General features: G+C 59.4%; 37 protein-coding genes. 9 read left to right on the top strand and 28 right to left on the bottom strand.

Annotated features, from left to right (window positions below; all coding sequences use genetic code 11):
* Positions 1-90 precede the first annotated feature (90 nt).
* From Q7C20_RS23070 to Q7C20_RS23130, 13 genes are all read right to left on the bottom strand, one after another.
* The gene (locus Q7C20_RS23070) at positions 91-717 is read right to left on the bottom strand and encodes a class I SAM-dependent methyltransferase (protein ID WP_375070505.1); all 627 of its coding nucleotides are present in this window, start codon (positions 715-717) and stop codon (positions 91-93) included.
* Between the two features lie 203 nt (positions 718-920).
* The gene (locus Q7C20_RS23075) at positions 921-4,754 is read right to left on the bottom strand and encodes an Ig-like domain-containing protein (RefSeq protein ID WP_375070507.1); all 3,834 of its coding nucleotides are present in this window, start codon (positions 4,752-4,754) and stop codon (positions 921-923) included.
* Positions 4,755-4,899: 145 nt separating this feature from the next.
* Entirely contained in the window at positions 4,900-5,544 is a 645-nt protein-coding gene (locus tag Q7C20_RS23080; RefSeq protein ID WP_375070509.1) for a methionine ABC transporter permease, read from the bottom strand.
* Positions 5,534-6,649 carry a methionine ABC transporter ATP-binding protein gene (locus Q7C20_RS23085; protein WP_375070511.1) on the bottom strand — a complete coding sequence of 372 codons (1,116 nt, stop codon included), beginning with the start codon at positions 6,647-6,649 and terminating at the stop codon, positions 5,534-5,536. The genes Q7C20_RS23080 and Q7C20_RS23085 overlap by 11 nt, the downstream gene beginning before the upstream one ends.
* Entirely contained in the window at positions 6,646-7,461 is an 816-nt protein-coding gene (locus Q7C20_RS23090) for a MetQ/NlpA family ABC transporter substrate-binding protein (protein ID WP_375070513.1), read from the bottom strand. Before Q7C20_RS23090 ends, Q7C20_RS23085 begins: the two co-directional genes overlap by 4 nt.
* 144 nt (positions 7,462-7,605) lie before the next feature.
* Positions 7,606-8,958, bottom strand: coding sequence for an LLM class flavin-dependent oxidoreductase (locus Q7C20_RS23095; RefSeq protein ID WP_375070515.1), 1,353 nt, complete (start codon positions 8,956-8,958; stop codon positions 7,606-7,608).
* A complete protein-coding gene (locus tag Q7C20_RS23100; RefSeq protein ID WP_375070517.1) occupies positions 8,958-10,151 on the bottom strand; it encodes an SfnB family sulfur acquisition oxidoreductase in 1,194 nt (397 codons plus the stop codon). The genes Q7C20_RS23095 and Q7C20_RS23100 overlap by 1 nt, the downstream gene beginning before the upstream one ends.
* Positions 10,152-10,177: 26 nt before the next feature.
* Entirely contained in the window at positions 10,178-11,419 is a 1,242-nt protein-coding gene (locus tag Q7C20_RS23105) for an SfnB family sulfur acquisition oxidoreductase (protein WP_375070518.1), read from the bottom strand.
* A gap of 187 nt (positions 11,420-11,606) precedes the next feature.
* Entirely contained in the window at positions 11,607-12,377 is a 771-nt protein-coding gene (locus Q7C20_RS23110; RefSeq protein ID WP_375070520.1) for a hypothetical protein, read from the bottom strand.
* A gap of 392 nt (positions 12,378-12,769) precedes the next feature.
* Positions 12,770-13,516 carry an L-cystine ABC transporter ATP-binding protein TcyN gene (tcyN, locus tag Q7C20_RS23115; protein ID WP_348056242.1) on the bottom strand — a complete coding sequence of 249 codons (747 nt, stop codon included), beginning with the start codon at positions 13,514-13,516 and terminating at the stop codon, positions 12,770-12,772.
* A 3-nt stretch (positions 13,517-13,519) separates the two neighbouring features.
* Positions 13,520-14,185 (bottom strand): cystine ABC transporter permease, encoded by a 666-nt coding sequence (gene tcyL / locus Q7C20_RS23120; protein WP_016972173.1) that lies wholly within the window; start codon positions 14,183-14,185, stop codon positions 13,520-13,522.
* On the bottom strand, positions 14,185-14,979 hold the full coding sequence (gene tcyJ / locus Q7C20_RS23125) for a cystine ABC transporter substrate-binding protein (protein WP_375070522.1): 795 nt from the start codon (positions 14,977-14,979) through the stop codon (positions 14,185-14,187). Before tcyJ ends, tcyL begins: the two co-directional genes overlap by 1 nt.
* Positions 14,980-15,260: 281 nt before the next feature.
* Complete coding sequence (locus tag Q7C20_RS23130) at positions 15,261-16,256, bottom strand: D-cysteine desulfhydrase (protein WP_375070524.1); 996 nt, start codon at positions 16,254-16,256, stop codon at positions 15,261-15,263.
* A gap of 166 nt (positions 16,257-16,422) precedes the next feature.
* Here Q7C20_RS23130 and epsC point away from each other — a divergent pair, with 166 nt between their 5' ends.
* The 4 genes from epsC (at position 16,423) to mgrA (ending at position 22,432) form a co-directional block, all read left to right on the top strand.
* Positions 16,423-17,349, top strand: coding sequence for a serine O-acetyltransferase EpsC (gene epsC / locus Q7C20_RS23135; protein WP_375070526.1), 927 nt, complete (start codon positions 16,423-16,425; stop codon positions 17,347-17,349).
* 392 nt (positions 17,350-17,741) lie between these two features.
* A complete protein-coding gene (betT, locus tag Q7C20_RS23140; RefSeq protein ID WP_375070559.1) occupies positions 17,742-19,703 on the top strand; it encodes a choline transporter BetT in 1,962 nt (653 codons plus the stop codon).
* Between the two features lie 254 nt (positions 19,704-19,957).
* Positions 19,958-21,286 (top strand): OprD family outer membrane porin, encoded by a 1,329-nt coding sequence (locus tag Q7C20_RS23145; protein WP_375070561.1) that lies wholly within the window; start codon positions 19,958-19,960, stop codon positions 21,284-21,286.
* Positions 21,287-21,394: 108 nt separating this feature from the next.
* Positions 21,395-22,432 carry an L-glyceraldehyde 3-phosphate reductase gene (mgrA, locus tag Q7C20_RS23150; RefSeq protein WP_375070528.1) on the top strand — a complete coding sequence of 346 codons (1,038 nt, stop codon included), beginning with the start codon at positions 21,395-21,397 and terminating at the stop codon, positions 22,430-22,432.
* 280 nt (positions 22,433-22,712) lie between these two features.
* On the opposite strand, the gene tauD is transcribed toward mgrA, so the two are convergent.
* The 7 genes from tauD to Q7C20_RS23185 all read right to left on the bottom strand — a co-directional run bounded on the left by tauD (position 22,713) and on the right by Q7C20_RS23185 (position 30,922).
* On the bottom strand, positions 22,713-23,549 hold the full coding sequence (gene tauD / locus Q7C20_RS23155; RefSeq protein WP_375070530.1) for a taurine dioxygenase: 837 nt from the start codon (positions 23,547-23,549) through the stop codon (positions 22,713-22,715).
* A gap of 11 nt (positions 23,550-23,560) precedes the next feature.
* A complete protein-coding gene (gene tauC, locus Q7C20_RS23160; protein ID WP_375070532.1) occupies positions 23,561-24,397 on the bottom strand; it encodes a taurine ABC transporter permease TauC in 837 nt (278 codons plus the stop codon).
* Positions 24,394-25,173, bottom strand: a complete 780-nt coding sequence (gene tauB, locus Q7C20_RS23165; protein ID WP_375070534.1) for a taurine ABC transporter ATP-binding subunit — start codon at positions 25,171-25,173, stop codon at positions 24,394-24,396. The genes tauC and tauB overlap by 4 nt, the downstream gene beginning before the upstream one ends.
* Positions 25,174-25,190: 17 nt before the next feature.
* On the bottom strand, positions 25,191-26,168 hold the full coding sequence (gene tauA / locus Q7C20_RS23170; RefSeq protein ID WP_375070536.1) for a taurine ABC transporter substrate-binding protein: 978 nt from the start codon (positions 26,166-26,168) through the stop codon (positions 25,191-25,193).
* Between the two features lie 247 nt (positions 26,169-26,415).
* Positions 26,416-27,999, bottom strand: a complete 1,584-nt coding sequence (gene gshA / locus Q7C20_RS23175) for a glutamate--cysteine ligase (protein ID WP_375070538.1) — start codon at positions 27,997-27,999, stop codon at positions 26,416-26,418.
* A 215-nt stretch (positions 28,000-28,214) separates the two neighbouring features.
* Positions 28,215-28,598 (bottom strand): PaaI family thioesterase, encoded by a 384-nt coding sequence (locus Q7C20_RS23180; protein ID WP_348056222.1) that lies wholly within the window; start codon positions 28,596-28,598, stop codon positions 28,215-28,217.
* Positions 28,598-30,922, bottom strand: coding sequence for a Tex family protein (locus Q7C20_RS23185; RefSeq protein ID WP_375070541.1), 2,325 nt, complete (start codon positions 30,920-30,922; stop codon positions 28,598-28,600). The genes Q7C20_RS23180 and Q7C20_RS23185 overlap by 1 nt, the downstream gene beginning before the upstream one ends.
* Positions 30,923-31,276: 354 nt before the next feature.
* Between Q7C20_RS23185 and ompR the strand changes: the two genes are divergently transcribed.
* Both ompR and Q7C20_RS23195 read left to right on the top strand, forming a co-directional pair.
* Positions 31,277-32,017: a two-component system response regulator OmpR gene (gene ompR / locus Q7C20_RS23190; RefSeq protein WP_053255745.1), complete on the top strand. Its 741-nt coding sequence runs from the start codon at positions 31,277-31,279 to the stop codon at positions 32,015-32,017.
* Between the two features lie 117 nt (positions 32,018-32,134).
* A complete protein-coding gene (locus tag Q7C20_RS23195; RefSeq protein WP_348054915.1) occupies positions 32,135-33,448 on the top strand; it encodes an ATP-binding protein in 1,314 nt (437 codons plus the stop codon).
* 170 nt (positions 33,449-33,618) lie between these two features.
* Here the strand turns inward: Q7C20_RS23195 and rimK are convergent, their stop codons facing one another.
* Genes rimK through Q7C20_RS23210 form a run of 3 tightly spaced genes read right to left on the bottom strand, consistent with a single transcriptional unit; the run spans position 33,619 to position 35,796 of the window.
* Positions 33,619-34,524 carry a 30S ribosomal protein S6--L-glutamate ligase gene (gene rimK / locus Q7C20_RS23200; RefSeq protein WP_348054914.1) on the bottom strand — a complete coding sequence of 302 codons (906 nt, stop codon included), beginning with the start codon at positions 34,522-34,524 and terminating at the stop codon, positions 33,619-33,621.
* Positions 34,521-35,003 (bottom strand): ATP-dependent zinc protease, encoded by a 483-nt coding sequence (locus Q7C20_RS23205; RefSeq protein WP_375070545.1) that lies wholly within the window; start codon positions 35,001-35,003, stop codon positions 34,521-34,523. The genes rimK and Q7C20_RS23205 overlap by 4 nt, the downstream gene beginning before the upstream one ends.
* Positions 35,004-35,016: 13 nt before the next feature.
* Entirely contained in the window at positions 35,017-35,796 is a 780-nt protein-coding gene (locus Q7C20_RS23210; RefSeq protein ID WP_348054913.1) for an EAL domain-containing protein, read from the bottom strand.
* A 116-nt stretch (positions 35,797-35,912) separates the two neighbouring features.
* Between Q7C20_RS23210 and Q7C20_RS23215 the strand changes: the two genes are divergently transcribed.
* Positions 35,913-36,320: an RNA-binding S4 domain-containing protein gene (locus Q7C20_RS23215; protein ID WP_375070547.1), complete on the top strand. Its 408-nt coding sequence runs from the start codon at positions 35,913-35,915 to the stop codon at positions 36,318-36,320.
* Between the two features lie 141 nt (positions 36,321-36,461).
* Here Q7C20_RS23215 and Q7C20_RS23220 read toward each other — a convergent pair whose 3' ends face one another.
* Complete coding sequence (locus tag Q7C20_RS23220; protein ID WP_375070549.1) at positions 36,462-37,265, bottom strand: phosphatase PAP2 family protein; 804 nt, start codon at positions 37,263-37,265, stop codon at positions 36,462-36,464.
* 104 nt (positions 37,266-37,369) lie between these two features.
* Between Q7C20_RS23220 and hslO the strand changes: the two genes are divergently transcribed.
* Positions 37,370-38,272 carry an Hsp33 family molecular chaperone HslO gene (gene hslO / locus Q7C20_RS23225; RefSeq protein WP_348054910.1) on the top strand — a complete coding sequence of 301 codons (903 nt, stop codon included), beginning with the start codon at positions 37,370-37,372 and terminating at the stop codon, positions 38,270-38,272.
* A 179-nt stretch (positions 38,273-38,451) separates the two neighbouring features.
* Entirely contained in the window at positions 38,452-39,993 is a 1,542-nt protein-coding gene (locus Q7C20_RS23230) for a phosphoenolpyruvate carboxykinase (protein WP_375070551.1), read from the top strand.
* 56 nt (positions 39,994-40,049) lie between these two features.
* On the opposite strand, the gene Q7C20_RS23235 is transcribed toward Q7C20_RS23230, so the two are convergent.
* From Q7C20_RS23235 to Q7C20_RS23250, 4 genes are all read right to left on the bottom strand, one after another.
* Positions 40,050-40,913 carry an EamA family transporter gene (locus Q7C20_RS23235; protein WP_375070553.1) on the bottom strand — a complete coding sequence of 288 codons (864 nt, stop codon included), beginning with the start codon at positions 40,911-40,913 and terminating at the stop codon, positions 40,050-40,052.
* A gap of 162 nt (positions 40,914-41,075) precedes the next feature.
* Complete coding sequence (locus Q7C20_RS23240) at positions 41,076-41,432, bottom strand: DUF1493 family protein (RefSeq protein ID WP_375070563.1); 357 nt, start codon at positions 41,430-41,432, stop codon at positions 41,076-41,078.
* 552 nt (positions 41,433-41,984) lie between these two features.
* Entirely contained in the window at positions 41,985-42,308 is a 324-nt protein-coding gene (locus Q7C20_RS23245; protein WP_375070555.1) for a hypothetical protein, read from the bottom strand.
* A 223-nt stretch (positions 42,309-42,531) separates the two neighbouring features.
* On the bottom strand, positions 42,532-42,720 hold the full coding sequence (locus tag Q7C20_RS23250) for a YhfG family protein (RefSeq protein ID WP_375070557.1): 189 nt from the start codon (positions 42,718-42,720) through the stop codon (positions 42,532-42,534).
* Between the last annotated feature and the right edge of the window lie 212 nt (positions 42,721-42,932).

Below are 42,932 nucleotides of genomic sequence, written 5' to 3' on the forward strand. Positions count from 1 at the left end.
GCAAGCCCGCTCGCCACAGAGAGATTCGCCAGCCTCTAAAAGTTGTCTAGATACCTATGCTGCGATGAGGCCGGTCCAGGCGATGAAGCTCTACAGTTTGCGCCACACACTCGCCAACCAAGGCTGCTGCTCCAGCGGCAACCCGGCCGGCCGGTAGTAATGCTCCAACTCCACAAACCCTGCCTCGGTCAGCAGCGCCTGCCAAGTCGCAAGGTCGTGATACGACCCATACCGTGGCCCATTCCAACCCTCCTGGTTCTCACCCCGAGGATTCGAACTGAACAACACTCCACCCGGCTTCAGCGCCCCGTGCAACTGCTTCAGCACACGCGGTAATTCCTGTTTGGGAATATGAAACAGCACCGCATTGGCAAATACCCCATCAAAGCGCGCGGCGGGTAAATCCAGTTTCAGGAAGTCCTGCTGCAACACCTCACAACCGCTGTCCTCGCGCGCCATCTGCGCGAAACGCTCCGAGCCATCCAGCCCGACCGCGACGTGCCCCATGCGCGTAAACGTCTGCAAATCCCGCCCAGGCCCGCAGCCGAAATCCAGCACCGTAAACGGCGCCGGGCCGTGGATATGCCGTAGCAACGCGTCGATATTCTGGCTCACGTCGTGGTCGCGGGTGCCTTCGCGGAAGTCTTCGGCGACTGTGTTGTAGTGGCCGAGGGTGGCGGCGGTGATCTGGTTGAGGTCGTCGGGGGCGAGTTTCATGGCGCAGGCTTCGAGCGGTTTGAAAGGAGGTTGACTATACGCGATGACGTGTCGCGCGAGCGTGCGCAGAAAGGGCGGGGAATGCAGATGCGTACGCCAGACGATGAGCAGGAGGTCGAGTCATCGACAGATTTAATAGAAGTAGGAAAGTGGCAGCCTACGGTTAAGTAGAACTGCCACTTTCGTATGATTTACTGCGGTTATTAAACTGCCAGCAAACACATGACAGCGTGCTTTTCAGTTAGATACTTGCAATAAATTCCGTTCGCATGATCGTAGTAGGTTGACCAGTAGGGTTGGCAACCCCCCCCACCAGAGTAAGCCCATCGCCCCACTAGAGCATTTGTCCCATTGACATAGTTTCGAGCGATATCATAGATGGCCGCGTCAAATATGGGTATCCCTTGGATTGAGGCAGCCCAAGCCCACGCTGCTCCATAGTCCAACATATTGTCGTTAAACACGTAGCGATAAACGTTACTTACATACACTACGTAAGAGGTTTTAGTTCCGTTTCTGTCCGAGACGGTTATCGTCGCAGCGCCATTTGCGTTTCCGGTCACCTTACCGTTTGTATCTACTGATGCGACCGTTGGATTACTAGAGCTATAGGCATAGCCACCTCCTCCACCGGTGGCAACGCGAGTCTCCACATTACAATAGGATTCGACGCCCGTTCTGTGTGCGGGAAAACCTTTAATAGAGACCCCGTTCAGAATCATCGCCTGTGGTGGAACTTTCAGTTGCCCCTTGACGATATATCTAGTGAACCCCAACGCAATAGCATTTTCTATATTGGTACTGCTGTCCAGCGTGATCACAAGCTCTATTTTAAATTCGCTTTTCAAGTTTTCAATCCAGGTCCTCGATATTTGAATTTTTACCAGCCCCTTGTCCAGGTCGGCGGAGGTTACTTCATAGGCTGTCAGCACATTAAGTTGCGCTGCCCCGACACTTCTGCACGTAATCCAGACTTTTTGGCCTGCGAATATGAAAGGCCATTTGGCCAGCGTTAACGTGGCATTGCCGGCAAATGTCGCAAGGTCGTGTTCGCCGTTGTGCGGAACGCCATTGATCAGTGCCATCGGTAATTTGTCTGTGGGGATGGTGCTGACAATCAGTATTTGGGGTTCTGACCAGATATGCGTGGTAGCGGTTGTCACGGTAGCGGTTGTCATCTTGTATCGCAATGTGACGGTTTTATTCACCATTTTGGCAATGACTTGCGGGCTGATCGGCACGTCGACGCGTCCGACGGCTACCACTGTGTGCGGAGCAAAGTCGATGACAATCCCGTCCGGAAACAGCAATTGGCAGGTGATAATTTGCCCTTTGGCCATTCCAGTGTAAGTCACGCTTATGAAGGACCCTGCCTCGTAGGTCAACGGCGAAACAGAGAGCGTGGCCCCAGGTCTATTGGCGAAGGCTGGAGCAGGATGGCTCGCCGGCACCGTCTGCACTCGGTACTCATGCTTGCCAAGCGGCACGGCGGTCTCCAGTTGGTCGCGTTGCGCAAAACTTATGAAACACTCAGCGCTCAGAATCGAGTTCTCCTTGAGTGTTTTTAGCGTATCTGCCGCCATCGTGAACGCAATCCCGTTTTTCACTTCGTCATCAGTGACGTTGTCTGCGATATAGAGAGTTTCCAGCAGCTCAGTACCATCAGCTTGGGTACCCTTGAGGGTCAAAAACTTGCGTTGGTTTCTCTGAATCATGATCCACGGATCAACCGTGATCGTCACCTCGTCACCCAATGCCAGCAAGGGGAACAGTACGTCCTTGATACCGTTGATCCTCGGTGCGGGCAGTGCCGTCACGAGCTTCAGGCGGATGGCCAGAGGTTTTGACGTATAAGGCGTGTTCCCCCGATTGAAACGGTACTGCACGGTGATGTTGTTGCCGTCCTCCCGGATACCCAAGGCGATGATTTGAGGCGGGATACGCACATCAACGCTATTGGTCTTCGAGTTGCCCGCTACGTGAACCTCAATGATGCTGATACCAAATTCACCTACCCAACTGACAATAATGTCATCGGTGTCGCGCATTGGGGTGTAGTTAACCCGCACTGTGGCGCCGTTCAAGACGTCTTTGGGGTGAACTTCATCCTGCAAGAGCTTATCGGCTTCAACGACAATGGGTGTTTGCATCACTACTTTGGGGCCGACGGAGAGGTTGAGCTTTGCAGAGCGCGCATAGACTTTAGGCTTGTTGGCCGTGCCGGGCCTCTGCACGCTGTAGCTGAACGAGATGTCGCCATCGATATTCCCGAGCAGTACTTGAGGGATTAACTCAACCAACAGCTCTGGTAAAAGGTGACCTTCGGTCGATGAATCGATGAGAATGGTGCCTCTGTCGGAGATATCGTAGTTTTCCCCGACTGCATTCCACTCCAATGTGCAGCCAGGTGTCGCGCCGATGAAGGGAAAGGAAATAATCAAAATGGAGCGTTTCACATTCTTAGGATCGATGTTGCCGTCTTCGGCATATTTAACCACCGGCGCAGCTAGTTCGACTGTACGAACCCCCAGCTCAGCCTGCCGCTTTTCTGAATGGCGGATGGAAGATGGAAGATTCCTCCCGTTGTTGGCGATGTAGTGAACGTGGAAAGGACCTTTGTCTTGAAATATCTTCAGATTTGCCTTGAGCACGTCACGTATGCCGCCCTGCTCTCCCGCTAGCCGGGTGTCGGTATAGATCAAGCCGCCGTCACCGGGATCTCCCTGTGAGAACACCACCGTTTCCCTTCCCGTTTTATAGAAGGGGTAATACTCGGGAATCTTGACGATAGCATCCGTGTCGAGTGGCAAGAGCGTACCTTCGATCGGGCTGATTTCAAGCGCTGGCATCTGTGTTGCTGTGCCCACAACGCTGATTGGGGTGACTGCCGATGTCTTCGTCCCGGCGGCGTTGGAGACTGTGTAGTACGACAGTAAATGGCGTCCCGCTGCTTTTGCAACGTGCTCATAGGGAATATTGATCGTTTCTAGCCCACCGTTCGTATCAGGCTTTGCGCCCACTTCAATGGTCTCAATTAATACATAGTCTTCACTGAAAATTTTAAGGTAGGCCGTTACCTTGTTGAGTGGAACAGGTTTTTTTCCGGCCCGGGGTGGGAAGGTCCTCATCTGAAACAGCGGCTTTTCCTCTTGATCAAGATCGGCTACAGACTCATCCACGTCATTCACTCTAAAACTTGGAGGGGGGAGCAGTTTGGAGTCCAAATTCGAGTACAACGGAAAGCCTTTGGAAAATTCATACTTGCCCCCAGACGTGTTCCCCACTACATCCACGACCTTGAATTTGACTTGGAACAGCCCACTCTGCGGACCTAATTTGAGTACATGTTTGATCGTTGGGTCGGGTTTGCCGTCTTCGTCTGTGCCATTGGGGACCATGATTGAGATCGGTTCAGTCCCGCTCGCTTCTTCAGAGCTTATTGTGTAGTCGAAGGTTATGCCGCCCCAATCTATGGTGATGACATCGTTCCGGCGACGGTTTTCATAGTATTCGATCGAGCAATAAGTAGGGCTATTAAGAGCACCTGCCTCAATGGTCGAGTACGGCTCCAAGCCTTCCATCGACAGTTTCAACTCGCTGTGCCACATTTCCCATGTTTTTCTGTCCTCACCGCCCGGCCGTGTGGTTTTGACCAATACCCACTGTATTTCAGAGCGACTCTCATTCCCGCTGCCGGCACGCACGACCCGCCAAAACATCGGAGAGAGGCCCTCCGGCAGTTTCTTTCCGTCGATAAACAGGTGGTAGCGGGGTAGAAGCTCTTTGACGTAGTCCGAGGCTATAGGACTTGTTAGATCACGCCAGCGACAGCCGTAGTAGTCGCCGATTTTAAGGTCAGTCCAAGCCTCTATCGCTATCGCCACATTGGCTATTCTGTCGATGCCCAGGCCCCACGTGGCACGAGGACTGTCGGGATTGTCGTCAATAGTTTCAAGGTACTCGACGTAATTCAAGTCGACCGCGGGATATGCCGAACGGGGTTGATCCTGTAGTTCATCGTAGAGAATAGTAGACATGGCCATCACCTTGCTGGGTTAGGGGCGCGCTCACATTACGCGTCGGGCAAGGTAAATAAGGCTCCTGGAACAACAGGCATTTCTACTGTGAGAATTGACAGTCCCGATGAGCGGTAGTCACTCATACCTGCCGCTACGAAGCGCCTCAACGCTTGTTCAAACCCCGCGCCAACCGATCCCCGCCCAACTGAATCACCGCCACCAGCACCACCAGCAGCACAATCACCGTGAGCATGATCTGCGTATCAAACCGCTGGTAGCCATAGCGGTACGCGATATCCCCCAGCCCACCTGCGCCTATCGCGCCGGCCATGGCCGATGAGTTGATCATGGTCACCAGGGTGATGGTGAACCCGCCGACAATCCCCGGCAGCGCTTCTGGCAACAACACATGCCAGATAATGTGCCAGCGGCGGCAGCCCATGGCCTGGGCGGCTTCGATCAAACCGTGATCGACTTCGCGCAAGCTCACTTCGGCGATGCGCGCAAAGAACGGCGTGGCGGCGATGGTCAGCGGTACAATGGCGGCCCACACGCCATAGGTGGTGCCGACGATCAGCCGCGTGAACGGAATCAACGCGACCATCAGAATCAAAAACGGAATCGAGCGAAACAGGTTTACGAACGCTCCCAGCGCGCGGTTCAGCACCGGTGCCTGGTAGATGCCGCCCTTGTCGCTGGTGACCAAAAAAACGGCCAGCGGAATGCCCACCAGCAAGGCGATCAATGAGGACACGCCGACCATCAACAAGGTGTCGATGGCGCCCTGCAATAAACGATCAAACCACATAGCCCAGCACCTGTGCCTGTTGTGCCCAATTTCCAGCGCGGTTGCGCAGTTCTTCGGCGCTGTGGGGCGAGCCATTCACGGCCAGCAGTAACTGCCCCAGCGCATGCCCCTGGATGCGTTCCACGCCGCCTTGCAGCAAACGCACGCGCCCGCCGAGGGCGCTGAACAGCGCGGCCAGGTCCGGCTCGTCGGTGTCGCTGCCGGTGAATTGCAAACGCAGCACCACTGCCGTTTCTGTCGAGGCCGGGCGGGCCAGCAAACGGCTTTGCAATTCTTCCGGCAAGCCGTGTTGCAACGGCGCCAGCAGGGTTTTGCTGACTTCATGCTGCGGGTTGCCGAACACTTGCCACACCGGGCCTTGCTCGACGGTGCGCCCGTGTTCCAACACCACCACGCGGTCGCAGATGTCGCGAATCACCGCCATCTCATGGGTGATCAACACAATGGTCAGGCCCAGTCGCCTGTTGATCTCGCGCAGCAGGCCGAGGATCGATTGCGTGGTTTCCGGGTCGAGGGCCGAGGTGGCCTCGTCGCACAGCAAAATCTCGGGGTCGTGCACCAGCGAACGAGCAATGCCCACCCGTTGTTTCTGCCCGCCGGAAAGCTGCGCCGGGTAGGCTTTGTGCTTGTCCTTGAGGCCGACCAGCTCCAGCAGCTCGCGCACCTTTTGCTCGCGTTGCGGCTTGGGCACGCCGGCGACTTTCAGCGGCAATTCGACGTTCTGCCACACGGTCTTGGCCGACATCAAATTGAAGTGCTGGAAGATCATGCCGATGCGCCGACGCAGCGCCACCAGACGGTCTTCGTCGAAGTCGCCGATGTCCACCTGATCAATCAGCACGCGCCCGCTGCTCGGTTGCTCCAGGCGGTTGATGGTGCGGATCAACGAAGATTTACCGGCGCCGCTGCGCCCGATGATGCCGAACACTTCACCGCGCTGGATCGCCAGGTCAATGCCTTGCAAGGCGTGCACGTTGCCGTCGTAGGTCTTGCCCACGTTGATAAAACGCACGTGGGCGCGGTTCAAGTCAGGGTGCAGTTGGGTCTGCTCGGCGTCCCTGGGCGGCAGGCCCAGGTCGCGCAGTTGGGCATTGGCGGCGGTCATTTTTTATCTTCCCAGCCGACTTGGTAGAGCGTGCCCAGGGATTTATCCAGGGCCGCGCGCACCTGCGGCGAGTGCTGGTAGATGTCGACGAACTTGATCACGCGCGGGTCGGTTTTGCTCTTCGGTTGAACCACAAACTGGATCACGTATTCCGGGTGGTCGAGGCCGTCAAACAACAGCGCAGATTCTGCATCGAAGGTCTTGGACAGGCGGATATAGGCCGGGTAGCCCTGCACCAGGTCGGCGTCGTCATAGGCGCGAACCAGTTGCACGGCTTCAACCTGAAGGATCTTGAGCTTCTTCGGGTTGCTAACGATGTCTTCTTCGGTGGCCTTGTAGCCCACGCCCGGCTTGAGGGTGATCAAACCCGCCTTGGCCAGCAATTGCAGGCCGCGACCGCTGTTGATCGGGTCGTTGGCAATTGCCACGCTGGCGCCTTGGGGCAGGTCGTTGAGGCTTTTGTATTTCTTGGAATACAGGCCGACGTTATTGATGATGCCCGGCGCGTAAGGCACCAAGTCAAAACCGGCGGCGGCCTTGGCGTTTTCCAGGAACGGGATGTGCTGGAAGTAGTTCACATCAATGTCGCCGGCGGCCAGGCTGACGTTGGGCGCGATCCAGTCGGTGAACTCCACCAGCTCAACCTTGAGGCCTTGCTTGCCGGCTTCGGCGACGGCGGCTTCCAGGGGAATGGCAAAGGCGGCGGTGGTGCCGACTTTCAGCGGCGCCTCGGCGGCAAATACTGCTGAGCTGAATAAACCAAACGCCAGGGCCAGTGCTTTGACTGGGTGGGTGAGCAGGGTCTTTTTCATCGGTGGTTTCCAGTCATAAGGTGGTGGTGCAAACAATGGAGATCCAATGTGGGAGCGGGCTTGCTCGCGAATGCGGTGTATCAGCAAACGAATCCGGTGACTGATACACCGCATTCGCGAGCAAGCCCGCTCCCACATTTTTGATTAGTGTCGGTAGGTCGATCCGGTGTGTTGTTCGGGTAGGCGAGCGCTGCCGTGGAAGACTTTTTCGCGCAGTGTTCCCTGCTCATAAGCCGTCTTGTACGACCCGCGCTTCTGCAACTCCGGCACTACCAAATCGATAAAGTCCACATAGCTTTCCGGCGTAACAATGCGCGTCAAATTGAAGCCATCCAGCCCCGTCTCGCTGATCCACGACTCCAGCTCGTCCGCCACTTGCTCGGGCGAGCCGACCAAGGTGATATAGCGCCCGCCCAACGCGTGCTGTTCGAGCAACTTGCGTCGAGTCCAGTCGTTGTTTTGCAGGTTCTTGGTGGCCGACTGAATCGCGTTGCTCTTCACGTACTGGATCGGTTCATCCAGCGCGTACTGTGAAAAATCAATCGCGGTGGAGGCCGAGAAGTGCGCCACACCGGCTTCCGCGCTGGCGTAGCTCAAATACTCGGCATGCTTGGCCCAGGCCAGCGCTTCAGTGGCGCCCACGATCACGTTGAGGCCCATAAACACCTTGATGTCATCCGGGTTGCGCCCGGCGGCCACGGCGCTGGCGCGCACCTTGTCCACCTGCACTTTGGTCGCCGCCTTGTTCTGCCCGCTGATAAACACGCACTCGGCGTGGCGCCCGGCGAACAGCAAGCCCCGGTCCGAACTGCCGGCCTGGAACAGCACCGGCGTGCGCTGCGGCGACGGCTCGCAGAGGTGATAACCCTCCACCTGATAAAACTCGCCGCGGTGTTCAACCTTGTGCACCTTGCCCGGCTGCGCATAAATCCGCGCTTGCGGATCGTTAAGTACCGAGCCATCTTCCCAGCTGCCTTCCCAGAGTTTGTACAGCACCTCCAGGTACTCATCGGCCTGGTCGTAGCGCCGGTCATGCTCGACCTGTTCAGTCAGGCCCATGGCCTTGGCGGCGCTGTCGAGGTAGCCAGTGACAATGTTCCAGCCCACGCGGCCACGGCTCAGGTGGTCGAGGGTGGACATGCGCCGGGCGAACAGATACGGCGGCTCGTAGGTGAGGTTGGCGGTGAGGCCGAAGCCCAGGTTTTTGGTCACGGCCGCCATCGCCGACACCAGCAACAGCGGGTCGTTGACCGGCAACTGGATCGACTCTTTGAGCGGTACGTCGATGGCGTTCTGGTAGACGTCGTACACGCCGACGATGTCGGCGATGAACAGCCCGTCGAACAGCCCGCGCTCGAGGGTTTGCGCCAGCTCGGTCCAGTATTCGATGGTTTTGTACTGGGTCGAGGTGTCGCGTGGGTGCGTCCACAGGCCGTGGTTGATGTGCCCGATGCAGTTCATGTTGAAGGCATTGAGCAGGATTTTTTTCCTGGCCATCAGATGGTCCCCCGCAGCGGCGGGTTTTCATCGTTGAGGTAGTAATTGCCCACGGCGTGGTACTTCCAGCGCACGGGGTCGTGCAACGTGTGTACGCGGGCGTTGCGCCAGTGGCGGTCCAGGCCGTGCTCGGCGAGCGTCGCCTGGCTGCCAGCGAGTTCAAACAGTGTGCTGCCGGCCGCCAGCGATATTTCGGTGCTCAAGGCGCGTACTTCGGCGACTGCGATTGACGCGGCAGCGACGGCTTCAGCAGTGCTGTCGGCCTGGGCGCGGTCGACGAAAACGCCTGCGCGTTCCAGCAACGCTTCGGCGGCGTGCAGGCGGGTGCTCAGGTGGCCGAAGCTTTTCAGGGTCAGCGGGTCTTCAGTGGCTTTGTCGTTGCCGGAGTCGATCCACGGGCGAGTCTTGGTGCGCACAAAGTGCAGCGCGTCTTCAAAGGCGGCGCGGGCGATGCCGGTGTCGATGGCGGCATGAAGGATCTGCGCCAGCGGGCCAACCGTGGTCGGGCGCTCGAAGGCGCTCTGGAACGGGACCACGTCTTGCGCCGCAACCCACACGTTGTCGAACACCACCGAGCCGCTGCCGGTGGTGCGCTGGCCGAAGCCGCTCCAGTCGTCAATGACCGTCAGGCCTTCGCTGTCGCGCGGGACGAAGGCGAGTTGCTGCACGCCGTGTTCATCCACCACCGAGGTGGGGATGCGCTGGGCGTAAATCGCACCGGTTGAATAAAACTTGCGTCCGTTGATGCGCAAACCATCGCCGTCGCGGGTGATGGAGGCCACGCGGTGGTGGGCGGTTTTGGTGCCCAGTTCCGCCAGCGCATTGCCGAAGCGCTGCCCGGCGAGGGCTTCGGCGTAGAGGCGTTTTTGCTGAGCCGGGCTGCCATTTACGCGCAGCACTTCCAGGGCATAGAAATGGTTTTGCGGGATCTGGCCCAGCGAAGCATCTGCCTGGGCGATCAAGGCGATCACCTTGGCCAGGGTGACGTTGGATACGCCGGCGCCGCCGTATTCTTTCGGCACGCTGATGCCCCACAGGCCGGAACGCGAGAACACGTCGAGTTCGGGCAAGGGCAGGCGGCGTTCGCGGTCGCGCTGGGCGCTGTCGCGGCGAAAGTCTTCGGCGAGGTCGCTGGCGACAATGAGGGCTTGTTCGTCGCTGGTGATAACCGCGACGTGGTGAGAAAGAGGCATGCGTATTTCTCCAGAGGTCTGGTCGGTTAAATCCAGGAGTGACGAGCCGGCAACGTGCCGTTCAGTCGATAGGCCCCGATGGCGTGATATTTCCAGCGCACCGGGTCGTGCAGCGTGTGCACCCGGGCGTTGCGCCAGTGACGGTCGAGGTTGAACTCGGCGAGGGTGGCGCGGCTGCCAGCCAGCTCGAAGAGTTTTTCGCTGACCAGCAACGACACTTCAGTGGTCAGCACTTTCGCCTCGGCCACCGCAATCGATGCACGGGCTGCAGATTGCGCGGTAATCGGCGCGGCGTTGACCTGATCCAGTACCTGGCCAGCCTTGCGCAACAAGGCTTCGGCGGCGTGCAGTTCGATCTTCAATTTGCCAATGTCGGCGATCACGTACAGGTCATCGCTGGCGCGCTCAACCTTGGCGTCGATCCACGGGCGCGAGCGTTCGCGGACGAAGGCGATGGTGTCGTCCAAAGCGCCGCGCGCGATACCCGCGTCGATGGCGGCCTGGATCAACTGCGAGACAGCGCCCTGGATATTCGGGGCTTCACCCATGCGCCAGTTTTCAACCACCAGTTCTGCGTCCACCGGCACCTGATTGAGCAGCACAGTGCCGCTGGCGGTGGTGCGTTGGCCGAAGCCCGACCAGTCGTCAACGATGCGCAGCCCTTCGGTGCCACGGCGCACAAACGCCAGGACCTGTTTGCCGTCATCGTTCAGGGCTTTTATGGCGACCCAATGCGCAAACAGCGCGCCGGTGGAGTAGAACTTTTGGCCGCTGATCGCGTACCCGTCGCCTTCAGCGGTGATGCGCGCCTTGAGTTCCAGGGTATTTTTGGTGCCGCGTTCCGGGCCACCATTGCCGATGCGCCAGCCGTCGAGGACGCTCTGGAACAGCTGCTTTTTCTGGCGCTCGGTGGCGGCAAGCTGCAACAGGTGCAGGATGCCAAAGTGGTTTTGCGGGATTTGGCCCAGGGCCGGGTCCGCTGCGCTGATGATCGCGAACACCTCGGCCAGGGTCACAAACGAGACCTCTGGGCCGCCGAATTCGCGGGGAATGGAAATACTGCCCAGCCCGCTGCGGGTGAACTGTTCGATCTGCGCCCACGGCAACTTGCGTTGCTGATCGCGCCTGGCGGCTTGCGGGCGCGCAGCCCTGGCAAGCTCATGGGCCGCGCTCAACGCCTCGGCGTCGTCGCGCAGCACCACGGCCGGCAACAACAGAGGGGCTATATCCAGATCACTCTGGGGGGGTGTTAGAGCCAAATTAGACATCAGCGCCGCTCCTTGGCTGCACGTAATGCCCTGGCGTTATGCACCGGGGTAATCCTGACCATACCGACCTCGCATTCAATGAAATAAAAACAAAAAAATCAGAGATGTCCGGTGGTCCGGTGCATATACCCTAAGCGTGTTAAATATTTAAATAAACTAACTTATGGGAATAAGCATAGAAGGGCTGTCACCCGGGTTCGCAGGGCGAGCCGAGGTGGCGGGGTTGATACGCCGATGCGGCCGTGGCCGGGCGGGCTGGCGACGGTGGCGAGCAGGTGGCGATGTTCAAGGTGCGGACCGGTGCCCAGCGTGAATTATTGCCGACGCGATCCAGAATGCAGTACGTCACGTCCAGCCGACTGTCTTCGCCGGCTTCAATAATCACCGCCGAGGGAACCCATACCTGCACCGCCAGCCCGACGCATTTGGCCTGGATTTTCGGCAGGTCCAGACGCACATCCCCCCAGCGCAGGGTAATTGCATCGCCCGTGGCCATGTTCAGGTAGGGCTCGATGCACAGCGGAATCCCGCGTCGCACCTGGCAGCTGTTGACGCCGTAGCGGCGGATGGTTTCAGGCAAGCCCACGGGGGCGAGGTTCTGGTTTTCGTCGCTGCACAGGTTCAAAGGCTGGCCGCCGGGAAAGTTGGTCTTCACGCTTACCGTGGTGACCGCCGAGCGTGCCGGGCCGTGGCCGATTTGCATGACCTGGTAGTGAACCCTTGCCAGGCCGTCCTGCACGAAACTCTCGGGGATTCGCAGATGGGTGGGCGTGCCGACCTTGCAGGCCGTCACCCGGCGCGAGGCAGCAAAGCAGTTGTTCCAGAACAGCTCGATCAGGTCGCCCTCATCCATGCCGGTATAGGGTTCGATGTCGACCTGCAGGTGTTCGGCGGCCAAGGCATTGATGCCGTTTCGAACGGCTTGGGGCAAAGTCGGGGCGGTGAGCATGCGCGTCATAAGTAATCTCCTTGATGCAGCCAGCAGGAATCGTTCCGGTCCTTTGGCGCGGGTGCGCAAGGGGGCCGAAATGAACGATTCAGTGAGTAGCCGGGATAGGATCCAATCCTCTGGGCGCTAGATAAGAGGGTTGGGCAACAGGCGTCAATGGAGGCAAAGGGCTAAACGGCGGGTTGGAGCAGATTCAGAAGGGTCTGACTGGCGGGGGTATTTTTAGAGGGGCGTGAGGGGACGTTTTACCGATTAGCGTGAGGAAATCGTGTAAGAGCGGTTTTCTGTGGCGACGGAGCTTGCTCCCGCTGGGTTGCGCAGCGGCCCCAGCTTTTTGGGAGCGCTTCGCACTCCAGCGCGAGCAAGCTCCCTCGCCACAAGAGCCCGCTCCCACACATAGCTCAATGGGCGAGGAATTTGCTCAGAAACTGCTTGGTGCGTTCTTCCCTGGGGTTGGCGAACAGGGCTTTGGCTTCGCCCTGTTCCACGATCACGCCCTTGTCGAAGAAGATCACCCGGTTGGCCACATCCCGCGCAAAACTCATCTCGTGGGTGACGATGACCATGGTGCGGTTTTCTTCGGCGAGGCTGCGGATGGTCGCCAGCACTTCGCCGACCAGTTCCGGGTCCAGCGCCGAAGTGGGCTCGTCGAACAGGATCACTTCCGGCTCCATGGCCAACGCGCGGGCAATCGCCACGCGCTGCTGTTGACCACCGGACAAGCGCCGTGGATACGACGCTTCCTTGCCCGCCAAGCCCACACGGGCCAACAGCTTGAGGCCCAGTGCAGTGGCCGCTTCGCGTGGCATGTTCTTGACCACGATCGGGCCTTCGATGACGTTTTCCAGCGCGGTGCGGTGGGGGAACAGGTTGAAGTTCTGGAACACAAAACCCACGTGCTGACGCAAGCGCCGCACCAGGCTTTGCTGCTGGTTAAGCGGCTTGCTGCCGTCGATCTCGATGTCACCGACCTTGATGCGGCCACTGGTGGGTTCTTCGAGGAAATTCAGGCAACGCAGAAAGGTGGTCTTGCCCGAACCGCTGGGGCCAATGATGGCGACGACTTCGCCTGCCTTGACCTCAAGGTCGATGCCGTTAAGCACCACCTGACCGTTGAATTGTTTGGTCAGTTTTTCAACCACAATCATGCTTCAAGACTCCAGGTCATGCCGGTTGACCCGGTCTTCCAGGCGATTTTGGAAATGCGCCAGGATGCTCGCCAAAATCCAGTAGATCAGGGCGGCGGAGAGATACATGGTGAAGATTTCGAAGGTTCGCGCAGACACCAGTTGGGCCTGACGGAACAGCTCGGGCACCTGAATGGTGGCGGCCAGTGCTGTGTCTTTTACCAGCGAAATAAAGCTGTTGCCCAACGGTGGCAATGCCGTGCGCATGGCCTGCGGCAGGATGGCCCGGCGCAGTGTCTGCGCGCGGGTCATGCCGATACTGGCAGCCGCTTCCCACTGGCCGCGCTCGATAGAGCTGATCGCGGCGCGCAGGATTTCACAGGCGTAGGCGGCCATGTTCAGCGAAAAGCCGATCAAGGCCGCCGGGATCGGATCCAGCTCGATGCCCACTTGCGGTAAGCCGTAGTAGATCAAAAACAGCTGCACCAGCAAGGGCGTGCCGCGAAAAAACGACACGTAGACCCTGGCGGTCCAGCTTGCCAGCTTGAAGCGCGAGAGGCGCATCAAGGCCAGGCCGAAGCCCAGCAGCAAGCCGAAAAACATCCCGCCGAGGCTAAGAATCACCGTGTAGTACGCGCCCTTGAGCAGAAAGGGCGCGGAGTCCAGCGCGAGTTGGAAACCTGCTTCCATTATTGAGTGACGTCAGCGTTGAAGTATTTCTCGGACAGCTTCTTCAAGGTGCCGTCTGCACGCAGTTTGTCGAGGGCCTTGTTCACAGCAGCCAGCAACTCAGGCTCGCCTTTGCGCAGGGCAATACCGGATTCCTGACGGGAGAAGGCATCACCGGCAGCAGCGGTATCCGGGGCTTTCTTGGCATATTCCAGAGCGGCCAGGCGGTCGATCAGGATGGCGTCGATACGGCCGATGCGCAGGTCCTGGAACTTGGTTGGGTCATCGTTGTAGGTTTTGATGATGGCTTTGGGCTGATTGTCTTTGAGCCATTGCTCGTAGTTGGTGCCCAGGCCTACGCCGACTTTCTTGCCGGCCAGGTCGTCGGCCGTCTTGATGCTGTCGACGTTCTTCTTCAGCACCAGCGCCTGAATCCCGGAAACGGTGTAAGGCGTGGAGAAGTCATACTTCTTTTTGCGTTCTTCCGAGATGGTTACCTGGTTGACCACAGCGTCCAGACGCTTGGACTCCAGGGCCGCGAGGATGCCGTCCCAAGGAGTGGCTTGCAGCTTGACCTTGACGCCCAGTTCTTTAGCCAGCGCTTCGGACAACTCTACTTCGAAGCCGCTGAGCTTGCCGCTTTCATCAACAAAGCTGAACGGCGGGTAAGTGCCTTCCAGGCCGATTTTGATCTCGCCGGCTTTTTTGATGTTGTCCAATTGTTCGCCGGCAATTGCCTGGCCCATCAGGCTGGCGCCGAGCGCCAGGCCCAAAGTGCCAACCAACAACGTGCGACGGAATACAGAAATAGTCATGAAGAGCCCCTGTGTTTTTATGTTGAGCGAAGCAGGTGACGCAGTAGGCGTATCCTGCCTTAAAGCGCTTAGCGCGTCTTCGCCTACGGCGCGACTATAAAGCGAGTTTTTAAGACTTGAAAATAATATAAATCTAATTTTATATATCTATTTTGAATAAATAGCGCATTCCAATGTGGGAGCGGGCTTGCTCGCGAAGGCGGTCTGTCAGTTAATAATTGGGTGACTGGCACACCGTATTCGCGAGCAAGCCCGCTCCCACATTTTTAGTCCGTGTTCACTCAGGTGAATGCAGCGCCGTAAGCAAACAACGCCGGGGCGCCGCCGGTGTGCAGGAAAATAATCGGCCCGTCCTCAAATCGCTGACGCCCAATGCCGTCCAGCAAGCCGGCCATGGCCTTGCCAGTGTAGACCGGGTCCAGCAGCAACCCTTCCTGGCTCGCCAACAACTTGACCGCGGCGAGGGTGCCGGCGTTCGGTTCGCCGTAGCGCGGGCCGAAATATTCGTCCCACAGGATGACCTTGAAGGCTTCAGGAATATCCACACCGAGCAACTCGGCCGTGCGTTCGGCCAAGCCTTGCACTTTCGGGCGCTGGGCTTCTTCGGTGCGCGACACGGTTATGCCTATCACTGGCAAGTCCGGCAGCACTTCACTCAGGGCCAGCGCCAGGCCGCTGTGCGTACCCGCGCTGCCGGAAGCCAACACCACGGCGGCAAACTCGATACCGCTGTCTTCGATCTGCCCGGCCAGTTCCATCCCGGCACGCACATAACCCAGCGCGCCAAGCGCGTTCGAGCCGCCGATCGGAACCAGATACGGCTTCTTGCCGTTGCTGCGCAGCCGGTCGGCAACCGCGTTGAGCTGGTCATCAACGTTGTCGAGGTTCTCGACCAATTCCACTTTGGCGTCGAACAGCTCCAGCAGCAGGCGGTTACCGTTGCCAAGGTAGTCGGGGTCTTCGGTACCGGTGGGGTTTTCGAGCAGGGCGACGCAACCCAGGCCGAGCCTGGCGGCCAGCGCTGCAGTCTGGCGCACGTGGTTGGACTGGATGGCACCGGCGGTCACCAGCGTGTCGGCGCCCTGGGCGATGGCATCCGCCGCCAGGTATTCGAGTTTGCGCAACTTGTTGCCGCCCATGGCCAGCGGCGTGGTGTCGTCGCGCTTGACGTAGATGTCACGGCCCAGCCAGGCCGATAGCCGCTCGAGTTTTTCCAGGGCTGTGGCGCCACCCAGCAGGTCCAGGCGGTTGAAACGGTCGAGCTGTCTTTTGATCATGGCAACGCACAGTGGCTGAGTGATGGGGCGACTATAGGCAGGCACTTTTCATCGGGCAACCCGCAATCGCTTATGTCGGAAAGTTCTTGGTATCACACCATTGGTTCTTAAGGGCGGTCAGGGTGCATACCGTAAAGTGATGGCCATTACGTCAGGAGTGAATACCGTGAGTGAGCGTTCCAGCCATTGGCAATTGCAGACCATCGTAGGCCAACTGCGCAGCGCCCGAGACCAGTGGCGCACGCGCAATGGCCGCTTGAGCGGAGAGCATGGCGGGCGCGAGTTGCCGTCCCGTGAAGCGGTGGCGCAGATTCTTGAGTCGCTGTGTGGCGCGCTGTTCCCGATGCGCCTGGGGCCGGTGGACCTGCGTGAAGAAAGTGAAGATTTCTACGTCGGCCACACCCTTGATGTCGCCTTGAATGCCTTGCTCGGCCAGGCGCGCCTGGAGCTGCGTTATGCCGCACGGCAAGGCGCCAGGGACGACAGCGAGGTTGACGCGCAGGCTATCCGCCTGATTCAGGATTTCGCCCTGGCGTTGCCGGCACTGCGAGGTTTGCTCGACACCGACGTGTTGGCGGCCTACCACGGCGACCCGGCAGCGCGCAGCGTGGATGAGGTGTTGCTGTGCTATCCAGGGATTCTGGCGGTGATCCACCACCGGCTGGCGCACCACTTGTATCGCGCCGGTTTGCCGCTGTTGGCGCGGATCAGCGCGGAGATCGCGCACTCGGCCACCGGCATTGATATTCATCCGGGCGCGCAGATCGGGCCGAGCTTTTTTATCGACCAAGGCACGGGTGTGGTGATAGGCGAAACCGCGATCATCGGTGAACGGGTGCGCATCTACCAGGCCGTGACGTTGGGCGCCAAGCGCTTTCCGGCGGATGAGGATGGGCAGTTGCAGAAGGGCCACCCACGGCACCCGATCGTTGAGGATGATGTGGTGATCTACGCCGGGGCCACGATCCTGGGGCGCATTACCATCGGCAAGGGTTCGACCATTGGCGGCAACGTGTGGCTGACCCGTAGCGTGCCGGCGGGGGTGAATATTACGCAGGCGAATTTGCAGCATGAGGATGGTGCGCAAAAGTAAGCCACGCCCTTGTCCATGTGGGAGCTGGCTTGCCTGCGATGACGGTATACCAGCCAACAGAAGTGTTGCTGAACCACCGCCATCGCAGGCAAGCCAGCTCCCACATTTATCCGCATTTGAACGTCAAGTCGCTGAACGATTTGCTATCCCCGCCCGTCATACCGTTCCTTGAGCTAGTGTTGAGATGACCTACCACTCAGCCCTGCGATTAGTCCAAAACCGCCTATCCATGTTTAAATTGAATGCTCGTTCAAGTTAAATCCGGTGGTTCGCTGCCCGCTCACAACAGGAGGCTTACCTTTGCTGAGTCCGTTATTTACAGCCACATCCCACACCCCAGGGGTGCATCGTTCATGAGTGCATCGTCCACCCCGGCCAGCGGCCAAGTGCGCATGAATGCGCCGGTTTTTTACTTCGCCGCGACCTTCATCTTGCTGTTTGGCATCACTGTCATCGTTATCCCGGAGCAGGCGGGTGCCTGGCTGCTGGCCGCGCAAAACTGGGCGGCCAACACGGTCGGCTGGTACTACATGCTGGCGATGACCCTGTATCTGGTCTTCGTGGTGGTCACCGCGCTATCGGGCTACGGCAAGATAAAACTCGGTGCCGACCACGACGAGCCCGAATTCAGTTACCTGTCCTGGGCCGGCATGCTGTTCGCCGCCGGAATCAGCATCACGCTGTTTTTCTTCTGTGTTTCCGAGCCGCTGACGCACCTCGTGCAACCGCCGCAAGGCGCGCCGATGAACGCCGATGCTGCGCGCCAGGCCATGCAGATTCTGTTTCTGCACTGGGGCCTGCATGGCTGGGGCGTGTTCGCCTTTGTCGGTATGGCCCTGGCGTACTTCGCCTATCGGCATAACCTGCCGCTGGCGTTGCGTTCGGCGCTGTACCCGCTGATTGGCAAACGTATCAACGGCCCTATCGGTTACGCAGTGGATGGCTTCGGCATTATCGCCACAGTATTCGGCCTCGGTGCCGACATGGGCTTTGGCGTATTGCACCTCAACTCCGGGTTGGACTACCTGTTCGGCGTGGCCCACACCCAGTGGATCCAGGTCGGCCTGATCACCTTGATGATGGGCGCCGCGATCCTGGTCGCCGTGGCCGGCGTGGACAAAGGCGTGCGGGTGATGTCCGACATCAACATGCTGCTCGCCTGCGCGCTGCTGTTGTTCGTGTTGTTCGCCGGGCCTACTCAGCATTTGCTCAACACCCTGATCCAGAACATCGGTGACTACCTGGGCGCCTTGCCGACCAAGAGTTTCGATGTGTACGCCTACGACAAACCGAGCGACTGGCTCGGCGGTTGGACGGTGTTCTACTGGGCCTGGTGGATTGCATGGTCGCCGTTCGTGGGGCTGTTTATCGCGCGTATTTCCCGTGGCCGCACCATCCGCGAATTCGTGTTTGGCGTGCTGCTGATCCCGCTGGGTTTCACCCTGGCGTGGATGTCGATTTTCGGCAACAGCGCCATCGACCAAGTGCTTAACCACGGCATGACCGCACTCGGCCAGTCGGCCATTGACGACCCGTCAATGAGCCTCTACCTGCTGCTGGAAACCTACCCGTGGAGCAAAACCGTGATCGCGGTCACGGTGTTTATCAGCTTCGTGTTTTTCGTGACGTCGGCCGACTCCGGCACCGTGGTGCTCTCGACCTTGTCGTCCAAAGGCGGCAATGCCGACGAAGACGGGCCGAAATGGCTGCGGGTGTTCTGGGGCGCAATGACCGCGCTGGTCACCAGTGCGTTGCTGTTTGCCGGCAGCATCGACTCGCTGAAATCAGCCGTGGTGCTGACCTCGTTGCCGTTCTCGCTGATCCTGCTGTTGATGATGTGGGGGCTGCACAAGGCGTTCCATCTTGAGTCGCAAAAGCAGATCGCCCAACTGCATTCGTTGGCACCGGTTTCGGCGGCGCGCAAGGGCAGGGGCGGCTGGCGTCAGCGCTTGACCCAGGCAGTGCACTTCCCGTCACGCGATGAGGTGTATCGCTTCCTCGAAGCGACGGTGCGCCCGGCGATCGAAGAAGTGACGGCAGTGTTCGTCGAGAAAGGCCTGAATGTAGTCACTCAGCCCGACCCGGCCAACGACAGCGTCAGCCTGGAAATCGGCCACGGCGAGGAGCATCCGTTTGTCTACCAGGTGCAGATGCGCGGCTATTTCACGCCGTCTTTTGCGCGTGGCGGCATGGGTTCCAAGGAGCTTAACAACCGTCGCTACTACCGGGCCGAGGTGCACTTGAGCGAGGGCAGTCAGGACTACGATTTGGTCGGTTACACCAAAGAGCAAATCATCAACGACATCCTCGACCAGTACGAACGCCACCTGCAGTTCCTGCATCTGGTGCGTTAAGGCTCAGCCGGCCAGACACCTCCCGTGACCATTCCCACGCTGCGCGTGGGAATGGTCGCTGACCTGTCGCAATCTTCGAAAAATGCCCGCTAACCCGCGTCCTTGACGGTTTGCTTAAATTTAATTTCATCCGTGAACTCACCGTTTTGACTCCGAACTGTCATCTGGCCACTGCGTAATTGTGTGAAGCGTTTGACGCTTTCATTTCAGAACAGTGACGGAGACCGGTACCAATGAAGACGTTATTAAGCCCTATGGTGGGTGCCGCCATGGCGAGCTTTATGCTGTCCGCCCACGCCGATTTTATCGATGACAGCCACGCCGATGTGACCCTGCTCAATCGCTACCTCAACCAGCAGGGGCGTGATGTGGTCAACAGCAACGCCAAGGCTCACAGCGTGCGTGATTGGGGCCAGGGTTTCGAGTTCAACTTCAAGTCTGGCTACACCGAAGGGCCGGTGGGTTTCGGCCTGGATTTGCAGGCGTTCTACGGCTTGAAACTGGATTCCGGTGGCGACCTCAACGACAAGGATCACCAGGGCCGCTACCCCGGCAGCATGTTCCCGCTGGACGACGGCAAGTCCGCCGACCAGTTTGGCGTGCTGAGCCCAACCTTCAAGATGCGCTTTGCCAAAGATGAACTGCGCGTCGGCACGCTCTTTGGCAATAACCCGATACTAGCCAACACCGACGGCCGTCTGTACCAACAGACCAATACCGGCGTGCAACTGGTGTCCAAGGACCTCACCGACTTCACCTTCACCGGCGGCGATATCTTCAAGACCAAGATTCGTAACGAAACCGGCGACCAGGGCATGATCACGGCCGGCGGCACCAAAGAGAGCAATCGCTTCCTGTTTGGTGGTGCGGATTACACCGGCATTCAGAACACCACGGTCAGCCTGTGGTACTCCAACCTTGAGGATTACTACCAGCAGTTCTTCCTCGGCGCCAAGCGCCATGACGCCCTGTCGGTGGGTGCAATCGACACCGATGTACGTGTATTCCGCAGCCTGGGTGTCGGCGCCAACGCCGATGGCGACACGGATTTTGCGGGCGCCGGTCTCTACGGTGACGGCACCGGCAAGGGCCGCATCAACCAAACCACCGCCAGCTTGCTGGAGAGCTACAGCCTGGACGGCCACACCGTCGGCCTGGGCATCCAGAAAAACAGCGGCGACAGCGATTTCCCCTACCTCGACTCCGGCCTGAACAGCGGCGACAACCGCCAGGGCCCGGGTTCAGGTGCCGACACTCCGGCGCTGACCAACCTGCAGTTGAATAAATTTCAACACGCCGGTGAGCGCACTTGGCTTGCGCAGTACAAGTATGACTTCGGTAAGCTCGGCCTGACCGGTGTGACGTTCTCCGCCGCCTATGCCCACGGTGATGACATCCGCACCGCACAGGGCACCACCAGCGAATGGGAACGTGACATTGCGGTGGCCTATCAGGTACCGACCGGCACCCTCAAGGGCCTGGGCGTGACCTGGAAAAATGCGCACGCCAGCCCGGACATCACCGGTGCCACCGTGCAGGATGAAAACCGCTTTTATGTGAGTTATGTCGTTCCACTCTGGTAGGCAATTGCTGTAGAACGGAACGGCAGACTTAAGCGATTAAGCTGGTTAACAGGCCCGGGAATAAGCTTATTCCCGGGCCTTGTTTGCCTACGTCCAAGAGAGGATTCGATGACTTACATTGCTGCCGGAAACCGCTATGAATCTATTCCGTATCGCCGCGTAGGCCGCAGTGGATTGGTGCTGCCTGCACTGTCGCTGGGGCTGTGGCACAACTTTGGCGACAGCACCCCCATCGACACCCAGCGCGCCCTGCTGCGCACCGCGTTCGACCTGGGGATCAACCACTTCGACCTGGCCAACAACTACGGCCCGCCTTACGGCAGCGCCGAGATCAACTTTGGCCGTTTGCTGCGCGAAGATTTCAAGCACTACCGCGACGAACTGATCATCTCCAGCAAGGCTGGCTGGGACATGTGGCCCGGCCCTTATGGCCAGGGCGGCGGTTCGCGCAAATACATCCTGGCGAGCCTGGACCAGAGCCTTCAGCGCATGGGCGTCGACTACGTGGATATTTTCTACTCACACCGTTTTGACGCCGACACCCCGCTGGAAGAAACCGCCAGCGCGCTGGCCACTGCCGTGCAGCAAGGCAAGGCGTTGTACATCGGTATCTCGTCTTATTCGGGCGTGAAAACCCGTGAGATGGCGGCGTTGCTCAACGAGTGGAAAGTGCCGCTGTTGATCCACCAACCGGCTTACAACCTGCTTAACCGCTGGGTGGAAAAAGACCTGCTGGACACCACCGAAGAACTCGGTGCCGGGGTGATTGCGTTCACGCCGCTGGCTCAGGGTTTGCTGACTGACAAATACCTCAATGGCGTGCCGGCCGACGCACGGGTAAACCGTCCGGGCGGTGGCTCGTTGCAGGCCAAGCACTTGTCCGAGGCGAACATCGCCCACGTGCGTGCGCTGAATGAAATTGCTCAGCGTCGCGGCCAGAGCCTCGCGCAATTGGCATTGGCCTGGACCCTGCGTGATCCTCGCGTGACCAGTGCGCTGATCGGCGCCAGCCGCCCGGAGCAGATCATCGAAAACGTCGGCGCACTGAAGAACCTGAGCTTCAGCGCTGAGGAGTTGGCTGAGATTGATCGGTTTGCGCAGGAAGGCGGGATTAACCTGTGGGAAAAACCTTCTACCGCTGAATAAGCAGACATCATTCGGTCAAAATGTGGGAGCGGGCTTGCTCGCGAAGGCGGTGTATCAGTCAAACATGTACCGACTGACACTCCGCTTTCGCGAGCAAGCCCGCTCCCACATTGGCTCTCCAGCGTTGCGAATAAAGCTGTCGCGACCCGATCAGTGTGGGAGCCGGGCTTGCCCGCGATGGCGGCGGGTCAGTCGATCAATGTGTTGGCTGTTCTACCGCCATCGCAGGCAAGCCAGCTCCCACACAAGCCAGCTCCCACCTTTGGTTTGCGTCAGGCCGTTAGAAGGGGACATCACCCAGAATCGTCGCCCGGTGCATCACTCGGCGCTGTGGGCGGTAGTCATCCACCGCGTAGTGCTGGGTCACGCGGTTGTCCCAGAACGCCACGTCGTTTTCCTGCCAGCGCCAGCGAATGGTGAATTCCGGGCGGGTGGCGTGGGCGAACAGCAGCTTGAGAATGGCCTCGCTTTCGGCCGGTTCGAGCTCGTTGATTTTTGTCGTAAACCCATCACTGACAAACAGCGATTTACGCCCGCTCACCGGATGCGTGCGCACCACTGGGTGCGACAGCGGTGGGTTCTTCCTGCGGGTTTCTTCCCAGCGCGCCAGGTCTTCGGCGGTGTTGCCAAAGCGTTCCAGCGGGAAGGACTTGGTGAAGTCATGAGTCGCGGTGAGGCCGTCGAGCAATACCTTCAGCGGCTCGGACAACGCCTCATACGCCGCAATGCCGCTGGCCCACAAGGTATCACCGCCAAACGCCGGCAACAGCTTGGCGCTGAGCACTGCGCCCAACGCCGGCGTGGGCAGGAAGGTCACGTCGGTGTGCCACACGGCGTTGTCACGCACGTCGGTCACGGCGGTGTCGAGGATCAGCACTTCTGGTTGTTCCGGCACGTTGGGGTAGATCGGATGAATGTGCAGGTCACCGAAATTCGCCGCGAAGCGTGCTTGTTGCTGCGGGTTGATCGGCTGATCGCGGAAGAACAGCACTGAGTGCCTGAGCAACGCCTGTTCAATGGCGTCGCGCGCTATGTTGTTCAACGGCTGGGTGATATCCACGCCGCTGATCAGGGCGCCGAGGGCGGTGCTTATGGGGGTAACGATCAAGCTGCTCATGCGGTTCTCACTCAGTGTGCCTGGCCATGCCACGGCACCAGTTTTCGCTGCAGGGCACGCAGGCCCATTTCCATGGCGAAGGCGATCAGGGCGATCACCAGAATCCCCAGCACCACCACGTCGGTGACCAGAAATTGCGCCGCTGACTGCACCATAAAGCCCAGGCCGCTGGTGGCAGCGATCAATTCGGCGGCCACCAAGGTGGACCAGCCCACACCCAAACCGATGCGTACACCGGTGAGAATATCGGGCAGCGCGCTCGGCACGATCACATGGCGAATCAGCTGGGCGCGGGTTGCTCCCAGCGACTGCGCCGCACGCAATTTGGCCGGGTCGACGGTGCGCACGCCGGTGGCGGTAGCAATCGCAATCGGCGCGAAGATCGCCAGGTAGATCAGCAGCACCTTGGACAGCTCACCGATGCCGCACCAGATCACGATCAATGGCAAATAAGCCAACGGCGGAATCGGCCGGTAGAACTCGATCAGCGGGTCGAGAATGCCGCGCGCGATGCGGTTGGAACCGATGGCAATCCCCACCGGCACGGCGGTCAGCACGGCAAAGCCCAAGCCCAGGCCGATACGGCTGAGGCTCGCGCCCAAGTGTTGCCAGAGCGTGGAGTCCATGTAGCCCGTGGTCGCCAGCAGCCAGCCTTTTTGCAGCACTGCGGACGGCGGCGGCAGGAACAGCGGCTCGATCAAACCGGTGGCAGTCACGGCCCACCAGATGGCCAGCAGCGTCACCAGCGTCAGCACACTGATCCAGCGTGTGCTCAGGCTGCGGCGCACCGGGATCACCGCGTGTGCCGCCTGCGTGGCGGCGGTGGCGGGGAGTTCGTAGCTGCTCATGCGGACACCTGCCGTTGCGAGAACACTTTGCCCAGCACGTGTTCGCGGGTTTCGATAAAACGCGGGTCGGACTTGATCGCCCGCGCCGATTCACCGGCGGCGTAGCGCTGGCCGAAGTCCAGGCTCAAACGCTCGACGATCTGGCCGGGGTTGGGTGCCAGCAGAATCAAATCGGTGGCGAGGAACACCGCTTCTTCGATGTCGTGGGTAATCAGGAATACCGGCTTGGCCGTGCGCCGCCACACTTGCAGCAGCAGCTCCTGCATCTGTTGGCGAGTGAAGGCATCGAGGGCGCCGAAGGGTTCATCCATCAGCAACACACGCGGGTCGGCCGCCAAAGCGCGCGCCAGGCCGACACGCTGTTTCTGGCCACCCGAGAGTTGCCAGATACGGCGGCTGTCGAAACCGGCGAGGTCCACCAGTGCAAGCATTTCCCGGGCGCGCACTTCACGTTGCGCCTTCGCAACACCGGCCAGTTCAAGGCCGAAGCCAACGTTGGCCAGCACGTCCTGCCAGGGCAGCAGGGCGTCGTCCTGGAACACCACGCCGCGTTCGGCGCTGGGGCCTTTGACCGGCACGCCATCGAGGGTGATGCGCCCGGCGCAAGGTTCGACAAAACCGGCAATCAGGTTCAACAGCGACGTCTTGCCACTGCCGGACGGGCCGAGGGCTACCAGCAATTGCTGAGGCCCAAGGCCCAGTGAAATGTCAGACAGTACCGGTGTTGTGGCGCCTGGGTACTGTGCGCTGATGCGCTCCAGCTGTAGCAAGGCCATCGCAATGAACTCCCGAATCAGTGGGTGATGAACTTGGCGGTCACAAACGGGGCGTAGTCCGGCAGCACGGCGTCAACCTTGCCTTGCTCCTTCAGGAACGCGGCGGTGTCGGTGACAGCCTTGGTGGTCGGTGCGCCCAGCAGGGTCACTTGCTCAGCCGCCAGTGGGTAGACGTTGCCTTGCAGCAGCAGCGGGATGTCACTGGCCTTGGCGCCGGAGAGTTTCACCAGCTTGTCGATGTTGGTGTTGTCGGCGATCCAGGCTTGTGGGTCCTTGCGGTAAGCAGCGTAGGCATCCAGGGTCACTTTGGCGAAAGCAGTGACGATTTCCGGGTGCTTCTCGGCGAAATCCTTACGCACGATCCATGCGTCGAACGTTGGCGCGCCGACTTTGGCCAGTTCGCCGGAGGTGATCAGCACCTTGCCGTTTTCCTTGGCAACGCCCAGCGCCGGGTCCCATACGTAGGTGGCGTCGATATCACCGCGCTTCCAGGCAGCGATGATTGCCGGTGGCGCGAGGTTGAGGATGGTCACTTTCGACGGGTCGATGTTCCAGTGCTTCAGCGCGGCCAGCAGGCTGTAGTGGCCGGTGGACACGAAGGGCACGGCGACTTTCTTGCCGATCAAGTCTTGCGGGCTGTTGATCCCCGAACCGTTACGCGCCACCAAGGCTTCGGCACCGCCGATCTGAGTGGCGACGAGAAAGGTTTCCACCGGCACTTTGCGGGTGATGGCGGCGGTCAGCGGGCTCGAACCGAGGTAGCCGATCTGCACATCGCCCGACGCGATGGCGGCGATGATGTCGGCGCCGTTGTCGAATTTGCGCCAGTCGATGCTGGCGTGGGTGGCTTTTTCATACGCGCCGTCGGCCTGGGCGACTTTGGCCGGGTCCACGGTGGTCTGGTAAGCGATGGTTACATCCGCCGCCTGGGCAAACAGGCTGGCACCAGCCAGGGACAATGCGGCCAGCAGGCGCAGAGGGGTAAGCAGTTTCAAGGGGAAAGCTCCTCAATCAGGCGGCCGAGGGTCGGCGTGTGAGGAGACTAAATGATCTAAGAATACGAAAATAAATAACTTTTTCGCATTAGCTTATGAGGAGAGCGGTGGAAGTAGATCTTCAATTAAATGAGGGCAAATGTGGGAGGGGGCTTGCTCCCGATGGCGGCCTTTCAGTCAATGCATGAGTGACTGATTTTCCGCTATCGGGAGCAAGCCCCCTCCCACATTGAACCGCGTTCGGCTTTTAGTTACTAATCGCCAAAATGCTCGCCTGGTACGACCCGACAAACACATCAAAGTCGCCCACTTCGTTCTGCTCCAGCTCCGACTGTTGCGCCAGCGATTTACGCGCCAGTTCCTCAAAACGTGCCTGTTCCTCGGCAGCCAGCGGCTCACGACGGAAATACTCGGCGTGCACTTCACTCTGATGCAGCGAGAACTGCGCAAAACTTTCTTTGCGCTCGGCCATTGCCGCCAACACCTGCGCGGACGGGGTCAGGGACGAATCCTTGATCTTCGCCAACTGAGCGTCCAGCGCCTGGCTGTGCTCGCTGATGCCGTGGCTTTCATCAAGCATGGCGGCCAATGGTGCGATCTGCTCCAGCAACTCGGTCGCCCATTCCTTCATGTCCACCGCCTGCCCCTGACGCTGCAATTGCAGGCCCGGACGGCGACCTTCCTTGACCACGCTGAGGAAGTTGGAAGTGGCGTTGCCGCACTCGTTGGCGGCAAACAGCGGGCTGTCGTTCAGCGCGCAATACAGCAGGAAGGCGTCGAGGAAGCGCGACTCCGGCAGGTCGATGCCCATCGGCAGGAACGGGTTGATGTCCAGGCAGCGCACTTCGATGTACTGGATGCCACGGGCCATCAGCGCCTGGATCGGCCGCTCGCCGGTGTAGGTCACCCGCTTGGGGCGGATGTTGGAGTAGTACTCGTTTTCGATCTGCAGGATGTTGGTGTTGAGCTGAACCCACTCACCGTCCTTGTGGGTGCCGACTTCGACGTACGGCGCGTAAGGCGTTGCCACTGCTTCGCGCAGGCTGTCGGTGTAGCTGTCCAGATCGTTGTAGCAGGGCGTAAGGCCGGCCTGGGCGTTACTTTGGTAACCCAGGTCACTCATGCGCAGGCTGGTGGCGTAGGGCAAGTACAGGGTGTCGGCGTCCAGCGATTCCAGCTGGTGCGAGCGACCCCGCAGAAAGCCCGCGTCCAGGGCCGGCGAGGCACCAAACAGGTACATCAGCAGCCAGCTGTAACGGCGGAAGTTGCGGATCAGCGCGATGTAGGCGGTGGACTGGTAGTCGCGGTCAGTGCCGACAAACCCGTCAGTCTCCTTAAGCAACGGCCACAGCGCTTCCGGCAACGAGAAGTTGTAGTGAATGCCGGCGATGCACTGCATGGTCTTGCCGTACCGCAGGGCCAAGCCCTTGCGATACACGTACTTGAGCTGTCCGATATTGGAGGTGCCGTAGTAGGCAATCGGAATATCTTCCTCGGCCGGCAACGGGCACGGCATCGAAGGGCTCCACAGGTATTCGCTGCCGAGCTTGGTGTAGGCAAAACGGTGGATCTTGTCCAAGCTGCTCAGGGTGTCTGCCGGGTTGGGCAGGGCAGGCGTGATGAACTCCAGCAGCGACTCCGAGTAGTCGGTGGTGATCAATTCGTTGGTCAGCGCGGCGCCCAGGGCTTCCGGGTGCGGCGTTTGCGCCAGGCGACCTTCACCGGTAACGCGTAGGCATTCACGCTCGATGCCGTGCAAGCATTGCTCTAGCAGGGAGAGGTGTTCGCGCTTGCCGAGCAGGGCCAGGCGGCGGTTGAGAAGTTCGCTCAAGTTGGATTCCTTCACGCGTCAGTCGCCCCAATATGGGGGTGGGCAGGACGGTCTACAAGGGTGAAGTTAAAACTGGCGTGATCGCCTGGTTTTGAGTCAATTTGACTCGCTTTGGAAAAAGCCGACTTCACTCCTTGAATATGGCTATGGCGCGGCGAGAAAATTCCGACGCTGTTGTGTCAGCGCCGAAATTAACTCAAATCGAGGGCGGGGAGCTAGAGGACAGCGAAGGTGCCTTGTGCTTTTGCGACCAGTTTTTCGTCCTGATACACGTCGGCTTCGACCACCAATGTGCGTCTTCCGGCGTGAATCACGCGGCTGGTGCACAGCACGTCACCGTCTTCCACGGCGCGGATGTAATTGATTTTGCACTCGATGGTCGCGCTCTGATGGTCGAAACCATGGGCGCTGGAACAGGCCAGCCCCATCGTAATGTCCACCAGGCTGAAAATCGCCCCGCCATGGAGCTTGCCCGCGCGGTTGCGCAGGTGCGGCTCCAGGGTCAGGGCCACCTCGGCAACGCCTTCTTCAAGGCGCTGGAGGCGGCAGCCGATCAGTTCGCTGAACGCGCTTTGGGTCAAGCCGGCCGGAATTTCCATCAGCGTTTCTTCAACTGCTTTGCGTTGGCGAACAGCGATGCCATGGCGTTGTTGCTCGGCGCGGCGGTTGCAGTCTCTTTGCGCGGCGCGTTGTTCTGCGATTGGCGCGGTGCCGAACCTGGGCGGGCGCCACGGGCACCGTCGATTTTCTCGCCCGGGGTGTCGCTCATGCGCATCGACAGGCCCACGCGTTTACGCGGAATGTCGATTTCCATGACCTTGACCTTGACCACGTCACCGGCTTTCACCGCTTCGCGCGGGTCTTTGATGAACTTCTCCGAAAGCGCAGAGATATGCACCAAACCGTCCTGATGCACGCCGATGTCCACAAACGCGCCGAAGTTGGTCACGTTGGTCACCACGCCTTCGAGGATCATGCCCAGTTGCAGGTCCTTGAGCTCTTCGACGCCTTCCTGGAACTCGGCGGTCTTGAATTCGGGACGCGGGTCGCGGCCAGGTTTTTCCAGCTCTTGCAGAATGTCGGTGATGGTTGGTACGCCGAAGGTTTCGTCGGTGTACTTCTTCGGGTCCAGGCGCTTGAGGAACGCGGCGTCGCCGATCAGCGAACGGATGTCGCGGTCGGTTTCGGCGGCAATTCGCTGCACCAGCGGATAGGCTTCCGGGTGGACGGCGGACGAATCCAGCGGGTTATCGCCGTTCATGACGCGCAGGAAACCGGCGGCCTGCTCAAAGGTTTTTTCGCCCAGGCGTGCGACTTTTTTCAGCGCGGCGCGGGTTTTGAACGCGCCGTTCTCGTCACGGTGGGTGACGATGTTCTGCGCCAGGGTGGTGTTGAGGCCGGAAATACGCGCCAGCAGCGCCACGGAAGCGGTGTTCACGTCCACGCCCACGGCGTTTACGCAGTCTTCCACCACCGCATCCAGGCCGCGCGCCAGTTTCAGCTGCGACACGTCGTGCTGGTACTGGCCGACGCCGATGGATTTAGGGTCGATTTTCACCAACTCGGCCAGCGGGTCCTGCAAGCGGCGGGCGATGGACACCGCGCCACGGATCGACACGTCGAGGTCCGGGAATTCCTTGGAGGCCAGCTCCGACGCCGAGTACACCGACGCGCCCGCTTCAGACACCATGACTTTGGTCATCTTCATGGCAGGGTATTTTTTGATCAGCTCGGCGGCCAGCTTGTCGGTTTCACGGCTGGCGGTGCCGTTGCCGATGGCGATCAGGTCTACCGCGTGCTTGGCGCACAGGGCGGCCAGGATGGCGAGGGTCTGGTCCCATTTGTTGTGCGGCACGTGCGGGTACACGGTGGCGTGGTCCAGCAGCTTGCCGGTGGCGTCAACCACGGCAACCTTGCAGCCAGTGCGCAGGCCGGGGTCGAGGCCCAGCGTGGCGCGCGGGCCGGCCGGGGCCGACAGCAGCAGGTCGTGCAGGTTGTGGGCGAACACGTTGATCGCCTCGGTTTCGGCGCCGTCACGCAACTCGCCGAGCAGGTCGGTTTCCAGGTGCGTGTAGAGCTTGACCTTCCAGGTCCAGCGCACGACCTCACCGAGCCATTTGTCCGCAGGACGGTTCTGATTCTGGATGCCGAATTGTTGCCCGATCATGCCTTCGCACGGGTGCATGGTGCCCGGCAGCTCGTCGCCGACCTTCAGCGCGGAGCTGAGAATGCCTTCATTACGGCCACGGAAAATGGCGAGTGCACGGTGGGACGGCATGCTTTTGAGCGGTTCGTCGTGTTCGAAATAGTCGCGGAACTTGGCGCCTTCTTCCTCTTTGCCGGCGATCACGCGGGCACTGAGGATGGCTTCCTGCTTCAGATAAGTACGCAGTTTTTCCAGCAGGCTGGCGTTCTCGGCGAAACGCTCCATGAGGATGTACTTGGCGCCTTCGAGGGCGGCCTTGACGTCGGCGACGCCTTTTTCAGCGTTGATGAAACGTGCGGCTTCGGTGTCCGGGGTCAGCGACGGGTCGTTGAACAGACCGTCTGCCAGCTCGCCCAGGCCGGCTTCCAGGGCGATCTGGCCCTTGGTGCGGCGCTTCTGTTTGTACGGCAGGTAAAGGTCTTCGAGACGGGTCTTGGTGTCGGCGAGCTTGATGTCGCGTTCCAGTTGCGGGGTCAGCTTGCCCTGTTCCTCGATGCTGGCGAGGATGCTGATGCGCCGTTCGTCGAGTTCTCGCAGGTAACGCAGGCGCTCTTCCAGGTGACGTAACTGAATGTCGTCGAGGCTGCCGGTGACTTCTTTTCGGTAACGGGCGATGAAGGGCACTGTGGAGCCTTCATCCAGTAGAGCGACGGCCGCTTCGACCTGTTGCGGGCGTACACCGAGTTCCTCGGCGATGCGGCTGTTGATGCTGTCCATAAAACCACCTGAAATTCTGAAAGCAGCTCGCAGGCCCGGAAAACAAGGCCTTGCGAGGCTGGTTGAGCGGCCCGACTGGCGCCGCTGCCTGGGTCAAGAGGCAGCCTGTTGACCCTCGAAATCGTAAAAATCACAGAGAACGGAATAAAAAAAGCTACGCAGTGAACGGAATTATCCGATGTCGTCCCCCACAAAGGCGCCGCATTATAACCAGCGTTCTGCCCTTCGGGGGACCTCGCCGATGGTTGTAGGGCGCGGGTTGACTGGCACTGGAGGAAAAATCTGCTAACAATGCACACGGTGCGTATAACGGCAGCTACGCCATAATGCGCGCCGAGATAAGAGGAGCATCTAATGAGCAGCACTGCACAAACTGCTGAAGGCGAAAAAATTCTCATCGTTGACGACGATCCGGGGCTGAGCAGCCTGCTGGAGCGTTTCTTCAACTCCAAGGGCTATCGTGCCCGCGCGGTGCCAAACACCGAGCAGATGGACCGCCTGTTGGGGCGCGAAGTGTTCAACCTGGTCGTACTCGACCTGATGTTGCCCGGCGAAGACGGCCTCACGGCCTGTAAACGCCTGCGCGGCGCGAACAACCAGATTCCAATCATCATGCTGACCGCCAAGGGCGATGAGCTGAGCCGCATCAAGGGCCTCGAACTGGGCGCTGATGACTACCTGGCAAAACCGTTCAACCCTGACGAGTTGATGGCCCGGGTCAAAGCCGTATTGCGTCGCCAGGCTGCACCGGTACCGGGCGCGCCAGGCAGCGAAGATGAAAGTGTCACCTTTGGCGACTACGAACTGTCGCTGGCCACCCGTGAGCTTAAGCGCGGCGAAGAAGTGCACATGCTGACCACTGGCGAATTTGCCGTGCTCAAGGCGCTGGTGATGAATGCCCGCCAGCCGCTGACCCGCGACAAGCTGATGAACCTGGCCCGTGGCCGGGAGTGGGACGCACTGGAGCGCTCTATCGACGTGCAGATCTCCCGTCTGCGCCGCATGATCGAGCCAGACCCGTCCAAGCCGCGTTATATCCAGACGGTATGGGGCGTGGGTTATGTGTTTGTGCCGGATGGCACTGCAACCAAGTGACCGATGATTTGCGGCGGCGGGCATCCTGGCGTTTGACTCGGTGAGAGTCGACGGGCTGCCCGGCGTCTGCAATTCTGCGAGCGCCGCTCGTTTCTGCAAGGTGTCCAGCTGTCTCCTATGAAAACCCCGCTGTGGTTCCCCCAGAGTTTTTTCTCTCGCACCCTTTGGCTGGTGCTGATCGTCGTTCTGTTTTCCAAGGCACTGACACTGGTTTATCTGTTGATGAACGAAGACGTGCTGGTGGATCGACAATACAGCCACGGTGTCGCCCTGACACTGCGCGCCTACTGGGCTGCCGACCCCGAGAACCGCGAGAAAATCGCCAAGGCCGCTACCCTGGTGCGTGTGGCGGGCTCGGGCGTGCCGGAGGGCGAGCAGCATTGGCCCTACAGTGAAATTTACCAGCGCCAGATGCAGGCCGAACTGGGCGAAGACACCGAGGTGCGGCTGCGCATGCATGTGTCACCAGCGTTGTGGGTGCGTGCGCCGAGCCTGGGCCAGGATTGGTTGAAAGTGCCGCTGTACCCGCACCCGCTGCGGGGGCAGAAAATCTGGAACGTGCTCGGCTGGTTCCTGGCCATCGGTTTGCTTTCAACCGCCTCCGCTTGGATTTTCGTCCGCCAACTCAACCAGCCGCTTAAACGCCTGGTGTTTGCGGCCCGTCAGTTGGGGCAGGGGCGCAGTGTGCGCCTGCCCGTCAGCGATACGCCCAGCGAGATGACCGAGGTGTATGGCGCGTTCAACCAGATGGCAGAGGACGTCGAACAGGCCGGCCGCGAGCGGGAGCTGATGCTGGCCGGTGTGTCCCATGACTTACGCACACCGCTGACGCGTTTGCGGCTGTCCCTGGAGCTGATGGGCAACCATTCCGACCTGACGGACGACATGGTGCGCGACATTGAGGACATGGACGCCATCCTCGACCAATTCCTGGCGTTTATCCGCGATGGCCGCGACGAAGTGGTAGAGGTCGTCGATCTGACGGATTTGGTACGTGAGGTCGTCGCACCCTACAACCAGAATGGCGAGCAGGTGCGCATGCGCCTGGAGCCGATCCAGCCGTTTGCGTTGCGTCGGGTATCGATGAAGCGTCTGTTGAACAACCTCATTGGCAATGCATTGCACCATGCCGGTTCGGATGTGGAAGTGGCGGCCTACGTTTCCGGCGACAGCGCTGCGCCTTATGTGGTGCTGAGCGTGATGGACCGGGGGACGGGTATCGATCCGGCTGAACTGGAAGGTATCTTCAATCCGTTCACCCGCGGTGATCGTGCGCGGGGCGGCAAGGGTACTGGGCTGGGGCTGGCGATCGTGCGGCGAATCGCGTCGATGCACGGCGGCAATGTTGAGTTGCGCAACCGGGAAGAGGGTGGCCTGGAAGCGCGAGTGCGGTTGCCGCTTGGGTTGATGCTACCGAGAGATGCCGTCTAATCATCTGTAGAAATCCAAATGTGGGGGCTGGCTTGTGTGGGAGCTGGCTTGCCTGCGATGCAGACACCTCGGTGTATCAGTGATACTGAGGTGATGCTATCGCAGGCAAGCCAGCTCCCACACAAGCCAGCCCCCACATTTTTTTGTGTTGCGCCAAAGCCGGCTGTATATCAGCCCTTGCCCTTGGTCCGAGTCATATTCGGCCCACCACTTTTCTCCAGATGCTGAATGATGATCCCCGCCACATCCTTGCCGGTAGTGGTCTCGATCCCTTCCAGCCCAGGTGAGGAATTCACCTCCATCACCAGCGGCCCGTGATTGGAGCGCAAAATATCCACACCCGCCACGGCCAACCCCATCACCTTGGCTGCCCGCAGCGCGGTCATACGTTCTTCCGGAGTGATCTTGATCAGGCTGGCGCTGCCGCCACGGTGCAGGTTGGAGCGGAACTCGCCCGGCTTGGCCTGGCGTTTCATCGCCGCAATCACCTTGTCACCCACCACGAAGCAGCGAATATCGGCACCGCCGGCTTCCTTGATGTATTCCTGAACCATGATGTTCTGCTTAAGGCCCATGAAGGCCTCAATCACCGACTCGGCTGCAGTCGCGGTTTCACACAACACCACACCGATGCCTTGGGTGCCTTCCAGCACCTTGATCACCAGTGGCGCGCCGTTGACCATGTCGATCAGGTCGGGAATGTCATCCGGGGAGTGAGCAAAACCGGTGACCGGCAGGCCGATGCCACGGCGTGACAGCAGTTGCAGCGAGCGCAGCTTGTCCCGTGAGCGCGCGATGGCCACGGACTCATTGAGCGGAAACACGCCCATCATTTCAAACTGACGCAACACCGCGCAGCCATAAAACGTCACCGAAGCGCCGATGCGCGGGATAACCGCATCGAAGCCTTCCAGCGGCTTGCCCCGGTAGTGAATCTGCGGCTTGTGACTGGCGATGTTCATATAGGCACGCAACGTGTCGATCACCACCATTTCGTGGCCACGTTCGGTGCCGGCCTCGACCAGGCGGCGGGTGGAATACAGACGCGGGTTTCGCGACAGCACAGCGATCTTCATGCAGCACCTGGGGCAGAAATAGTGGAGACCGGGAACACCGGCTTGTCTTGAACGTACTTGACGCCGGGACTGACCACCAGATGGCCGTCAATCAACGCCTTGGAACCCAGCAACAGGCGGTAACGCATAGCCTTGCGGCAGGCCAGGGTGAACTCCACCCGCCACACCCGATCGCCCAGCGCCAGTGTGGTGCTGATCACGTAGCGCACCTGCGCGTGGCCATTGGAGCTCTTGATGGTTTTCATCGTCACCAGAGGCGCTTCGCAGCGGCGGTGACGCAGCTGCACCACGCTGCCCAGGTGCGCGGTAAAGCGCACCCAATTCTCCCCGTCGCGCTCAAACGGCTCGATATCGGTGGCATGCAGGCTGGAGGTGCTGGCACCGGTGTCGATCTTTGCGCGCAGGCCAGCAACTCCCAAGTCGGGAAGTGCCACCCACTCACGCAGACCCACAACGGTCAAATGGTCAAATGTCTTCAATATGGGTAACCGGTTAATTCGCCCAAGCCTGAGGTGTAACCTCGGCAAGGGCTTTGAATGCGGGCTTGGCGAACCAGTAGCCCTGCATCAGAAATATTCCGCAGTCGGACAGGAAGTCGCGCTCCCCGGCACTTTCAATGCCTTCGGCGATGACAGTAACCCCCAACTGCTCACAGATTGTGACAATCCCCTGGACGATTACCTGGCGGACACGGTCCTGATCGACATCGCGAATCAACGCCATGTCGAGCTTGATCAAGTCAGGTTGGAAATCGGCCAGCAGATTCAGCCCTGAATAGCCCGCGCCGAAATCATCGATCGCGGTCTTGAAACCGAATTCGCGGTATTCACGCAGAATATTCATCAAATGGCGATGGTTATCTACATGCTCACTTTCGATGGTCTCGAAAATCAGCCGATCCAGCGGAAAATTATGCGCGCGGGCTGCCTCCAGCGTACTGCGGATGCAGAGTTCTGGCCGGTACACCGCATTGGGCATGAAGTTGATCGAAAGGTGGGACTGCATCCCCAATGCGGCGGCCCCGGCAATTGCCTGCGTGCGGCAGCGCTGATCGAAACGGTAGCGATTGCTTTCATTCACCTGGCTCAGCACCGACAGCGCACCTTCGCCGTGAGTACCCCGTACCAACGCTTCATGGGCAAAAATCGACTGATCGCGCAGGTCTACGATAGGTTGATAGGCGAAGGCAAAATCGAAACCCAGGGGCTCGCTTTGCTGGCAGCCCACGCAACGCTGGCCCGGCTCGGTGGGTGAAGTGGGAAAGTCGGTCACAGCGTATCCTCGCGAAATCAGGGTTCTACCTGGCGTATCTTAGGTGAGCTCAAGGGTTTATGCGTCGAAGGGTTTCAACGTTAAAGTTGCGACATTTTTCAGAGCGAGGAATTCAAGTGGCTCAAAAGCACGAAGAGGAAGAAAAGGTCCGTTTGGACAAGTGGTTGTGGGCGGCGCGTTTCTATAAAACCCGTGCCCTGGCCAAGGCTGCCATTGAGAGCGGCAAGGTGCACCATCGCGGCGAGCGCTGCAAGCCAGGCAAGGAACCGCGCGTCGGCGATGAGTTTCAGATTCACATCGGTTTTGATGAAAAAACCATCGTGGTGCAGGCGCTGTCCATCGTGCGCCGTGGCGCGCCTGAAGCCCAGGCGTTGTACGCCGAGACCGAAGCCAGCATCGCCAAGCGCGAAAATGCGGCGGCGATGCGCAAGGCGGGTGCCACCGGCATGACCACCGATGGCAAGCCGAGCAAGAAGCAGCGCCGCGATTTGTTCAAGTTTCGCGGCAGTGGCAATGACGACTGACTTGAGTGAGCACAAACCTTCCACCCATAGCGGACCAAATGTGGGAGCTGGCTTGCCTGCGATAGCGGTGGGTCAGTGACCAAGTTGCCGGCTGACCTGACGCCATCGCAGGCAAGCCAGCTCCCACATGAGCCAGCTGTGTCAGGCGGCTGCGCGCATGAAGCTCAATCGCCCCAACACGGGCAATCTACCGAGCAACTCAAACACCGGCGCCGTCACCCGCAACAAAGCTCCCGCCACCATCGCCGCAAACGGCGTGTAATACCCCCATCCCAACGCCAACAGCGCCAGCAATACCCCGCCGATGTAGTCGTCCTGGCCCCAATGCGCACCGGCCACCAACCTCGGCATCATGAACAACAGCGCCAGCCCCCAGATCACCAGCACCTGCCCGATGCGCTTGGCAAACACCGTCATAAACATCCCCCAAATCAACAACACCGACGCATGGTCCCCCGGGAAACTCTGGCTCGAACGGTCCTTCAACTCCCAGGTTTTTTCCAGGCCTGGGAAATACTCACTCATATGGACCGCACCGCTAATCACCATCGACGGGCTGCTGTGCTGCCAGCCCATCAGCACCGCGAGCTTGGAAAACAGCATGCGGATAAACAGTAGCAACAACAAAATGCCGAAGAACCCGAAAAACGCCTCCCGCACCTGCACGGCCTTGAACACCCAGCCACCGCGCATCAACAGCGTCAGCAAAATCACCCCGACCACTGCATCAAATGGCCGCAAACTGGCCACAGCCCACACATGCAGCCAGGCAGTACTGCTCGCCAGCGGGTCATTGAGCAGATGAAACAGCCACTCGTCGAAAACCACACACAGCCTCTGACCCGTGGGCCACAGCCAAAAACACAGCAGCGCGATTGCGAGTAGATTGCAAAAGGCCCACCGCCCGAGGTTCCACCTGGCTTGGAACAAACCCGGATTGTTCATAAACTGTCCCCCATCACTTTAGAAAGCTGCACCAAAATGGTGCTAAAGCGTTTAATTCTATAAAGCTTGTCATCAACTTGTCATCAATTCAGATACCCAGACCTATGACTGATCTACCGGATACCGACTTCACCCAACGCTTTATCTTCGACGAGAACGACGCCCGCGGCGAACTGGTCTCGCTGGAGCGCAGCTATGCCGAAGTCCTCGCCAAGCACCCCTATCCGGAGCCGGTCGCGCAATTGCTCGGCGAGCTGATGGCGGCAGCGGCGCTGCTGGTGGGCACCATGAAGTTCGACGGTTTGCTGATATTGCAGGCCCGTTCCGACGGCCCGATTCCGATGCTGATGATCGAGTGCTCCAGCGAGCGCGAAATCCGTGGCCTGGCGCGTTACGATGCCGACCTGATCGCGCCGGACGCGACCTTGTCCGACTTGATGTCCAACGGCGTGCTGGCGATTACCGTGGACCCGACGGAAGGCCAGCGTTACCAAGGCATCGTCGACCTCGACGGCGAAACACTGTCGGACTGCTTCACCAATTATTTCGTGATGTCCCAGCAAGTCGGCACCAAGTTCTGGCTCAACGCCGACGGCAAGCGCGCCCGTGGCCTGCTGTTGCAGCAATTGCCGGCGGACCGCATCAAGGACGACGACGAGCGCATCGACAGCTGGCGCAAACTCACCGCACTGGCCGGCACCCTGACCGCTGAAGAGCTGTTGGGCCTGGACAACGAAACCATCCTGCACCGCCTCTACCACGAAGAAGCCGTGCGCCTGTTCGACGAACAGGGCCTGCGCTTCCGTTGCAGCTGCTCGCGTGAGCGTTCCGCCAATGCCTTGGTCAGCCTGGGCCTGGAAGATGCGCAGAATTTGGTAGTGGAGCACGGCGGCAATATCGAAATCGACTGCCAGTTTTGCAACCAGCGCTACCTGTTCGATGCTGCTGATGTAGCCCAATTGTTCGCCGGAGCAGGCATCGACACCCCTTCCGACACCCGCCACTAAAACGTTTAAGCACAGGTAAATCACCTGACGAACGCCGGATTAGCGCAGTTCTGACGGGAGGGCCCTACTCTTTTTGGGCTTTTCTGGCATAATCCGGCCCACTTTTTTCGCGGTAGTAGTGCGCAACTTTCTACTACAAAACGTTTGGAGCACTCGGCCATAGGCCGACGGGGAACCTCATGACGCAAGCCAACAACGCCGTATACACCGATCTGAGTGTTGACGATCTGGTTAAAGAAGCCCTGCAGCGCGGTGAAGGCGTGCTTGCCGATACTGGCGCGCTGGTCGTCGAGACCGGTCACCGCACTGGCCGTTCGCCGGTTGACCGCTTCATTGTTGAAGAGCCATCCACCCAGGATGCAATCGCCTGGGGCCCGATCAACCGCAAGTTCCCGGCCGACAAGTTTGACGCCCTGTGGAACCGCGTAGAAGCATTCAACAACGCGCAAGAGCACTTCGTTTCCCACGTTCACGTAGGGGCTGCCGAAGACCACTACCTGGCCGTCAAAATGACTACCCAGACGGCCTGGCAGAACCTGTTCGGCCGCTGCCTGTTCATCAACCCGGCCCAATACAACCCGGCCGGTCGTGATGAGTGGCAAGTGCTCAACGTGGCCAACTTCGAGTGCGTGCCAGAGCGTGACGGCACCAACTCCGACGGTTGCGTGATCCTCAACTTCGCACAGAAAAAAGTGCTGATCGCTGGCATGCGTTACGCCGGTGAGATGAAAAAAGCCATGTTCTCGGTGCAGAACTTTCTGCTGCCGGCAGCCGACGTGCTGCCAATGCACTGCGCTGCCAACATTGGCGAAGCGGGCGACGTGACCTTGTTCTTCGGTCTGTCGGGCACCGGTAAAACCACCCTGTCGGCCGACGAAAGCCGTTACCTGATCGGTGACGACGAACACGGCTGGGGCGAAGGCGTAGTGTTCAACATCGAAGGCGGTTGCTATGCCAAGTGCATCGACCTGTCCGAGAAGAACGAGCCGGTCATCTGGAAAGCCATCAAGCACGGCACCGTGCTCGAAAACGTGGTGATCGACGATGCCAAGCACGCCGACTACACCAACGTCAGCCTGACCCAGAACAGCCGCGCGGCCTACCCGCTGGAGCACGTTGCCAAGCGCTCCGAGCACAACCTCGGTGGCGAGCCAAACGCTGTGATCTTCCTGACCTGCGACCTGACCGGCGTACTGCCGCCCGTCTCGATCCTCAGCGAAGAACAAGCGGCCTACCACTTCCTGTCCGGCTACACCGCTTTGGTGGGCTCGACTGAAATGGGTTCGGGCAGCGGCATCAAGTCGACCTTCTCCACCTGCTTCGGCGCGCCATTCTTCCCACGCCCGGCCGGTGAATACGCTGAACTGCTGATCAAGCGCGTGCGCGGCTTCGGCTCCAAGGTCTACCTGGTCAACACCGGCTGGACCGGCGGCGGCTACGGCGTCGGCAAACGCTTCAACATTCCGACCACTCGCGGCGTCATCGCAGCGATCCAGAGCGGCGCGTTGATCGGTGCTGAAACCGAACACCTCGACACCATCAACCTCGACGTGCCATTGGCCGTTCCGGGCGTTGATACCGGCCTGTTGAACCCACGTAATACCTGGGCTGACAAGGCTGCTTACGATGAAGCAGCGAAGGCGCTGGCCGGTTTGTTCGTTGAGAACTTCAAGAAGTTTGAAGTGAGCGACGCGATCAAGGCTGCCGGTCCTAAGTTGTAAGATTCGGTTGTTGTGAAGAAGCCGCCCTCAGGGGCGGCTTTTTTGTGCGCGAAGGGTTAGTGGGCGATGTGCAAAACCACGGCGCCGACCAGCACCAACACCACGCCCAGCACTTGCACGGCGGATAACCGCTCCTTGAAAAACACAAAGCCTAGAATCGCCGCAATCCCGCCCGACAATCTACTGATCACCGTCACCACCGATACAGACCCTGCCATCGCCCCCCACGAAAATGCCGAGAAGCCGCCCAGGTTCATCACGCTCGCGCCGGTCAACGTTGCGCAATTTTTCAGCGGCGGTATTTTCAAACCGTCCCTTATCTTCAGCACCATCACCACCAACACGCACAGGCCCACCAGATAACCCAGCCACAGCATGGTGATCGGCCCTAACGCCGGCAATGTGTAGCGGCCTTGCAGCCAGAAGCTGGTGCCGTACAGCAACGCGGCGAGCAAGGCGTAGGCGATGGACAGGCGCGGGTTGTTGTGGGGAGCGCCGTTGTCCTTGTGGAGGCTGGAGAGGGTTACGCCGATGACGCACACGCCGATGCAGCCGAGTTGAAGCAAGCTGATGTGTTCACCGCTGGCCCACGACAGCAAGGTGGTGACCACGCCGTAGGACGTCACCAGCGGCGCGACGATGGCAGCTTTGCCCAACGCGAACGCCTTCGACAGCGCGAGGGCGCCGGAGACGGTGAGCAGGGCGGCGGCGATGCCCAGGAGCCACACGCTCAACGGGGCATTGAGGGATTTGAGCAGGAAGGTCGGGAAGATGACCAGCAGCAAGGTCATGATCAAAAAACCGAGTGCTTGGCCGAAATACACCGCGCGTTTCACGCCGACGGCGCGGGCGTTGAGGCCCACGAGAAAGTCCGTGCCGCCCCAGAGCAGGGCGGCCAGCAGGCCCATTGTTACGTCCATGTAAAGTCCCTGTTGTTTTATGCGCAGCTCGCCAGGTTAACGCGAATTCAATGTGGGAGCCGGGCTTGCCCGTGATGCAGGCGCCCCGGTGAATCAGTCCTGGCAGGGTGATGCTATCGCAGGCAAGCCAGCTCCCACATTTGGATCTTCGGTGCTCTTGGGTTAGCTGAGGTTTTCCAGAGTCTGCGTATCCCAGCTGTGGGTTTTGATCGCCAGATACAGCATGCCAATAGTCAACGGCACTTTATCGCCACGGCCCCTGGCGCGCCGCTTCAGGAACACATCGAACACCGGCGGCTTAAAGTAACGGTAAGCATCGTAATCGCCCAGGTCGATCACAAATTCCTGTTCCAGCGCATCCATGAACTGTTTGGCCTCGGCACCGTCGCAGCCCAGGTTGAAGTTGAGCGAAGTGTCGAGACGAATGGTTTTGTGTTTCGGCAGGCCGATTTCTTCGTGCAGCAATTGCAGAAGCTGCTGCATCACGGGGTCATCAGGGAAATCAGGGGCCAGGTTCATGGTCGGGGCACGCAGGAGTGGGTGAGGGTTGCGTTGTCGGCGGTATTTGTTGCGGGTGATCAAGAGTGCCAAGCCTATCAAGAATACGAAGACAGGCAAGAAAGGCATTTTTAGGAATGCTGCCACGTTGGGCAGTAGCCAATTCATCGTGAGCCCTGCCACGAGACAGGCAATTGCGATGCGCTGTCTGACCAGGGGGGCTTTGATTTGATAATGCAGCATCAAATACATCAGGAGAAAAAAGGCGGGTTGAAGGTACAGGGCCATATGACTAAGTCTCGTCCGTGTAGACATGCATTGAGAGAACACTAGTTTCAGTCAGGCGAAGGTAAAATATGTAGGGGGTAGAGCAGGTGTTTTAAGCAGTTTGGGAAGGGTATGACGCTGCTTTGGACGGTTTCCTACAGGGGCTTCTCGCAATTTAAGGTCGACCGGGATTTGTTGGAGAAAACCGGACAAATGTGGGAGCGGGCTTGCCCGCGATGGCAGTCGTTCAGGTAAAGAAATACAGCCTATGAGGACGCCATCGCAGGCAAGCCAGCTCCCACAGTTTTAGCTATGTGGCTGGTTTGGATTTAACGGGTTATCGACTGCCGGTTGCAGCTGCACGTGCTGCGCAGCTTCCAGCAAATCGCAGCCGTCCTGCATGAGTAGGTACAGGGCATTGATGATGTGAGAGATGTCTTTGAGGTCGGCGTGTTCGTAGGTCAGGCAGGTGAAGGTTTCCAGTAGGTCGGTGGCGGCGCGGATGCGCTGGTGTGCGGCGCACTGGATGTCTTCTGCTGTGGCTTTGGTGTCGATGACGAGCGGGTGGGTGTCGGTGAAGTTGGTGCGCAGTTGGCGATAGCGATTGCCAGGAACATTAAGCTTTGTCATTGCGGGTATTCCGATACAGATTCAAAGAAATACGCCAAGCGAATTGGCACGTTTATCTCTGCTGTTTTTCGGGTGACCAAGCCCGGTCGCTGAGTTGGCAGCGACGGGGCAAACCTTAGAAGTGAGCGTAATTTGGAGCAATAGACAGATGGTTTATCGAGTGGCGGCTCATCAAGGGCTTGCCGGTTTCTCAAATCGTTCCCACACAGAGCGTGAGGAACGATCAGTCACTTTCAGTGAGAGGTGTCACGGGGGACTGGTACTTGGCGAGAACGGCTTCGCGGGTCGGCAGGGGTTGATCGACGTCGGCGGGGTGGGTATCGAACCCTTCCAGGCGTAGGCTGGCGAGGTAATTGGATCGGCGGATCTTATGGTAGTGATCCTGTTTTTGCTCAAACGTCGGTTCGCTCATTACCGCGTACTCCTGGGTGGCAATGCTCGACTTTAGCGCAATGCTTAGCTCGCACACTGGATATAAATTGAACGCAGAACTCATAGTTTAGCAGTGACCCAGAACTAAAAAATGTGGGAGCTGGCTTGCCTGCGATAGGCATAGTTATCTACACAATTCGAGCCAGACGCTTAAACACCAGTCGGTAGGGCTTTCGTGGCGAGCGGGCTTGT

Origin of the sequence: Pseudomonas sp. AMR01 (genome assembly GCF_041946035.1) — a bacterium.
Classification (GTDB): domain Bacteria; phylum Pseudomonadota; class Gammaproteobacteria; order Pseudomonadales; family Pseudomonadaceae; genus Aquipseudomonas; species Aquipseudomonas antarctica_B.

Excerpts from the sequence above, each read along its gene's own strand:
- Q7C20_RS23070 (WP_375070505.1), bottom strand. The coding sequence starts at position 717 with ATGAAACTCGCCCCCGACGACCTCAACCAGATCACCGCCGCCACCCTC.
- Q7C20_RS23075 (WP_375070507.1), bottom strand. The coding sequence starts at position 4,754 with ATGTCTACTATTCTCTACGATGAACTACAGGATCAACCCCGTTCGGCA.
- Q7C20_RS23080 (WP_375070509.1), bottom strand. The coding sequence starts at position 5,544 with ATGTGGTTTGATCGTTTATTGCAGGGCGCCATCGACACCTTGTTGATG.
- Q7C20_RS23085 (WP_375070511.1), bottom strand. The coding sequence starts at position 6,649 with ATGACCGCCGCCAATGCCCAACTGCGCGACCTGGGCCTGCCGCCCAGG.
- Q7C20_RS23090 (WP_375070513.1), bottom strand. The coding sequence starts at position 7,461 with ATGAAAAAGACCCTGCTCACCCACCCAGTCAAAGCACTGGCCCTGGCG.
- Q7C20_RS23095 (WP_375070515.1), bottom strand. The coding sequence starts at position 8,958 with ATGGCCAGGAAAAAAATCCTGCTCAATGCCTTCAACATGAACTGCATC.
- Q7C20_RS23100 (WP_375070517.1), bottom strand. The coding sequence starts at position 10,151 with ATGCCTCTTTCTCACCACGTCGCGGTTATCACCAGCGACGAACAAGCC.
- Q7C20_RS23105 (WP_375070518.1), bottom strand. The coding sequence starts at position 11,419 with ATGTCTAATTTGGCTCTAACACCCCCCCAGAGTGATCTGGATATAGCC.
- Q7C20_RS23110 (WP_375070520.1), bottom strand. The coding sequence starts at position 12,377 with ATGACGCGCATGCTCACCGCCCCGACTTTGCCCCAAGCCGTTCGAAAC.
- tcyN (WP_348056242.1), bottom strand. The coding sequence starts at position 13,516 with ATGATTGTGGTTGAAAAACTGACCAAACAATTCAACGGTCAGGTGGTG.
- tcyL (WP_016972173.1), bottom strand. The coding sequence starts at position 14,185 with ATGGAAGCAGGTTTCCAACTCGCGCTGGACTCCGCGCCCTTTCTGCTC.
- tcyJ (WP_375070522.1), bottom strand. The coding sequence starts at position 14,979 with ATGACTATTTCTGTATTCCGTCGCACGTTGTTGGTTGGCACTTTGGGC.
- Q7C20_RS23130 (WP_375070524.1), bottom strand. The coding sequence starts at position 16,256 with ATGATCAAAAGACAGCTCGACCGTTTCAACCGCCTGGACCTGCTGGGT.
- betT (WP_375070559.1), top strand. The coding sequence starts at position 17,742 with ATGAATGCGCCGGTTTTTTACTTCGCCGCGACCTTCATCTTGCTGTTT.
- Q7C20_RS23145 (WP_375070561.1), top strand. The coding sequence starts at position 19,958 with ATGGTGGGTGCCGCCATGGCGAGCTTTATGCTGTCCGCCCACGCCGAT.
- mgrA (WP_375070528.1), top strand. The coding sequence starts at position 21,395 with ATGACTTACATTGCTGCCGGAAACCGCTATGAATCTATTCCGTATCGC.
- tauD (WP_375070530.1), bottom strand. The coding sequence starts at position 23,549 with ATGAGCAGCTTGATCGTTACCCCCATAAGCACCGCCCTCGGCGCCCTG.
- tauC (WP_375070532.1), bottom strand. The coding sequence starts at position 24,397 with ATGAGCAGCTACGAACTCCCCGCCACCGCCGCCACGCAGGCGGCACAC.
- tauB (WP_375070534.1), bottom strand. The coding sequence starts at position 25,173 with ATGGCCTTGCTACAGCTGGAGCGCATCAGCGCACAGTACCCAGGCGCC.
- Q7C20_RS23180 (WP_348056222.1), bottom strand. The coding sequence starts at position 28,598 with ATGGAAATTCCGGCCGGCTTGACCCAAAGCGCGTTCAGCGAACTGATC.
- Q7C20_RS23185 (WP_375070541.1), bottom strand. The coding sequence starts at position 30,922 with ATGGACAGCATCAACAGCCGCATCGCCGAGGAACTCGGTGTACGCCCG.
- ompR (WP_053255745.1), top strand. The coding sequence starts at position 31,277 with ATGAGCAGCACTGCACAAACTGCTGAAGGCGAAAAAATTCTCATCGTT.
- Q7C20_RS23195 (WP_348054915.1), top strand. The coding sequence starts at position 32,135 with ATGAAAACCCCGCTGTGGTTCCCCCAGAGTTTTTTCTCTCGCACCCTT.
- rimK (WP_348054914.1), bottom strand. The coding sequence starts at position 34,524 with ATGAAGATCGCTGTGCTGTCGCGAAACCCGCGTCTGTATTCCACCCGC.
- Q7C20_RS23220 (WP_375070549.1), bottom strand. The coding sequence starts at position 37,265 with ATGAACAATCCGGGTTTGTTCCAAGCCAGGTGGAACCTCGGGCGGTGG.
- hslO (WP_348054910.1), top strand. The coding sequence starts at position 37,370 with ATGACTGATCTACCGGATACCGACTTCACCCAACGCTTTATCTTCGAC.
- Q7C20_RS23230 (WP_375070551.1), top strand. The coding sequence starts at position 38,452 with ATGACGCAAGCCAACAACGCCGTATACACCGATCTGAGTGTTGACGAT.
- Q7C20_RS23235 (WP_375070553.1), bottom strand. The coding sequence starts at position 40,913 with ATGGACGTAACAATGGGCCTGCTGGCCGCCCTGCTCTGGGGCGGCACG.
- Q7C20_RS23240 (WP_375070563.1), bottom strand. The coding sequence starts at position 41,432 with ATGAACCTGGCCCCTGATTTCCCTGATGACCCCGTGATGCAGCAGCTT.
- Q7C20_RS23245 (WP_375070555.1), bottom strand. The coding sequence starts at position 42,308 with ATGACAAAGCTTAATGTTCCTGGCAATCGCTATCGCCAACTGCGCACC.
- Q7C20_RS23250 (WP_375070557.1), bottom strand. The coding sequence starts at position 42,720 with ATGAGCGAACCGACGTTTGAGCAAAAACAGGATCACTACCATAAGATC.